Annotated in this window: 52 protein-coding genes and 2 pseudogenes (2 of these 54 running past the window's edge); 14 read left to right on the top strand and 40 right to left on the bottom strand. The window is 50.1% G+C overall.

The genetic code is table 11. From position 1 onward, the window contains the following. The 16 genes from WN56_RS16190 to folM all read right to left on the bottom strand — a co-directional run. Positions 1 to 487: the 5' portion of a hypothetical protein gene (locus WN56_RS16190; RefSeq protein WP_046075941.1), read on the bottom strand. The gene continues 80 nt to the left of window position 1, outside the view; 487 of the gene's 567 nt are visible here — the first part of the coding sequence; the start codon lies at positions 485 to 487; its stop codon lies off the left edge, out of view. Positions 488 to 523: 36 nt separating this feature from the next. Further along, entirely contained in the window at positions 524 to 691 is a 168-nt protein-coding gene (locus tag WN56_RS16930; protein WP_156146703.1) for a hypothetical protein, read from the bottom strand. Between the two features lie 98 nt (positions 692 to 789). Continuing rightward, a complete protein-coding gene (locus WN56_RS16185) occupies positions 790 to 1,620 on the bottom strand; it encodes an HNH endonuclease (RefSeq protein WP_046075940.1) in 831 nt (276 codons plus the stop codon). Positions 1,621 to 1,754: 134 nt separating this feature from the next. Further along, positions 1,755 to 2,231, bottom strand: coding sequence for a hypothetical protein (locus WN56_RS16180; protein WP_046075939.1), 477 nt, complete (start codon positions 2,229 to 2,231; stop codon positions 1,755 to 1,757). A 595-nt stretch (positions 2,232 to 2,826) separates the two neighbouring features. Continuing rightward, positions 2,827 to 3,126 (bottom strand): type II toxin-antitoxin system RelE/ParE family toxin, encoded by a 300-nt coding sequence (locus WN56_RS16175; RefSeq protein ID WP_046075938.1) that lies wholly within the window; start codon positions 3,124 to 3,126, stop codon positions 2,827 to 2,829. Continuing rightward, positions 3,123 to 3,365: a type II toxin-antitoxin system ParD family antitoxin gene (locus tag WN56_RS16170; RefSeq protein WP_046075937.1), complete on the bottom strand. Its 243-nt coding sequence runs from the start codon at positions 3,363 to 3,365 to the stop codon at positions 3,123 to 3,125. Before WN56_RS16170 ends, WN56_RS16175 begins: the two co-directional genes overlap by 4 nt. 163 nt (positions 3,366 to 3,528) lie before the next feature. Next, entirely contained in the window at positions 3,529 to 4,410 is an 882-nt protein-coding gene (locus WN56_RS16165; RefSeq protein ID WP_046075936.1) for a metal ABC transporter permease, read from the bottom strand. After that, complete coding sequence (locus WN56_RS16160; protein ID WP_046075935.1) at positions 4,407 to 5,252, bottom strand: metal ABC transporter permease; 846 nt, start codon at positions 5,250 to 5,252, stop codon at positions 4,407 to 4,409. The genes WN56_RS16165 and WN56_RS16160 overlap by 4 nt, the downstream gene beginning before the upstream one ends. Then, positions 5,249 to 6,130 (bottom strand): ATP-binding cassette domain-containing protein, encoded by an 882-nt coding sequence (locus tag WN56_RS16155; protein ID WP_046075934.1) that lies wholly within the window; start codon positions 6,128 to 6,130, stop codon positions 5,249 to 5,251. Before WN56_RS16155 ends, WN56_RS16160 begins: the two co-directional genes overlap by 4 nt. Then, a complete protein-coding gene (locus tag WN56_RS16150) occupies positions 6,117 to 7,019 on the bottom strand; it encodes a metal ABC transporter substrate-binding protein (protein WP_046075933.1) in 903 nt (300 codons plus the stop codon). Before WN56_RS16150 ends, WN56_RS16155 begins: the two co-directional genes overlap by 14 nt. Positions 7,020 to 7,191: 172 nt before the next feature. Then, on the bottom strand, positions 7,192 to 7,899 hold the full coding sequence (locus WN56_RS16145) for an HAD family phosphatase (RefSeq protein ID WP_052708150.1): 708 nt from the start codon (positions 7,897 to 7,899) through the stop codon (positions 7,192 to 7,194). A 37-nt stretch (positions 7,900 to 7,936) separates the two neighbouring features. Further along, entirely contained in the window at positions 7,937 to 8,710 is a 774-nt protein-coding gene (locus WN56_RS16140; protein WP_052708149.1) for an ABC transporter substrate-binding protein, read from the bottom strand. A gap of 145 nt (positions 8,711 to 8,855) precedes the next feature. After that, on the bottom strand, positions 8,856 to 9,425 hold the full coding sequence (locus WN56_RS16135; RefSeq protein ID WP_046075932.1) for a YceI family protein: 570 nt from the start codon (positions 9,423 to 9,425) through the stop codon (positions 8,856 to 8,858). Beyond that, positions 9,422 to 9,961, bottom strand: a complete 540-nt coding sequence (locus tag WN56_RS16130) for a cytochrome b (RefSeq protein ID WP_046075931.1) — start codon at positions 9,959 to 9,961, stop codon at positions 9,422 to 9,424. Before WN56_RS16130 ends, WN56_RS16135 begins: the two co-directional genes overlap by 4 nt. Positions 9,962 to 10,072: 111 nt before the next feature. Then, positions 10,073 to 10,438: a dihydroneopterin triphosphate 2'-epimerase gene (gene folX / locus WN56_RS16125; RefSeq protein ID WP_046075930.1), complete on the bottom strand. Its 366-nt coding sequence runs from the start codon at positions 10,436 to 10,438 to the stop codon at positions 10,073 to 10,075. Positions 10,439 to 10,459: 21 nt separating this feature from the next. Further along, positions 10,460 to 11,158, bottom strand: coding sequence for a dihydromonapterin reductase (gene folM / locus WN56_RS16120; RefSeq protein ID WP_046075929.1), 699 nt, complete (start codon positions 11,156 to 11,158; stop codon positions 10,460 to 10,462). A 194-nt stretch (positions 11,159 to 11,352) separates the two neighbouring features. On the opposite strand from folM, the gene WN56_RS16115 reads away from it, so the two are divergent. After that, complete coding sequence (locus WN56_RS16115; RefSeq protein WP_046075928.1) at positions 11,353 to 11,949, top strand: DNA-3-methyladenine glycosylase I; 597 nt, start codon at positions 11,353 to 11,355, stop codon at positions 11,947 to 11,949. Here the strand turns inward: WN56_RS16115 and WN56_RS16110 are convergent. The 3 genes from WN56_RS16110 to WN56_RS16100 form a co-directional block, all read right to left on the bottom strand. Next, positions 11,940 to 12,422 carry a C40 family peptidase gene (locus WN56_RS16110; protein ID WP_046075927.1) on the bottom strand — a complete coding sequence of 161 codons (483 nt, stop codon included), beginning with the start codon at positions 12,420 to 12,422 and terminating at the stop codon, positions 11,940 to 11,942. The two genes, WN56_RS16115 and WN56_RS16110, sit on opposite strands and share 10 nt — an antisense overlap. Then, on the bottom strand, positions 12,419 to 13,648 hold the full coding sequence (locus WN56_RS16105) for a diguanylate cyclase (protein WP_046075926.1): 1,230 nt from the start codon (positions 13,646 to 13,648) through the stop codon (positions 12,419 to 12,421). The genes WN56_RS16110 and WN56_RS16105 overlap by 4 nt, the downstream gene beginning before the upstream one ends. A gap of 216 nt (positions 13,649 to 13,864) precedes the next feature. Further along, positions 13,865 to 15,847, bottom strand: coding sequence for an exoribonuclease II (locus WN56_RS16100; protein WP_046075925.1), 1,983 nt, complete (start codon positions 15,845 to 15,847; stop codon positions 13,865 to 13,867). A gap of 351 nt (positions 15,848 to 16,198) precedes the next feature. Between WN56_RS16100 and WN56_RS16095 the strand changes: the two genes are divergently transcribed. Together WN56_RS16095 and WN56_RS16090 are read left to right on the top strand one after the other, a co-directional pair. Then, positions 16,199 to 18,001: a DEAD/DEAH box helicase gene (locus WN56_RS16095; RefSeq protein WP_046075924.1), complete on the top strand. Its 1,803-nt coding sequence runs from the start codon at positions 16,199 to 16,201 to the stop codon at positions 17,999 to 18,001. Positions 18,002 to 18,236: 235 nt separating this feature from the next. After that, the gene (locus WN56_RS16090) at positions 18,237 to 19,697 is read left to right on the top strand and encodes a TrkH family potassium uptake protein (protein ID WP_046075923.1); all 1,461 of its coding nucleotides are present in this window, start codon (positions 18,237 to 18,239) and stop codon (positions 19,695 to 19,697) included. Here the strand turns inward: WN56_RS16090 and WN56_RS16085 are convergent, their stop codons facing one another. From WN56_RS16085 to WN56_RS16075, 3 genes are all read right to left on the bottom strand, one after another. Further along, positions 19,698 to 21,365 (bottom strand): pyridoxal-dependent decarboxylase, encoded by a 1,668-nt coding sequence (locus WN56_RS16085; RefSeq protein WP_046075922.1) that lies wholly within the window; start codon positions 21,363 to 21,365, stop codon positions 19,698 to 19,700. 98 nt (positions 21,366 to 21,463) lie between these two features. Next, positions 21,464 to 23,374: a methyl-accepting chemotaxis protein gene (locus WN56_RS16080; protein ID WP_046075921.1), complete on the bottom strand. Its 1,911-nt coding sequence runs from the start codon at positions 23,372 to 23,374 to the stop codon at positions 21,464 to 21,466. Positions 23,375 to 23,878: 504 nt separating this feature from the next. Further along, entirely contained in the window at positions 23,879 to 24,112 is a 234-nt protein-coding gene (locus tag WN56_RS16075; RefSeq protein WP_046075920.1) for a DUF3283 family protein, read from the bottom strand. A 194-nt stretch (positions 24,113 to 24,306) separates the two neighbouring features. Between WN56_RS16075 and WN56_RS16070 the strand changes: the two genes are divergently transcribed. Continuing rightward, positions 24,307 to 24,639 (top strand): XRE family transcriptional regulator, encoded by a 333-nt coding sequence (locus WN56_RS16070; RefSeq protein WP_227986256.1) that lies wholly within the window; start codon positions 24,307 to 24,309, stop codon positions 24,637 to 24,639. On the opposite strand, the gene WN56_RS16815 is transcribed toward WN56_RS16070, so the two are convergent. From WN56_RS16815 to pdsR, 4 genes are all read right to left on the bottom strand, one after another. Next, positions 24,607 to 24,813, bottom strand: coding sequence for a DUF1289 domain-containing protein (locus WN56_RS16815; protein ID WP_046075919.1), 207 nt, complete (start codon positions 24,811 to 24,813; stop codon positions 24,607 to 24,609). The two genes, WN56_RS16070 and WN56_RS16815, sit on opposite strands and share 33 nt — an antisense overlap. Positions 24,814 to 24,904: 91 nt before the next feature. Next, positions 24,905 to 25,573 (bottom strand): glutathione S-transferase family protein, encoded by a 669-nt coding sequence (locus WN56_RS16060; protein ID WP_046075918.1) that lies wholly within the window; start codon positions 25,571 to 25,573, stop codon positions 24,905 to 24,907. Between the two features lie 111 nt (positions 25,574 to 25,684). Continuing rightward, positions 25,685 to 27,910 (bottom strand): proteobacterial dedicated sortase system histidine kinase, encoded by a 2,226-nt coding sequence (pdsS, locus tag WN56_RS16055; protein ID WP_046075917.1) that lies wholly within the window; start codon positions 27,908 to 27,910, stop codon positions 25,685 to 25,687. Further along, positions 27,907 to 28,605 (bottom strand): proteobacterial dedicated sortase system response regulator, encoded by a 699-nt coding sequence (gene pdsR / locus WN56_RS16050; protein WP_046075916.1) that lies wholly within the window; start codon positions 28,603 to 28,605, stop codon positions 27,907 to 27,909. The genes pdsS and pdsR overlap by 4 nt, the downstream gene beginning before the upstream one ends. 201 nt (positions 28,606 to 28,806) lie before the next feature. Between pdsR and pdsO the strand changes: the two genes are divergently transcribed. Both pdsO and WN56_RS16040 read left to right on the top strand, forming a co-directional pair. Beyond that, positions 28,807 to 29,523, top strand: a complete 717-nt coding sequence (pdsO, locus tag WN56_RS16045; protein WP_052708148.1) for a sortase-associated OmpA-like protein PdsO — start codon at positions 28,807 to 28,809, stop codon at positions 29,521 to 29,523. 102 nt (positions 29,524 to 29,625) lie between these two features. Further along, positions 29,626 to 30,054 carry a GNAT family N-acetyltransferase gene (locus WN56_RS16040; protein ID WP_052708147.1) on the top strand — a complete coding sequence of 143 codons (429 nt, stop codon included), beginning with the start codon at positions 29,626 to 29,628 and terminating at the stop codon, positions 30,052 to 30,054. Between the two features lie 7 nt (positions 30,055 to 30,061). Here WN56_RS16040 and WN56_RS16035 read toward each other — a convergent pair whose 3' ends face one another. From WN56_RS16035 to WN56_RS16025, 3 genes are all read right to left on the bottom strand, one after another. Continuing rightward, positions 30,062 to 30,586, bottom strand: coding sequence for a methylated-DNA--[protein]-cysteine S-methyltransferase (locus WN56_RS16035; protein WP_046075915.1), 525 nt, complete (start codon positions 30,584 to 30,586; stop codon positions 30,062 to 30,064). A gap of 41 nt (positions 30,587 to 30,627) precedes the next feature. After that, complete coding sequence (locus tag WN56_RS16030) at positions 30,628 to 31,059, bottom strand: DUF3010 family protein (RefSeq protein WP_046075914.1); 432 nt, start codon at positions 31,057 to 31,059, stop codon at positions 30,628 to 30,630. Between the two features lie 75 nt (positions 31,060 to 31,134). Continuing rightward, entirely contained in the window at positions 31,135 to 32,286 is a 1,152-nt protein-coding gene (locus WN56_RS16025) for an HD-GYP domain-containing protein (protein WP_046075913.1), read from the bottom strand. 172 nt (positions 32,287 to 32,458) lie between these two features. Between WN56_RS16025 and WN56_RS16020 the strand changes: the two genes are divergently transcribed. Further along, positions 32,459 to 32,998, top strand: a complete 540-nt coding sequence (locus WN56_RS16020; protein ID WP_046075912.1) for an NUDIX hydrolase — start codon at positions 32,459 to 32,461, stop codon at positions 32,996 to 32,998. 14 nt (positions 32,999 to 33,012) lie between these two features. Then, positions 33,013 to 33,240 carry a DUF3820 family protein gene (locus WN56_RS16015; RefSeq protein WP_046075911.1) on the top strand — a complete coding sequence of 76 codons (228 nt, stop codon included), beginning with the start codon at positions 33,013 to 33,015 and terminating at the stop codon, positions 33,238 to 33,240. On the opposite strand, the gene WN56_RS16680 is transcribed toward WN56_RS16015, so the two are convergent. After that, positions 33,237 to 33,755 carry a hypothetical protein gene (locus tag WN56_RS16680; protein WP_052708146.1) on the bottom strand — a complete coding sequence of 173 codons (519 nt, stop codon included), beginning with the start codon at positions 33,753 to 33,755 and terminating at the stop codon, positions 33,237 to 33,239. The genes WN56_RS16015 and WN56_RS16680 overlap by 4 nt on opposite strands. A gap of 208 nt (positions 33,756 to 33,963) precedes the next feature. On the opposite strand from WN56_RS16680, the gene WN56_RS16005 reads away from it, so the two are divergent. Further along, on the top strand, positions 33,964 to 35,661 hold the full coding sequence (locus WN56_RS16005; RefSeq protein WP_046075910.1) for an SgrR family transcriptional regulator: 1,698 nt from the start codon (positions 33,964 to 33,966) through the stop codon (positions 35,659 to 35,661). Here WN56_RS16005 and WN56_RS16000 read toward each other — a convergent pair. Further along, positions 35,658 to 36,311: a hypothetical protein gene (locus tag WN56_RS16000; RefSeq protein ID WP_046075909.1), complete on the bottom strand. Its 654-nt coding sequence runs from the start codon at positions 36,309 to 36,311 to the stop codon at positions 35,658 to 35,660. The two genes, WN56_RS16005 and WN56_RS16000, sit on opposite strands and share 4 nt — an antisense overlap. Positions 36,312 to 36,728: 417 nt before the next feature. Here WN56_RS16000 and WN56_RS15995 point away from each other — a divergent pair, with 417 nt between their 5' ends. Both WN56_RS15995 and WN56_RS15990 read left to right on the top strand, forming a co-directional pair. Beyond that, positions 36,729 to 37,157, top strand: coding sequence for a hypothetical protein (locus tag WN56_RS15995; RefSeq protein WP_046075908.1), 429 nt, complete (start codon positions 36,729 to 36,731; stop codon positions 37,155 to 37,157). 13 nt (positions 37,158 to 37,170) lie between these two features. Beyond that, positions 37,171 to 38,211, top strand: coding sequence for a L,D-transpeptidase family protein (locus WN56_RS15990; RefSeq protein ID WP_082084494.1), 1,041 nt, complete (start codon positions 37,171 to 37,173; stop codon positions 38,209 to 38,211). A gap of 102 nt (positions 38,212 to 38,313) precedes the next feature. Here WN56_RS15990 and WN56_RS15985 read toward each other — a convergent pair whose 3' ends face one another. The 8 genes and pseudogenes from WN56_RS15985 to malT all read right to left on the bottom strand — a co-directional run bounded on the left by WN56_RS15985 (position 38,314) and on the right by malT (position 49,164). Then, the gene (locus tag WN56_RS15985) at positions 38,314 to 38,559 is read right to left on the bottom strand and encodes an Lpp/OprI family alanine-zipper lipoprotein (protein ID WP_046075907.1); all 246 of its coding nucleotides are present in this window, start codon (positions 38,557 to 38,559) and stop codon (positions 38,314 to 38,316) included. A gap of 175 nt (positions 38,560 to 38,734) precedes the next feature. Continuing rightward, positions 38,735 to 39,211 (bottom strand): copper chaperone PCu(A)C, encoded by a 477-nt coding sequence (locus WN56_RS15980; protein ID WP_052708145.1) that lies wholly within the window; start codon positions 39,209 to 39,211, stop codon positions 38,735 to 38,737. Positions 39,212 to 39,213: 2 nt separating this feature from the next. Further along, a complete protein-coding gene (locus tag WN56_RS15975) occupies positions 39,214 to 39,801 on the bottom strand; it encodes an SCO family protein (protein WP_046075906.1) in 588 nt (195 codons plus the stop codon). Then, entirely contained in the window at positions 39,798 to 40,280 is a 483-nt protein-coding gene (locus tag WN56_RS15970) for a hypothetical protein (protein ID WP_156146702.1), read from the bottom strand. Before WN56_RS15970 ends, WN56_RS15975 begins: the two co-directional genes overlap by 4 nt. Beyond that, positions 40,281 to 41,210 carry a DUF368 domain-containing protein gene (locus WN56_RS15965; protein ID WP_046076088.1) on the bottom strand — a complete coding sequence of 310 codons (930 nt, stop codon included), beginning with the start codon at positions 41,208 to 41,210 and terminating at the stop codon, positions 40,281 to 40,283. It abuts the gene before it with no gap. Positions 41,211 to 41,371: 161 nt separating this feature from the next. Then, positions 41,372 to 43,058, bottom strand: a pseudogene (locus tag WN56_RS17180) (PAS domain S-box protein); the annotation flags it as partial. Positions 43,059 to 43,388: 330 nt separating this feature from the next. Next, positions 43,389 to 46,265, bottom strand: coding sequence for a pullulanase-type alpha-1,6-glucosidase (gene pulA / locus WN56_RS15955; RefSeq protein ID WP_231637472.1), 2,877 nt, complete (start codon positions 46,263 to 46,265; stop codon positions 43,389 to 43,391). A gap of 190 nt (positions 46,266 to 46,455) precedes the next feature. Next, entirely contained in the window at positions 46,456 to 49,164 is a 2,709-nt protein-coding gene (gene malT / locus WN56_RS15950) for an HTH-type transcriptional regulator MalT (protein WP_046075904.1), read from the bottom strand. A 505-nt stretch (positions 49,165 to 49,669) separates the two neighbouring features. Here malT and WN56_RS15945 point away from each other — a divergent pair. The 3 genes and pseudogenes from WN56_RS15945 to glgB all read left to right on the top strand — a co-directional run. Next, entirely contained in the window at positions 49,670 to 52,120 is a 2,451-nt protein-coding gene (locus tag WN56_RS15945; protein WP_046075903.1) for a glycogen/starch/alpha-glucan phosphorylase, read from the top strand. A 115-nt stretch (positions 52,121 to 52,235) separates the two neighbouring features. Then, positions 52,236 to 54,422, top strand: coding sequence for a 4-alpha-glucanotransferase (gene malQ, locus WN56_RS15940; RefSeq protein ID WP_046075902.1), 2,187 nt, complete (start codon positions 52,236 to 52,238; stop codon positions 54,420 to 54,422). Between the two features lie 156 nt (positions 54,423 to 54,578). Beyond that, positions 54,579 to 56,432: pseudogene (gene glgB, locus WN56_RS15935) on the top strand (1,4-alpha-glucan branching protein GlgB); the annotation flags it as partial. 129 nt (positions 56,433 to 56,561) lie between these two features. On the opposite strand, the gene malK reads toward glgB, so the two are convergent. Beyond that, positions 56,562 to 57,671 carry the 3' portion of a maltose/maltodextrin ABC transporter ATP-binding protein MalK gene (malK, locus tag WN56_RS15930; RefSeq protein WP_046075901.1) on the bottom strand. 30 nt of this gene lie beyond the right edge of the window, so only the last 1,110 of its 1,140 coding nucleotides appear in the window; the start codon falls outside the window, past its right edge — the gene reads right to left on this strand; its stop codon occupies positions 56,562 to 56,564.

The following is a 57,671-nucleotide window of genomic DNA, read 5'->3' as shown; positions in this document are numbered from 1 at the left end:
GTAACAGCAAAAATTTATAAGCAAGGATGCTTTCTTCGTCACAACGTGTTGTTAGAGCATTACTATCTAGGCTATTCTCCGCAAGTAAGTCATTATATGATTTATCCTGATTGGATATACCTAGATATTTAGCACTCATAGAATAAAAGCAATTAATCAGATCTTCATATAAATCTACAGCTTTGGGCGGCACTCTTGTCCCTGCACCAAAGTTTCTCAGTACTCTTGAGGTGATCTCTGGTTCTTTAATAGAACAACTAACCACTTTCCTTAATCGATCAATAACTTTTCGAAACTCATCGGGCAAATAGATAGTTAAGGATGAATTTGCCTTGATTATTCTTTCATCACATTTTAACCGTTCTTTCTCTAATTTATCAGCACTTCCACATTTATTAACGACATAATGTATATATGTGTTAAAGACCATTTTATGCTCAGAGACGGCTGCATTAATTTCTTCAAAAAGAGGCAATGCACGTTCCATTTTTATCTTTTCAAACTCAGCTTGTTTTAATACAAGTTATTTCTGAATTTGCAATGCATTACCGACTTCTTGTTTTTGAAGATCTAATCGATTTTTAAACCAGCCATCAACTAAAGACTTAACAATAAGTTTCCACAAAATAAAGACAATAACGACAAATGTCGTCCATTCACCTAAATTTAATTTTTGTATAATTTCTAACATTTACTTGATGACTCTTATTAGTAGCTTAACGCTTTGCTCACCGGTAAATTAGGAGCGCAGCAAGTAATTTATCCGCGTGCAGCAAATTGTTATACAGATCAATCGACATGCATCGCATTGCTTGCATACTCCTCTAGAACGGGCATCAGCTCCTCCAGCCTCTTCTTGGCTTTAAGGTCATCGCTATTGGTGATCAAGTACTCCTCTAGGTACTTCACTTCGAGATGCACTAGATCAATGCTTATGCGCTGCAGCCAATTTGCCGATCCTAGGTTGTGATATTCCCAATTTCGATTGAAAAAAGGATTTTCGTAGTAGGGAATCGCGTCAATTGCAGTGGCATCCAAACCGCACTTTTCGAGTATAGCCCGCAAATCCTCAAGCAAACTTTCGTCGCTTTTATGGAATGACTCAAGCAAATGCTCGATGCCCGCAATCGCATCATGCGCGCTTTGCATTACTTCAAAAAAGCTAGCCTTGCCGTTGACCTCCATCGCCAAACCAGAATCCTGGAAAACATGTTCCAGCTTGTTGGCGCGCTCGATTTTTTCCCAATACTCATCCATTTGATCTTTGAGCTTATAAAGGACAGCTTCATCGATTTTAAAGCTGGACTTCTCAAATAGTTGCTCATGATTCAGCTTCATTTCTTTGAGTTTTTCCACCGGATATAGGTCAACATCATCTGTTTCGATATGATGGGGGTAACACAGCAGAATCAGGTTCTCATAGCTTCGACGGTACTCATCGTCGCTGTCAGGATTGAATCGCTCTCCGCCGCTGCTAGCCGCTTCGATATGACAAACCTGTGCGATAAAAAGGTTGTCACCATTTACCAGAGCGTGAGTACAGCCTGGAAACGCGCACTGGTTGCCTGAGCGGGCAAAAAGCGCTCTTAAAGTTTCCAATTTGGGTGATAATCGAGGCATTACTCCCCTCTTGTATAACGCCTTGCTAACAAGCGACAACGCGATGCCACTTAACTTAAATATTGTGCCATAAACACAGAGTTGAAATTGGGACTTAAGTCGCCAAGCGTTAGGAGTCTTTGTTAAGCAATTTGTTATATTTTTTCACGCACTAAGTTAGCTACATCAACTACAGCGCCACCTGATTTGAAACTGCGACCTAGATCGTATGCCATGTTCTCTAATGGCGCATTGTCATAGCCGTGTTCATTGATTTCTTGAACGTACCGCTTCAAAAAGCCTTCTCCACCTAGCTGCTCCCATTGAATTGTGTGCATGAGTTCGTGAATATGAATTTCTAAGTTTTCTTGATGCTGGGGTTTCATAAAGTACATGTGTTTGTAGGTGATTGCCCCACAATCCATATCAAGAAAGTCACCTAAACCAATATGGCGTAGTTCGGGAATGTCAGGCTTCGGGATTACGTCCGTTACAACAAACTTGCATTTAGCTAAGTATTCTGGAGAGTAGTAGCCTGAGAAAACACCTGAAAACTTACTGCAGCATTGAGCTTCAATTTCGTATTTAGAAACGATGCTATCAATCCACTTATCAAACTGCTTGATTGGCATATTACCCCCGTAAAATATAACATTGTATTAGTGCGCATGCACGATTTCCCAAAACCGTTATCCGCACTCTTTTCTACCTAACTGGCTGTTACCAATAGAATTTCTCACCTCTAATGGATATTGCTCTTCCGCGAAAGTGTGCATGCCGCCTATCTCTACTCAGGAATTCACACTATCCCCAAGCGTGAATCTGTAAACACATGACTAATAAACTCTTTTTTTCATCCATTCAGAGATAGTGTGCATCTGTCATGGATAAACGCGCACGCTTTTGCGTTTATCTGGCCGATAAACAGGTTAACCACCCTGTATTTTGCCACGCTACCGCCAGTTAGTTGTCGGCATCTAACACGCCATAGAGTGGGCAGATTTGGGATTAGTCTATCAAGCGCTGTTTTGGTTTTCGTGCGCTATTGTCCAAAGTGTTAGATAAACCATGTTTTGTGAGGTGAGTACAATAAGTTGGCTAGAACACAAGGGGCGAGTCGGGTTGGTGGGGCGGTGCGCGATTAGAACGAGGCTCTGTCTCGCGCACTGCTGAGGATGGGGTGTTGCTGTGTCCGTCGACAGAGACCGTATAAGTGACTACGGTGGACTAAACACCCAGTGCTGGATTCACATCCATGCTTTTATGCAAGATTCGAACGACTTTAATGTGATGATTACCCTTGGGTTGGTAAAAAACAATATGGCTGCCAAGAGGAAATTTACGATATCCTGATCGGATGTCATCACATGGTTTCCCCATGTCTGGGTTTTCAGCCAATAACCAAAAGGTGTCATCGAACTGTTTTACATATAGATTGCGCTGTCCCTTTCCCCAACGACGCTGGGTAAACAACGCGATATTCCTTAAGTCCGTTTTGGCGGCGATAGTCAGCGTAAATGGCTTCATTGTGTGTCTTCGGCATCGATTTCGTGGATAAAGCTATCGATGTCATACTCCGCATCGCCACTCTGTTCGCCCTCTACGAGAAGTTGACGTAGTGTATGCAGTTTAGTCTCTTGGTTTTCGAGTAAACGCAGTGCGGCGCGAACGACTTCACTTGTCGAGCTGTAACGCCCTGTTTCGATTTGGCTAGCGATAAAGCCATCGAAGTGTTCACCTAGGGTAATACTTGTATTCTTTGCCATGGTTAGAACTCGTTGATACCAATATATACCTAATTATGGTATTTGGCGTGCGTGAAGGCAAGGTGACGGCCATGGGCGATAAAACCTATGCGACGAGCAATGTGCGCGAGCTCTATCTCGCGCACTGCTGAGGTTGGGATGCGGTTGTGTCCGTCGGTGCCGATCAGTGTGATTGCGCCGAATGGGTGGTGGATGGGCGTGTTGCTTTTGTTGCTTGCTGCGTCGGCTGTGGGTGCTGTTGGTTGCGGTGGATTTGATATTGCTGCCATGCGAAGGTCACCACAAAGCAGCCGGTGAGGAGCAATACAATGGTCGGGCCTGGCGCGCTGTCGAGGTAAAACGACAGAGTGACGCCGCCCACGGCGGTGACTAAAGCAATTGCACAGGCAATCCATAACATGCGGCTAAATTGTTTGCTGAGCATAAAGGCGGTGACGCCCGGTGCAATCAACATCGCCACCACTAAGATGATCCCTACTGCATGTAACCCCGCAACAATGGTGGCAATCATCACCGAGAGTAAGAGCCAGTGAAGCTTTTGTACTGGGAGCCCGAGCACGCTGGCTTGCGCGGGGTCGAACGATAGCAGCATTAAATCTCGCCCTTTAAGCAGCACCAGCGCAAGCACGACCAAGCCGGTGATGGCGGCGGTGAGCAGCTGTTGGTGGTTAATTCCCAACAGGTTACCAAACAGAATATGGTCAAGGTGCAAATCAGACGGGAACTGGCCTTGCAAAATCAGCCCCAGCGCGAAAAAGCCAGAAAACACAATCCCCAGCAAGGTGTCTTCTTTCACACGGCTATTTTGTTTGAGCCAATGCACACTGGTGGCGCATGCGGAGCCGGCGGCAAAGGCGCCAACGATCAGCGGCAGGCCAAATAAATTTGCCAACACCAACCCTGGCAGCACCGCGTGAGCTACCGCATCGCCAATTAACGACCAGCCTTTTAATACTAAATAGCAAGAAAGCAGCGCGCAGGGCAGAGCCACTAAGACAGCCATCAGCAGTGCATCTTGCATAAAAGTCAGTTGATACGGATTCATTGCAGTGCCTCCTGACGTTTGGCGCGCCGCGCGAGTAAACCGTGTTTAGGGCCAAACACAAAGGCGGCTAAGAAGAGTCCCACTTGGGCCAGCACAATCAGTGCGCCGGCGTTAAGGTTGGCGAAATAGCTGATATACACCCCAAATAGTGAGGTGAGTGTGCCGATGACACCGCTTAGCACCAACACGGGCCCGAAGCGATCACTCAATAGATAGGCGGTGGCGCCGGGGGCGATCACCAAGCAAATCACCAAAAAGGCACCGACACTTTTAAGTGCCGCCATGGTGCAAGCGCTGAGCAGCGCAAAAAACAGCACTTTAAGCCCCACCACGGGTAAGCCAATGCAGCGGGCGTGGCTTTCATCGAAAAAGGTCAGCATAAAGTCGTGCCATTTCATTGCCAGTACGGTGAGGCTCACCAAGGCAATGATCAGCATTTGCACCGCATCGAGTGGGGCAATGGCGAGCAAGTTGCCCAGCATAATTTGTTGAATATCGACCGCGACGGGCGAAATGGAGACTAAAAAGAGGCCGAAGGCGAAAAAGCTCGAAAAAATCAAACCGATGATCGCATCTTGTTTGATGTGACTGCGTTGATGCAAAAACAGCATCACGCTCGCGGCCATGCCGCCGGCAACAAAGGCACCGAGCGAAAAGGGCAGGCCTAGCATATAAGCGCCGGCAACGCCCGGTACAATCGCATGGGAAAGGGCATCGCCCATCAGCGACCAGCCTTTAAGCATCAAAAAGGCGGAGAGTAAGCCGCACACGCCGCCAATCAAGGTGGTGACCAGCAATGCTTTTTGCATGTATTGATAGGCGAGGGGATCAAGTAAGCTCATTCGCGCCGCTCCTGCGCGCTTTGTTCGCGCTTGCCATACACCACCAAGGGCCGCTCGTCGTCGGAAATCACCGATAGCTCGCGCGGATCGGCGTCTTGGTGGAGCTGATCGCTGGGCATCACATACTGGCGCAGTTTGCCGCCAAAAATGGCACTGAGGTTCTCGGTAGTAAACACATGTTCGGTGCGTCCGCCTGCCACCACCGCGCGATTGACCAACACGGTGCGATCGCAGAAGTCGGGTACGGTACCGAGGTTATGGGTGGCAATCAAAATGGTTTTGCCTTCGTCTTTGAGCTCGAGCAGCAAACGCATAATTGACTCTTCACTGGTAACATCTACGCCAGTAAAGGGCTCATCCAGTAAAATCAGCGGGCTGTGCTGAGCCAGAGCGCGGGCAAGAAAAACACGCTTTTTCTGTCCGCCGGACAGTTCGCCAATTTGGCGCTGGCGAAATGCACTCATATCTACCCGGGATAAGGCCTCATCCACCGCTTGATGATCCGCCGCTTTGGGGCGACGCATGAATGACATCTTGCCGTAGCGACCCATCATCACTACATCTTCCACTAACACCGGGAACGACCAGTCGATCTCTTCGGATTGAGGGACATAAGCGACCAAGCCTGCTTTTTGCGCTTGCTTAATGGGGGTGCCGTTGACCGCAATGCTGCCACTGCCGGGATTCACAAACCCCATGATCGCTTTAAATAAGGTGGATTTGCCGCTGCCATTAGCACCCACCAAGGCGGTAATGGTTTGCGCTGGCAGCGAGAAGCTGGCGTGCTCAAGGGCACACAAGCCGTTTCGATAGACAACACGTACCTCGTTGACATCTAACACACTGGGCGTGCCGTCGGTTAAATCATAGTGCGTCATGGCGCAACCCCGCTAAAACGGTTTCTGTGGTCACTGTCAGTAAGGATAGATAGTCAGGCACGAGTCCGTCAGCTTGACTGAGCGAATCGACATATAAAATGCCGCCATAGTGCGCGTCGGTTTCCGCGGCGACTTGTTTAGCGGGCGCATCGGACACAGTACTTTCGGAGAAAACAGCACGCACTTGGTGTTCTCGCACGGTATCAATCAGTGCGCGCACTTGTTGCGGTGTGCCCTGACGCTCGGCGTTAATCGGCCATAAATAGGCTTCGTTGAGGTTTAAATCACGCGCCAGATAAGAGAAAGCGCCTTCGCTACTTACTAGCCAACGCTGTGCTTCAGGGACGGCGGATAAGGCATCTTGCGCACGCGCGAACACGGCTTGAATTTGTGCCTTGTAGGCTTTGGCATTGGTTTGGTAGTGCGTTTGATTGGCGGGATCGTACTTAATCAGGGCTTGCTCGATATTATCAACGTATCGCATTGCATCTGAGGGCGACATCCACGCGTGTGGGTTGGGCTTGCCACGATACGGGCCCGAGGCAATCACAATCGGCTCCACTCCGTCCGATAAGATCACATTCGGCACTTTATCAATGTGCTGGAAAAAACGTTCGAACCAGCGCTCTAAGCCTAATCCGTTCCACATCACCACATCCGCACCTTGCGCACGCAGAATATCCCCCGGGGTGGGCTGGTAGTTGTGGATCTCAGCACCGGGTTTAGTAAGGGACACCACCTCGGCATGCTCACCCGCTACGTTAGCGGCCATATCAGCGAGGATGGTAAAGCTGGTCACCACTTTTAACTTGTCCGCGTGTTTTAATTGGTCGGCGTGCGCCAGTGGAGAGAGCAAGAGCGCGACGATAATGATGATGTTCTTCTTCATAAGCCTTTATCTCTTTAACGATGCGTGTGACTACGGCGCGGTGCCGCCAGCCGATCATAAGTTAAAGATAACGGTTATGATAATCATTCTCAAGTAAGTATTATTAAAAAGGACGCCGATAGCGCCCGTGAGAGATTGCATCTGTGTATTTGCACTTAAGGTGCATGACAGATTAATCGCGAATGGTATCGTGTCTCGCCCACTCCATGATGGTCCAATCTTTCTTTTGTGCGTGCAGACTTAGGTGTGGATCGGGGTTCACTGCAAACGCATTATCAACTTGCTCGAGAAGCGGCACATCCCAGTGCGAATCACTGTAGCCGTAGGTGTGACCTACGGTGTCGTGGCGGTCAGAGAGCCATGCCTGCATATAGTCATGCTTACCACGAAAATCACGCACACAATGAGAAATACTGCCCGTATAAACACCGTTAATGGTTTCGAGCTCAATTGCGATCACAGTATCGAGTTTGAGTAATGCGCCAATCGGTCTTGCTAAGTGTGCGGCGGTATTAGAAACCAGCACGCAGTGGTCGCCACGGTTGCGATGCCATTCAATGCGTTCTAACGCTTGCGGTACCACCACTGGGGCGACGAGCCTATCGATAAAGTCCGTGGCCCAATCATCGACCGTTTGGGTTGAGCGGCCTTTGAGTGGGGTAAGCTGAACGTGCATATATTGTTCAAGGTTAATTCGACCCTTTTTAAAGTCGATATAGGCTTGCTGCTCTTGAGCGACTCGATCACTCGACGCGTGCCCTTGTTGGTATAAATAATCCAGCCACGCTTGTTTGGTATCGGTGGCGATCAGGGTTTCGTCGAGATCAAAAAATGCGATGTTGATAGGTGCCGTCATAGCTACTTGCTGATTGTTTTTCATGCCGTCCATCCTAGACAACAACTATGACGATTGGGTTTCAGTTTGCAGTGGTATCGTCTGGTAAGATCAGCCCGTATTTCTTTTTCAAATCGTCAAATGTGCCATTTTGTTTGATTATTTCTAATCCGCGATTAAAGGCTTGGATGTATTTGCTGGCGTTGGGGTTGGCTTTGGCAGCAGTGACATGGATGTGCTGTTTGATCATCGGGGTGGGAGAAAAGTGAAAATCATCAGCGTCGAGGTTTAAAGGTTCGAGCTCTTGTTGCATGACAAAGCGATTGCCCACCGCCATATCAACGCGACCGGCGGCGAGCATTTGTAAGCTAGACATCAGTGAGGTGGTTTCCACTCGCTGAAAATATTCTGCGTCTAAAAACCATTGATCATAGCCGTAGTCACGTACACTGGCGATCCGTTTTCCCTTGAGGCTTTTAGGGCCGTTATAATCAAAAATTGTATCTTTTCGCATCATAATATCGATATTGGTTGCGAAATAGGGATCACTGTAAACGAGATATTCACTGCGTGCGTCGGTGTACCAGGTGGTGGTAATTAAGTCGATGCGTGCGTTTCTGACTTCGTGTAAGCCGCGCGCCCAAGGGAAGAGTAGAAATTCGATATCGTAGCCTTGCGTATGGAGTGCCGCGGTGACAACTTCAACAGAAAACCCGGGTCTTGCATTATTGCGGGTGACGTAAGGTGGCCAGGCGTCGTTCACTGCGGTAATGATTTTCATCTTGCCATACGCAGAGAGAGTGAAGATACAGAGAGCAAAAACGAGGAAAAAACGCTTAAAAGAGGTGGGCCTCATAGATAGGTATCCTTATCGAACAATGGATATCATCGCCAGACCAAGGCGTCGCTTTTCATGAGTATAGTGAATGTTTTAGTGGTCGATAAAAAACACCCCAGCAGATGCCGGGGCGTTTGGATTCGGATGGTGAGAGACTCGTCGCTTATTGACGGATACCTTCTACGTGAAGCTCCATATCAACGTAGGTGGCAGGGCCCATGGTAGGAATACCGAAATCTTCGAGCTCAAGACGGGTGTTACCCATAAAGCCTGCGCGGTAGTTGCCCCATGGATCTTCACCGTGGCCAACCAGTTCTGCGTCGATTTCAATCGGCTTAGTTTGGCCATGCAAGGTGAGATCGCCTGCGATGGTCATCGAGCCGTCACCGTTGTCGGTTACCTTGGTGCTTTCAAAGGATGCTTGGCCATATTCGCCCACATCCAGGAAATCACCGCTACGAATGTGCTTATCACGCTCGGCGTGGTTAGAATCGACACTGGTGGTATCAATAGTCACAGAGACACTGGATGCGCCAATGTTGTCTGGGTCGAATTCAAACTGGCCGTCAAACTGATTAAAGCGACCTTTGATAAAGCTGTAACCCAGGTGTGGCACTTTGAAGTTGACCGAGGCGTGTGCGCCCTTGGTGTCAATCATATAAGTGTCTGCGAGTGCAGGCCCAGATAAGAGTGTCGCGGCGCTCATTCCCATGGCTAACATGAGTTTTTTCATTTCGAGTTTCCTCCGATCATCTTCCGTAACGTATTGTCTTTATCAATAAAGTGGTGTTTAAGTGCCATGACTGCATGGCCAGCGGCCAATACAATCAAGGTAATGGCAACGTAGTAGTGTACATCCCCAGCAATATCTGACTGGTTGGGAAAAAGCTCACCGGCGCTTGGCACGGTAAACCAAGTGAAGACATCTATCCCTCGCCCATCTGATGTTGAGATCAGATAACCGGAGACAAACAAAGTGATAAGCAACAGATAGATTGTATGATGCCCAGCCGTTGCCGCTTTACGCTCCCACGCTTTGCCTTCGACAGCAGGCATGGTGTGTGTCGCTTTCCACACGAGCCTAAACAAGGTGGCAAGGGCGAGCAATAACCCAATAGATTTGTGCCAATGCGGCGCCGTCTGATACCAGCTGCTGTAATAACTGAGATCGACCATCCAAAGCCCAACAGCGAAAAGACCAATGATCACAATGGTTGATAGCCAGTGTAGCGTACGCATTATCAGATCGTAGCCCGTTTTCGTTGTCATCGTTGCTGCTCCTATTCACTATGCCAACACAGTATATAGGGTGAATGGTAATTCAGAACCGTTTCCCCTTGAACAAGATGTTCGAATAATTCTAACGAACTCTTGACTGGGTTAGGACTCGTCGGCGGTCCAGCTCAAGCTCAGAGAGACGGAATCAGCGAAGCGAAGTGCGTGAGGCTTGTCAATGGTGACTTGCGCATAGCGCACCCAGTGATGGTCACGTGCAATGTCTAGCACGCCTGCCACAAGCTTCTCCAGCAATAAAAAACGGCCATTTTCGACGTAATCGATAATCGCTTTCGTGATCACTTTATAGTTGAGTGCATCATCTACGTTGTCTTCTTCACAGGCTTTGTGGCCGGGATAGTGGATCTCAACATTGATCACTACATCTTGTTTTTTCTCTTGCTCGTCGGGATTAAAACCAATGTAAGTACGCAGGCGCAGGTTGGTTACTTTAATGACAGCGTCGTTCATAATCTTTCCCTGGTCACGAAATTAAATGAGATGGCGTCCGCCATCCAGCTTGATAGATTGGCCGGTCATATGTTGACTGGCGAGAATAAATTCGCAGGCATTCACTACCTCTTGTTCACCCGGTACAGTGCCTAAAATCGATTTACGGCGAGCTTTATCACGATAGGCGTCATCATCGCCTTCGTTGAACATGATTAGCGCAGGTGAAATGCTGTTCACCTTAATATGCGGCGCAAGCTTTTGCGCGAAGGAGAGCGTCAGGTTTTCTAGCGCCGCTTTGCTGGTTGCGTAGGCGGTATGCTTAGCGCTGCCCTTTTGCGCGACATAGTCGGTAAGGTGAATAATATCGCCCTGCTGCATCCAGCGTGACGCGGCCATGTTAATGAGGTAAGGCGTTTTGGCGTGAATTTGCATCATATTATCGAATAACGTGGCAATATCTTGGCTTTGCGTTTCACTGTCCCACGACGATGCGTTGTGTATTACGGTATCGAAGGTCGGATGCATCGCATCGAGCGACTCGATAAATGCGTACACGCCCTCATCAGAGGAAAAGTCGGCTTGGAGACAGTGTGCGCCGCGTGCACGTAAGTCAGCCACTTGAGGCCGTTCGGTGCGATAAGATAGGGTCACCTGATGACCTTGGTGAAGAAAGTGACAGGCAAGTGCGTAGCCGATACGCTGCCCGGCGCCAGTGATCAAGAGATGCTTTTTTGTCACGCGTTTTCCTTTCTGTTTATGGATGTCATCAACAACAGGGAGTAACGGTTTTATTACGTATCATGAACTTATCGCGATCAAAGATAGCGTGATATTCAGCGAAACGATAGCTTTTGCAAGGTTAAGCCGCTGATTTCGTGCCACAAGCAACAAAACGGCTGCGCAACGATTGTATGACAAGGGTGAGGGAAAAGATGGACATTTGCCAATGGGCACAACACAGTGAAGCTGAGCGGGCATACCACGATAGCGAGTGGGGTGTGCCGACATTTGATGATCAGCGGATTTTTGAATTCATTTGTTTAGAGGGCGCTCAAGCTGGGTTGAGTTGGCGCCTCATCTTACAAAAGCGTGCGGCTTATCGCGCGGCTTTCTTCGATTTCGACTTTTACCAACTCGCGAACGTGGCCGAACCGAATATCGCTGAGATCATGGCCAACCATGAAATTGTCCGTAATCGTTTGAAGGTGGCCTCTGTATTTACCAATGCCAAGGCGGCGGTGACGCTGGTGGAGGAGTACGGTTCATTGGCTAAAGCCCTTTGGCAGTTTACCGGCGGCGTGCCCATTGTAAACCATCACCAATCGGATGCCGATGTCGCTACCGCGACGGACGAGTCCCGCGCCATGAGCCGTTTTTTGAAAAAGCGCGGCTTTAAATTTGTGGGTGAGACGATTTGTTATTCTCTGATGCAAGCGCTCGGCATGGTCAATGATCATGTCGTCACGTGTCCGCGGTATCAACCCTGTTGCGAACTGGCTGACTCGGTAAAAGCCTCGCCTCAGAAATAACGACGGAATTGCCAGAAGCGCGCTTGCCAGTAAGGGTTATCTAATCGTGACACTGTCACGCCCTTTGAGGCGGAAGCATGCATAAAACGCTGTCCACCCAGAAAGATGCCCACATGGCGAAGGCCGGGGCGAATATGAAAAAACACCAGATCGCCTTGGCGTGCGGATTGATAGTCAATGGCATAGCCGGCTTTTGCCTGGCCGTGGGTGGTGCGCGGGAGTGGGGTAGCGAGCGCCGATTGATACACGTGTTGGGTGTAAGCTGAACAATCAATACCTTGCCGTGTGGTGCCTCCCCACCGATAGGGGGTGCCTTGCCACTGACGATAAAGTTGGGTAAGTGCTTGGTCTAGCGCTTGATCGCTAATCGTCCTGTCTGAACTGGGCATGTCAGATGTTGTTGCCGCGTCACGCTGCGTGACACAGCCTGCTAACATCAAGGCTAAAAAAGGTATCACTAAAACATGTTTCATACGCTGCCCTTAATGCAGTTGCGCCCTGCTTCTTTGGCTTTGTACAAGGCTTTATCCGCTAACTGCAATACCTCATCGGGCGTGTCGGCTTGTGAGGCATCGGCAAAGCCAATACTGACAGTAATATTAACGGGCTTTTGTTCGCTTGCGCGTCCACGCTTTTGTCGGCCTTGCTTGTCATCATGAGGACGAGATTCATCACGCAGTATCAAAGGGTAGTTGGCGATGTCCTCACGTAGGGCGTCGAGAAACGGCAAGCAGTGCTCGGTGGTTTTTCCTTTGAATAGCAGGGTAAATTCTTCACCGCCGTAGCGAAAGGCACTGGCGCCTCCTTCACAATGTGCCATATGTTTGGCAACGAGCTTAAGAACATCATCGCCGGTTTCGTGACCGTATTTATCATTGAATTGCTTAAAGTGATCCACATCCAGCATGGCGAGCGTGTATTGTCTGCCTAGGTGTTTGAGCTCGTCTTCAAGTGCGCGACGCCCCGCAATTTCGGTAAGCCCATCAATGAATGCCAGTTGGTGGCTTAGCGAGACTTGGTTGGCAATCAATAACACGCCGGCCAATGAAAATATCAGCGAAGAAATGAAAGGCACATTAAAAAACACCAAGGTCGTGACACCGCATAATACACTGACGAAAGCGGCATGATCTTCAATGCTATTTTTGCGCAACAGTCGAATGGTGCTGACACAGACCAAAATCGAGAGCAACACGATCAGCAGCAGCGGCATGGGGCTAACGGCGGTCACTCTGACTAATACCGGATGCTGATGGAGGTAGGTGGAGAGTTCACCGAATTGCTGCACCAAAAGGCCGCACCAACCAATTTCCATACCAATCGCGAGGAAAAAGAACAGACCAAACCGAGAGGTGAGTTTTTGGTCGCGCACGATGATCATATACAGCAAGTTAATCGGAAGGGCGACGGTGAGCAGCAAGTACTCCATGTAGGTTGTGCCGTGATTGAGTGGCGATTGCAGCCGCGTGAGGATCACTGTGTATCCCACCAATAAGATCACGACCATCATACCGACGCGGGCGCTTTTGAATAAGTGGCTTAAAAGTAGTGCGGTGAATAACAGAAAATACGGCGCTGCGTAAATCAAGTTGTAATAGGGGGCTAGCGCAGCAATCAAAGGTTGATAGCTCACGGCAAGCAGCAGTAGTAAAACAATGGGCGTCCCCATACGGACCACGGATGAACGCAAAAATCCCATGAAACCTCTTATTGGGTTGAGGTAACACCATTAACTTACCACGGATCGCTTGTTAGGGGATGGCCTGACGCTCAGAATGTGATAACAGCAATGGTCTAGCGAGTCTCTTTAATTTAATGATTAGATTATCATTCTGGGGGCAAAAAGAAAGCCAAGCGATGGCTTGGCTTTCTGCTGACGTTTCGCATGATGTGCGTGGTTAGAGCGAGAACACGTTTATTCGCTCTGTGACGCCTCAGGCAGGGTAAATACCTGGGTCGGCTTTGCCACAATCGAGCGCGTTGTCTCTTTAATATCGGCAATCACCACTTCTAGGCTATCACCGAGCTTGAACTCAACGTTACCGTCGATAGTGACTGTGCCTGTTTCTTTATCGCAGGCAATCCGGCTTTTGTTATCGATGATCAGCGATGATGGAATAAAGGCAGGCGCGCCGTTTTCCAGCAAGCGTACACGCATTCCGGCCCGGTTGATGTCAAAAATCTCAGCGGTATAGCGGGTTTGCGCTTCAACTTCTGGCTTGAGCAAGCGGGTGTATAGCCAGTCAGCGACATCACGCTCAGCCATACGGTGATGTTTACGGTGGCCGGCAAGCTCTTCACCCACGGTATCGGCAGGGGCATTGGCCTCTGTTTCGCCGCGAATAATCGCTTTGAGCAAACGGTGGTTAATCATATCGCCGTATTTACGGATAGGTGATGTCCACGTGGCGTAGACATCTAGGCCCATCGCGTAGTGTGGCGCTGGCTCATGGCCAATCTCGCTGTATGCTTGGAAACGGCGTAAGCGATTATCGAGATAGGTGGTATCTAGGCTGTTTAGCCAGCGACGGAGCGCACTGAAGCCTTCGACGGTGGCTAGGCTTTCGCTGTCCGCCTCGCCGTCATGCGCTTTTACTAGCTCGACCACGTCGTCGAGTTTTTCACTGTTAAAGCCGGCGTGTGTGTTAAAGATACCAAACCCGAATGCGTCACGAAGCTTTCGACCCGCGCAGATGTTGGCGCTGATCATTGACTCTTCCACGATACGGTTAGCGATACGACGCTGATCGGTGTGGATAGCAATCACATCGTTATCTTCGCTGAGTTCAAAGCGGTAGTCAGGACGGTCGGGGAAGGTGACGGCATGCGTCTCACGCCACTGAATACGGGCTAGCGCAAATTGATGTAATTGATGGATTTGATCCGCAATGTCGCTGCTCTCTGGCTGCCACTGCGCTTGTTCACCGAGTTCGATGTAATCAGAGACTTTATCGTAAGCAAGCTGACCGTGTGATTGGATCCAAGCGGAGAAGAATTCAGCATCGTCGGCAATGGTGCCATCAGCATCGATATTAAACGTGCAGCATAGTGCTGGGCGCTTTTCGTTTGCACGCAGTGAACATAAGTCATCACTGAGATCACGAGGCAGCATTGGGATGTTGCGCCCAGGCAAGTAAATAGTGAACCCACGGTCACGAGCGACTTGATCAAGCGCGTCATCGGCATCGATGTATGCTGTTGGATCGGCGATAGCCACTGTCATGGTGAAGCCACCTTGCGGGTTAGCTTTTACATACAGAGCATCATCCATGTCTTTGGTGGATTCGCTGTCGATGGTCACAAACGGCAAATCAGTCAGGTCGCGACGCTCTAGCCCTTGCTCCAACAATGGCCACGCATCTTTTGGCGCTGGCTCTTGGTTGGGCAAGTTGTGTTTGGCCAGCGTGACCCACCAAGGGGCAATTTTATCGTCCGCATCGGTGATTTTTTCACTGACCTGGCACATAAAGTTGTCATCGCCTTTCAGTGGGTGGCGGATGAGGGACGCCACGACCCAGTCACCTTCTTTCAAGTTGTCTTGCGACAAGCCACGCTGCGTTTTAGCGCGCAGAGCGTCTTTCATTTGCGGGTGATCGGGGACGACGTTTAAGCGGTTACGGATCCACTGCACACGGCCAATAAAGCGATCTAAGCTGGCTTCTACCAGCGTATCCGGCTCAGCCACTTCGCGGTCTTTCTCGGTGCGAACAAAGGCTTCTACTCGATCACCGTGAAGCACTTTCTTCATATAAGGAGGCGGAATGAAAAGGCTGGTTTTGTCATCAACTTCGAGGAAGCCGAAGCCTTTTTCGGTGGCTTTTACCTGGCCTTCTTTTTTGGGCAAGGTTTCTTGGATCTGTTGCTTTAGCTGTGCTAGCAGGGGATTGTCTTGAAACATAACTCGGGTCTCGATAAACGGATCGCCACACTATACGGATTCACTGTTTCAAAACCAACCCGTGGCACTAAAATCCTGTGACCTGACTTAAATGCATGGAAAGTGCGGGGAATACCTGCGGATTTCGATGCCTCTGTGAACAAATTGCTATAAACCTGCCCACACGCCGCAAATTTTGTGAACTTGTTCAACTTTTTCTGGCTTTTTTGGTGTAAATAGCGCAGAATGCACATCCTTAATGACCGAGGCCCATGGCGCTGGTGACTGTCACTGCATGAAAGACAGTGTTGCATGGTTGAGCAGAACGCTTGAGGGGCCCCGTTTCGCTACACTCTATAGATTGGGATCCCAATGCAAGAATCTGTAACCAAATTTCGCCAGTTAGATCTGGCCGACACCCTTTTGTCTGCGCTTGACTCAATGGGCTTTGAAACACCGACACCAATTCAAGCCGCTTCCATCCCTGTCCTTCTTGAAGGTCGTGACGCACTTGGTAAAGCACAAACCGGTACAGGTAAAACCGCTGCGTTTTCGCTGCCACTACTGAACAAAGTCGATCTAAGCCAGCGTAAACCACAAGCTATTATTATGGCTCCGACGCGTGAGCTTGCTATCCAAGTCGCGGCGGAAATGAAGACGCTGGCACAGAACATCAAAGGCCTCAAAGTGCTTGAGATCTATGGTGGCGCGTCGATTGTTGACCAAATGAAAGCGCTAAAAAGCGGCGCGCACATCGTGGTGGGCACACCAGGGCGTGTGAAAGATTTGATCAACCGCGATCGCTTGAAGCTTGACGAAGTGCATACCTTTATCCTCGACGAAGCGGATGAAATGCTCAAAATGGGCTTTGTGGACGATGTTACCTGGATCATGGAGCAAGCGCCTGAGAGTGCACAGCGTATCTTGTTCTCGGCAACCATGCCTCCTATCGTTAAACAAATTGTTGACCGCTTCTTGCGTGAACCGGCTCGCGTTGATGTGGCGGGAAGTAATCGCACCGTTGAAAAAGTTGAGCAGCAGTTCTGGGTGGTTAAAGGCGTTGAAAAAGACGAAGCCATGAGCCGTCTGCTAGAAACGCAAGATACCGACGCTTCAATCGTGTTTGTGCGTACCCGTCAAGATACTGAGCGCCTTGCCGACTGGTTATCAGCGCGTGGTTTTAAAGCCGCGGCATTGCATGGGGACATCCCACAGTCACTGCGTGAGCGCACGGTTGATCACTTAAAGCGTGGTGTGATTGATATTTTGGTCGCGACCGACGTCGTGGCACGTGGCCTTGATGTGCCGCGTATCACTCACGTGTTTAACTATGACATTCCGTTTGATGCCGAATCGTATATTCACCGTATTGGTCGTACGGGGCGTGCAGGCCGTGCCGGTAAAGCGATTCTGTTGGTGCGTCCTAACCAAATGCGCATGCTACGCACGGTTGAGCGTGTCACGCAGACTAAAATGGAAGAAATTCAGCTTCCAAACCGCGATAAAGTGGCGGAAGCGCGTGTCGCTCAGCTAGCGGGCGAGTTGGCTGAGAAGAAAGATGGCGATGCCATGGCACCTTTCGTTGAGCTGATTGAGCAACTGCAAAACGATATTGACGTGGATGCAACCACTTTGGCGGCGATGTTGCTGCAACGCCAGCAAGGCAAGCGTCCATTGTTCTACAAAGGTCCAGACCCGATGATTGCAGCGATGGAGCGTGAGAAGCAACGCCGTGAACGTCGTCGTGACGATCGTCAAAATGGTACTGACCGTCGTGATACTAACCCGGCTGATTGGGATACGTATCAGTTGGACGTGGGTCGTGAGCAAGGTGTACAAGTTAAAGATATCGTCGGCGCAATTGCCAATGAGCTTGGCTTAAACAAGCAAAACATTGGCGCGATTAAACTGGCACCGGCACACACGTTTGTACAGCTGCCTAAAACCATGCCGAAAGACGTGTTTGCACAATTGCAAAAACTGCGTATTCGTCAAAAAGAGACCAATGCACAGCGTGTTGAAGGTCAAATCATGCGCGAGCGTCGCGGTGGTGACCGCAATGGCGGTGGTCGTGGCCGCAATGAACGTGGCCGTGGCGAACGTCGTTTCAACCGTGACCGCGGCAACGAGCGTCGTGGTGGCCCTGCGCGCGGCGAACGTCGTCAAGCACAGTAAAAGTAGGAAGCCGGGCAGTGATGCCCGGCTTTTTTATAACGTGTCTGCGATGTAATGCCTTGTATGCAGGGTATTAACGACGTAGATATGAGGTCTTTAATCCACCATGACATTCTGGAACAAGACCGATATAGTTAAGCGGTGAGGTGATAAGCGTCACGCCACTGTTTGTCGCTACGCGTGGTGGCGATGGATCGATAAACCACGAGCGTGTTAATGATGAGTTGCCTCTGTCATGATTAACTTTAAAAATACCCTGCGTCTTCTGGGCATGCCTATTTTATGGATGGGTGTTGTCCAATTTGTTTTTGGACTCTTATCGCTTTTTATTTTCCGCGATGGTGTCTCAACCGATTTCTTTTACCCTTCCTTGCTAATGATGATTTCATCATTGGTCATCTCGTGGCTTTTTCGGCAAAGCAAACTCAATCAGGTCACTTTTCGCGATGCTCTACTATTTTCGACGCTGACCTGGATACTGGTGGGGTTGCTTGGCGGTATTCCGATCGAGTTGGTCACTGGGGTCAATTTTACCGATGCTACCTTTGAGTCGATCAGTGCCTTGAGTACGGCGGGTGCCACCATTTTAAGTGGCCTGGACAATATGCCTGCTTCGTTCTTGCTCTACCGCCAGTTTTTACAATGGATGGGGGGCCTTGGCGTGGTGATCTTCGTGGTTGCGGTACTGCCGATGCTCAACGTGGGTGGTATGCGACTATTAAAAGCGGAAACGCCCGGACCAATCAAAGACGAAAAACTCTCCCCCCGCATTTCAAAAACAGCCCACTATTTGTGGGGGGTATATGTGGTGATCACCATCGCATGTGCGCTGGCCTATTATGTGGCCGGGATGAGCGCGTACGATGCGATTGCACATAGCTTTTCTACCGTCTCAACGGGGGGATTCTCCACCCACGATGCCAGCATGTGGCACTTTCAAAGCCATCTTATCTTAATGATTTCTAATGTCTTTATGCTGTTGGGGGCGATCAACTTTGGTTTGCATTTTCGGATTTTTCGTATCGGTTGGCGCGGTTTAAAACTTTATATCGATGATGAAGAGTCACGCGTGTTTTTGATTGTGGTGGCCTGCTTATCTCTGATACTGGGCTTTTACCTTTATGGTGAAGCCCGTTATGAATCGCTCTGGATGTCACTCAGCTTTGCAGCGTTCCATGTGGTTTCATTCATTACCAGTACAGGGTTTGGGGCAGCGGACCTAAGCTCGTGGCCAGCGGCAACCGCCTTATTCCTGGTGTTCTGTGCCTATCTTGGCGGGTGCTCAGGCTCAACCGCGGGCGGCAATAAAATTATTCGCGATATTGTTACCTTTAAAATCATTCGTCGCCAATTACATCAATTGGTGCACCCCTCCGCGATCATCCCCATCCGTTATCAAGATAAGGTGGTCTCGAACGATGTGACCCAAGCGGTAATGGCGTTTATGTCGCTAGCAGCGCTGACCACAGGTGTGTTTACCCTATTGATGATGATGACAGGGCTTGATTTCTGGTCCGCATTTACCGCCGTAGTCGCTTGTATCAATGTGCTTGGGCCAGGGTTTGGTGAAGTCGGGAGTAACTTCCAGCCTGTGACAGACACAGGGATCTGGATCCTAAACATTGCCATGATCCTCGGTCGTTTGGAGTACTTCACCGTGCTGGCATTGTTTATGCCGCACTTTTGGCGTTGGTAACTAAACCAATTGCTCTGCGTGCTCGGGGCATAGTGAAGCCACAAACTCATCAATGTGTGTGTAGCGCGTGTAAGGGTTTAAAAATACCGCTTTTTCACCAGGAATAAATAGGCATTGGCCATTGGGGTCAAACTCCGTGTGTGCAATGGACTCGACCCAGTTAGTTTGCAGCGTTTTACCTTGCCGGGCAAGAAAGTGCTGACGGTGAAACAGGCTATGTTGGGTAATGCTGTCAATGCGCGCCCCGACTTGATGCAAGGTTTGTTCTTGCTGGAACATGACATTTACATCCAGTGTAGGGGAAGGTTGATAGAGGCGAAACGCCACCGTAGGGCCTAGGTTATCACCAGCGACGATCTTGCAATGGGGGAGGGCGTCTAGGTGGGCTTTTAAATACTCGGCATTTTGCAGGCTGTGCGCAATCATGGTCTGATAACCACGTTTTCCCAACATATTGAGGGCGCAATAACTGCCATAGGCGCCTGCTGCACCACGCGAGCACTCTATTGTTGACTGCAAATGCGTTTGCTGTGTTTTGCTGGTTTCAAAATAAGAAAAGTAATGCGGATCTTGCTTAAGATGTTCCATGTCCGTTTTCTGTTTGAACATCACCAAGCTGGCGGTATAGGGTACAAACCCCCACTTTTGAAAATCGATAGTGATGGAGTCGGCAAAGCGTAGCCCGCGAATACGGGGTATTAATGCTTGCAGTTTATTCCGTGTCGCCGCGTTGATCCCTATCGGGTTGGCGGCAAAATCATAGTCGTTGAACATCACTAATGGCCAGCCCACGGCCGCATCGACGTGAATGTGTGGCCTAACCGACGTGTTGAAACGCTCACAGGCGCGTGTTGTGATTTGATAGATGCGTTCAATGTCGTCAATGGCGAACGTGTCTGTGGTACCAAAGGTCAGCAAGATGGTGGGCACCGGCATCTTTTCTGCTAAACAATGATTGAGCGAATAGGCAAAGTCATCCAAGTCAAGCCGGTTGTTGGCATCCACTTTAATACGCAGGACTTGGTTGGGGATATCTGTGCCCAGTAAGCCGAGGTTGGTCATATTGGAATAATGGCCAGCCAGTGAGTTAATCATGCGGAAGTCTTGTCCTTGGAACCCCCGCTGGCCTGATAGCGGGAACTGCTTTCTTAGCCCCATTAAATAGCCGTATAAGTTGCCGAACGTCCCGCCTTGGGTAAAGATCCCGGTTGCCTGGTCAGGATCATAGCCAATCAAGTTTGCGACTTGACGTACGAGTGTTTTTTCTAGTTCAACTGACATCCCCGCGTATTCGCTATACACCAAGTTGGGATTAGCCATCGTCGCCAGTAATGCCCCATGTATCGCGGGGTCACACGGCGCCGTGATCACGTTTTCCACGGCACGGGGCGATGTCCAATCTTTGGAGTAGGTGGCGGCTTGCAGTGCTAGGTTAGGCAGTGTCTTGGCGCTAATATCACTTTGTTCGGGAATATGCGTTTGTTGACTAAATGGATGCGCAGCGTCGGCCACCGCAGGATGCATGCCGTTCTCCAACCAATGAGCCAGTTCTGGCGTCCGATAGACGGGCCAACGATCAGGGTCTCGATTGAAAAAGTGCTGACGAATGGTTTGGTATTGTTGTGTAAACGTCGCGGTTAAGGCGTGTGTTGGTAAGGAACAAGACATAAAAACAATCCTCCCCAATGGGGATCAGGCAGCGTCTCGCTGCCTGATTCAGTGAACGTCAGCCATACTCACTCGCGTCGCGGTCTGGCCTTGGCGATTTACTGCAATTTAAAGTTATGCACCATGCGATCCAGCTCCTCATTTGAATGGGTGAGGGATTGAGTGGCCGCCGTGGTTTGATTGCCACTGTCTACCAGCTTATTCACCATATCGCGAATCGACAGCATGTTTTTACTGAGCTCTTCAGCGACAGAGCTTTGCTGTTCAGTCGCTGTCGCAATTTGGGTGCTCACATCGTCGATTTCGGTAACAGACGAACTCATGATGGTCAAGCTGTTGGACACTTCCGAGGTTTTGTCTGCGGTGGTCTGACACTGTTCTTTGGTTTTCTCCATGGCCTCGACCACACTCGAAGTGCCATCGAGTAACGCGGTAAGCATTTCGGAAATTTCCGTGGTGCTGCTTTGTGTGCGAGCGGCTAAAGCACGCACTTCATCGGCGACGACCGCAAAGCCTCGTCCTTGTTCGCCAGCGCGCGCTGCTTCAATGGCGGCATTCAATGCCAGCAAATTAGTTTGTTCAGAAATTTCGCCAATCACTGTCAGCACGTCACTAATTCGATTCGCATCTTTGTTCATGCTAGTGATCCGTCCCGACATTTCTTCCACCTCATCCACTAAGGCACTGACCGTGATCACCGCATTGTCGACCACTTTAAGTGATTGACTTGCCTCCTTACTTGCCGAGGCAGTGATACTGTTCGATTGGGAAACATTTTCTGCAATGTTTCTCGCGCTTTCGCTCATTTGAGTGATGGCAGTAACCACTTGCTCGGTTTCAGCTGAGTGAGCATCCAATACGGACTCATTTTCGCTGGTGGTTTGCGAAAGCTGGCTAATATTGGCTGATATGGCTTGGCTGGACTCGGCGACGCTCAACATCATGCCTTGTAGATTTTCGACAAAGCGGTTGAAGCCGTCACTGATTTGCGCCAAATCATCATTGCCGTTCACATCGAGACGAGCGGTAAGATCCCCTTCGCCACGTGACAGATCCAGCACCGCTTCTTTGAGTTTGAGTAAGGGGCGATATGAAAATTGAATAATCGCATAAATCGCGCCAAGACTGACGATGAGCAGTATCACGCCTGTTCCGACAGAATCGATTTGTGCATCGCGAACCCCGGCCAGGGCGGTTTTTTGGTCAACAAAGACCATCAGGGTCCAATACCTGTCTTCGGTTAAGTTGACCCGTTGGAAATAGCCATCAAATTGAATGCCTAAATAGGGGAAAGTAAGATGACCCTGCTCGCTACTGCGGAACATGCTTTCCATCTGTGCAAAGTTCGCGCTTACCTGCGAGGGGGTCTTGCCGATATCATTAGGATCATCACTCGCGAAAAACACTGCGTTTTGATCCGCCAGTGTAGCCGCGCCCCCTGCAAAGCGCATGTCACTGACTTGAGTGATGACATCTTCTAACGGAATATCACCGAGGAGTGCCCCGATAAACTGGCCGTTTTCAAACACAGGCGCAACGGCACTGATCACTTTTCCACCGGTGACCTTGTCCGTGTAAATGTTTGTCAAGTGAATGGCCTGGTCGGATTTAACCGTGCGATACCAATCTCGATTGCGGAAGTTATATTCGCTGGTGGTCACGCCATTGCCATTGTGATTAGACATGTACGAATCGCCGCTTTCATAGGTCATGATGACATTAGCAATACCGGCGGTATCTGCCAGCATTCGCACTTGCGCCACATTCTCCTGACCGGTGAGATCGGTTGAGAAGTGGCCGGCACCTTGCTCTACCGCAGTGAGCTGAGACTGCACCAGCTGCTCTAACTCGATGACATGATGATCGAGTTTATTTTGAGTTTGGGTGACCAAGGCTTCAACCATTCTGTCACGCAGCGACAGTGCGTTAATTGAGCCGAGGATCACGAGTGAGAGTGTGACGAGCAGTCCTACCCCCCAAATAATGCGAGACTTAAACCCTAAGGTCATAGCGATTACCCCTTACTGAGCGCGAGTTTGCCTGTCTAAAAAGTAAGGGTGCTTCCTGTGCTTGATGAGCGTGTTCTGTCCGCTTTTTTGTGCGGATTTTTGTGTTGCCCACCAAGGAGTCACCCAGCCAACGTTTATTAGAAATTAGTTTATATGGCGTCTATCTGCCAAATAAGAAAGAATTCTTGATAAGAATAACAATAGGGCGAGTGTTCATTTTTTGCTAGGTGAGGGGGTGAAAAATGTATGACATTTTAGCGCGCTTTTAATGAAGGTATTGTTAGAAAAAAAAGACAGGCGTTCGGATTTTAAACGCGCGTGTAAGATGCTTACTGACCTAAGCGCCTTATTTTAAGCATTTATCCGCAGCAAGTGAGATAAAACCAAACAGTGGCAAGGCGTTGAGACGCCTGAAGGGATGGCGCGATGTGCTCGGCGATAAAAACCGTGTGGCGTACGCTGACTGACAGGTTCCAGCACCAGTGTGAGGGTGCTGGTGAAACCTTATTCGGAGGGAGGGGCCTCAGGGATGATAAAAGCGTCAGGTTGCGCACGGTATTTTTCTACACTGGCGAGATACACCTCGCGTTGCCAGTCGACTAAGGCGCTGGCTTCTTGCTGGTAAAGGCTTTGTGGGGCTTGGTTATTGACTACCTTCCATACGGCGTAGGCAGCTTGTTTATCGAGTTCAATTTTTTGTTTCTCGTCGGCAGGTAGATTCGCCAAGTTGACGTCCATAGCACATCTCTTATCTGATCAGGGCACTCGGATCCTAACCGAGCCGCACGATTCCAGCAAGATTTACTCGCCGTTTACCCCGTGCTGACATTATAGGTAACAGGATTGCTAGGCTGGATGCTTTTAAATGATAGCCAGTGGAAACCGTGATGACCTTTAATGACCAAGACAGACAGGCTTTGTACGAAACATGGATGTCTTATAAAGCTAAAGCTCGGATTACCCAGATAGAAATGGCAAAAAAGCTTGAGATCAGTCACCTTAGCTTCTCTCGGTGCATTCATGGTGACGCCGTGCTCGATAGTCGGTTTGTGTTTGCGTTTTGCCAAGCTATGGGGGTGGAGCCGAACAAGGTCATACCGAGCTTGCGCGATCGTGAACAGGTTGATCAAGACGTGCTCGTCACCAGTAAAGTGATTGTCGATGGGGCGATTGAAGCCGTGCATTATGAAGGAAGCACGGTGATCATTGAGTATCGTAAGCCGCTTGCGCCTTCAGCCAGTGCGGCGCTTGAACGGGTTTCGTGACCGATAAGAGGGAACGGCAGAGGTAGGATCGGGCCGTTTGGGGAGTTGCGCCATAATGGATTCGCGCTCATCGTCGGTCATTTTTCCCCAGCGGACAATTTCATCAAGTGTACGTTTGCAGCCGACGCAAATATCGTCTTCACGTCGACAATGACCAATGCAAGGTGTTAACACGCGAGCTCCTCAACACAAATAAATGACAGACAGGCCGCGGGATACGCTGCCTGTCTGGTACCTAAGATCACGATCTAGTATAGCGATTTTGCTATCGCGTCACCATGCCACGTACTTGTTCGGCACGTTCGTCGTCCGTTGCCTCGTTGGGCGCGGGGGTGAGTAAGGCTTTTTGACAAGCAGGGCGCGCGGCAAGTTTATCGAGCCACGCGCTGAGTGCGTCTAATCCGCTGACATCAACGCCACTCCATTCGTGAATCCTTGCCCATGGCCAGGTCGCCATATCGGCAATGGTATAGCTATCCCCTGCCAAGTAAGGATGCTGTTGCAGTTGCTTATCCACCACTTCAAGCAGGCGGCGGCCTTCTTTTTGATAGCGCTCAATGGCGGCGGGGATTTTTTCAGGAAAATAACGATAGAAGACATTGGCTTGCCCCATCATTGGCCCTACGCCCCCCATTTGAAACATCAGCCACTGAATGGCTTGTGAGCGTGCCTTGGGCTCGCTGGGTAAGAATTGCCCCGTTTTTTCTGCGAGATAGAGTAAAATCGCCCCGGACTCAAACACCGGAAAGTCGCCATTGGCTTTATCGACAATCGCGGGAATGCGACCGTTGGGGTTGATGGCTAAGAAGTCAGGCTGTTTTTGCTCATTTGCCATCAAATCAACGCTGTGTAGTTGATAATCCAGCCCCATCTCTTCTAGTGCAATCGCAACTTTTTGGCCGTTGGGTGTCGCGGCAGAATAAAATTCAATCATATTGGCTCCTTGCTCGGGGCGTCACGCTATGTGTGACCCCATGAAAAGTGCGGGCCCTTATCAGTGTCGGGCACTATTAGTCAGTATTGGGGCCAATAGGGTTGAGATCAATCAGTGTGTCATTAACTGTGTATTGGGCCAAATAAGTGACAGTGTCACTCCATCTTGTTGTGGCCGGTTGTCAGCGACAAGATCGGCTTGATGAAAGTCAGCGATCAACCGTGCAATATACAGTCCTAAGCCAAGGTGCGGTTTATCCGCGCCGTGACCTTCAGGGCGGACACTGACCATAGAGTTAAACAATTGCTCGCGCATATGCTCGGGAAGCAATGGGCCGCTATTGCTGACGGTCATCGCGACCTGATGCGCATTTTGTGACAGCGATAAGGAGATGGGGGCGGCGCCGTTGTCAAACTCCACCGCATTGGCGATAAGCTTGTCGAGTAATTGTGCCAGATAATCAGGGACACCTAACACGTTTACCGTGTGGTGGGGAAGGCTTAAGGTAAAGGCCTTATCTGGATAAGCGAATTGGTAGCCTTGGGTACAGCCTTCAAGTAGGGCATTGAGATCCACCATCTCTTTATCGGCGTTATCAAAGCTCTGTTCTAGGCGTGTGGCCTCGGTTAACGTTGATAAAATGCCCGCTAAGCGGTGAACACCGTCCTGCGCTCGGTTAATATAGGTCAGTTGCTCGGGGTTTTCCTGGGTGTAGGCCATGTTCTCGAGCGAGGAGCGCACCACGGCAATCGGTGTGCGTAGCTCGTGGGATAACCGTGAGCTCATGGCCTCCAAGTAGTGATTATACCCGGCAATTCGGCTGACCATATCGGCCATGGTGCGTGATAGTCGACCAATTTCATCATGGCTATGTGTCGTGGTGATATGTCCGGTAACCCGGCCTTGGCTATCGATTGCATGATCGGCCTCGTGCTGGAGGCGACGTAAACGCTTAGCGATATGCGATCCAAACAAGAGCAGTAAAAGCACGCCGGTACATATAACCGCCAGCATGACTGAAAACAGGGTTTCTAACGCTTCATTACGTAAGCTGCGAATGCCATTGGTCGTCTCTTCGACGATCACGGCACCGGCGACACGGTCGTCAAGCCAGATGGGATAAGCGGCCGATAAAATCATTGCTTGATTGTCGTCTGAGCTGCGCCAGCCTGCGTAAGGCCGCCCCTGTAATGCTTGCTGTGCTTGCACCCCTTGGTAGATGGATGCTTGTTGCATAGCGTCGACAAAGTGATCGGGTGGCGTCACGAGCAAGCGGTCATACCAGGGGCGCAGTAGTGTGTTGGTTATCCAGGGGATCAACCCCTCTGTTTGGTCTGAGGGCGACTGAGGCTGCCAAACGCCATTGGAGGTTTGAATATCGCCGTCTTTGGCGAGCACGCGACTGTGCTTATCGACTACCCAAACCCGCGAGGCGTCGTTATTCATTCGCTCAATCAAAGATTGGATAGCCGCAGAGGGCATCATAAAGCTGCCTAATGAGGTGGGAGCGCGCGTTGAAGCACTGCCAATAATGGCGTTGAGTGGCCGCTCGAAACCATTGCCGCGATCATAGTAGGCGAGAGCCAGCTGCTGGCCGACCCAATTTGCCGGGAGTTTCACCTCAATGCTGTAACCCTTGTCTGTCGGTTGCCATTTTGCAGCAATAGGTAGGGGCTGAGCCGGGCCTTCTGTCGAGGTCTTGTCAGCTAACGTGGGTAGTCCACTGGTCAGGTGACGGATGTGAGCATTATTGCTGTTACTGTCTTGGCTGAGCGCAACACGATAAAAGGCACCTTGGGGGGAAGTGAGCGCCAAGATCATGTGATCTTGGCTGGTGATATCGCCGGTACGCTGTGCTGGGGTAGGACTGGCATCGGTCACTGTGATGCCAAAGTATACGGCATCTCCATTACTTCCAGTGAGCACAGATAATGCCAATTGATCGCTGTGGTAGGGACCTTGGTTAAAAATAAGCCCATCACGCTGATAGTGGCGTTGATGGTGGCGATCGCGCTGCCAGTCGCCTAAGTCACCGTCCAAGGTGATTGGATGATTGAGGCGAAACGCGTGCAGATCTTTTCCTGGGTCGAGTTGAGAGGGGATGTCTCGATAGGAAAACAAGCTGGGCCTGTCGTTCATCCCCATGGCGAAAGCGCGCGCGGTACCCATCAAAGTCTGCTCTTGTCCCTGTCGTAAAACATTTTCCATCTCCCACACATATTGATAACCCAAGTAGGGCAATAGGAGCAAAAAGCTGGAAAGTACCACAATCTTGGTACGGATACCCGCGATGTGTTGCCATAAATGCCGGGCAAGCAAGTGTAACTTCGCGATCATTCGGGTACCTCATCCCAACGGTAGCCCATGCCATAAACGGTACTGATGCAATCAAACTGTTCATCAACGACCATGAATTTCTTACGAATTCGTTTAATGTGTGAGGTAATGGTGCTGTCATCCACCACAGCATGTGCTTCATCCATGAGTGCCTGCCGACTTTTTACGTGGCCCGGGCGTTTGACGAGGGCGTGCACCATCCAAAATTCGGTCACGGTGAGATCAATCAGTTGGTCATGCCAATAGACCTGCATACGATCAAGATCGAGGTAAAGAGGACCACATTGGAGACGCTTATCTTCTTTTGAGGGGGTTTGTGCCAAAAGATCAGAGCGCCGGAATAATGCGGCGATACGTGCCATGAGGTGTGGGAGGGAAACATCTTTAGTGAGATAGTCATCCGCGCCCATCCGCAAACCAACCACGGTATCAATATCACTGTCGCGGGCGGTGAGGAATATAATTGGCACCGTCGCCGACACGGCGCGGAGGGATTGGCAAAGAGCAAAACCACCATCGATTTCACTGCCTAAGCCAATATCAATGATTGCTAGATCGGGCAATTGCCGCTCAAAGGCCGCTTGCGCGCTGGGCCGGTCTTGGTAGGTATGGACTTGGTAACCCTGGCGGCGGATAACATCGGCGTAGTTTTCTCGGATCGCCGCTTCATCTTCCACTATCGCGATGTGTTTCATAACTCTGTCTTCTTACTTGCGTTGTGATGACTATACCCAAACTGTGTGCAGAGAAAACCCTCTTCGTGTATGAAACGTAAATTGCCATTTTTTTGCCACTATTGATCGCCAGATTGCCATTTTTACTCCCGCAAAATGCCTTAAGTGCTTGCTGTAATAACGCCATATCAAACAGCACGATTCATCGTAAGCGAGGATAAGATGGATATTAAAAAACAACTGATTCACTCTGTATTTGCCGTTTCAATGTTCGCCGTTGCCACGCCACAAGGGATGGCCGCCAGTGAGGTTGAACGTAATAAACAACCCGAGTTGATCGGGATGGGAAGCGGCGCTATCGCGGGAGCGGTGGTGGCGGGCCCTGTCGGCGCGGTGGCAGGGGCCATTATTGGTACCGTGATGGGGCAAAATGCCAGCTATGAAAATTTGGCCACCGAGCAGGATGAAACGATTCAAACTATCCGGGATGAGAATCAATCATTGAGCCGCATCAGCCAAAAATATAATGAAGCGCAGCTTGAACTCGCGCGGTTACGCAGTGCGCAGAATCAGGTGGAAGACCTTACGCTGGCGATGAATATTCAATTTCGCACGAGCTCGGCTGATATTGAGCCGCACTTTATGATCCAGCTTGATGAGCTCGCAGGATTTATTCAACAAATGCCAAACGCTCAATGGCAACTCGCAGGCTATGCCGATCCAAGAGGACGTCAAGGCTATAACCAAGCGCTATCGGAACGTCGTGTGCAGGCCGTAAAAGATTATCTTGTGTCCGTGGGCGTCGATCCGCGTCAGCTCAACACGGTGGCGTATGGAGACAGTCAGCCACTGGATAGCCAAGCGGGGAATGAGGGCTTTTTCTTTGACCGCCGCGTGACAGTAAGCCGTATGTCGGGGACGCAAACCGCCCAGCGTTAGTCACTAATACGTGCGAGTTTTGCGACGTAATAACTCATAAAACCTCACCGGCAGATTGAACGGCGGTCTGTGGGTGGGGAAACCCAAACAAGGAAGGCGACAATGATAAGACAAGCCACTAATAAAGATATAGAAACCATTAGCCAACTCTGCGCCCATTGCCAGTCAGATGAGATAGACAAACGTCAGATGCACCGGCATATCAAGCATCTACTTAATCAGGACTTGGTGTCAGTGAGCGTGGCCGAGCTTTGCGGTTTGGTGGCGGGTGTGGTGGTCTGTCAAGTGATCCCACAATTAGGTTTGTCAGGCCACGTGGGTCGTATTAGTACCATTATTGTTGACGAGCCATTCCGCGATATGACGTTGGGACGTCAACTGCTTAATGCTGCCGAGCAGGCGCTGATAGCAAAAGGATGTGATCACATTGAAGTGGTCCCAAGCTACCAAAAAGATGACGCACAAAGCTTTTATATCCATTGTGGTTTTCATCTGACCCCGGAACGGCTGACCAAACCGCTTGCCGCCTGAGCGGAGACTAAGGCAGCGCCGGGTCTGTGCTGGTCAGCTCATTGGAGACGTAATCGGGCCACTTGCCTGTGGCCTCCCAAATCAACAAGGTGCGTTTGGCGATTAAACCACCCCCATAGCCGACCAACTGACCTTGACGGCCAATAATCCGGTGACAGGGGACAATAATCGAAATCGGATTCTTGCCATTCGCACTGCCCACGGCTTGGTTGGCTTTTGGGTTACCGATAAGATGAGAGATGGCTTGGTAACTGGCCGTTTCACCAAAGGGAATGGATTGAAGCGCCTGCCATACGCGCTGTTGAAAGGCCGTTCCCTGCGGTGCAAGTGGCACCGAGAATGTCTGTCGCGTACCTGCAAAGTACTCATCCAGTTGATGGCAGGCAAGATCGAGAATGGCGACGCTGTCTTGCGAACTGTCTTGAACAAGGTGATTAGGTGCGCGGTTAGGGAGATACAGAGCCGTTAATCCCTGGCTATTGGCCTGCAGTGTTAATGGCCCTAGCGGGGAAGAGTAGATTTTCTTGCTCATGGTACCTCCGTGTTCGACGTGTTTTTTTGTCTTTATTACTGTTATTTTTTGTCTTTATTACAATAGGCGCACGCGGTTAGAAAGGCATTTTCCTGAAATTGCTTCAAGCCTAGCTCTTTTAAGTTTACATCGATGGGATGACGTTTTAGCGTTTGTTTCATCACGCTGGAGGAGAAGACTTCGGCGTCAACGCCTTCGATCAGTTGTAGGGCGGCCTCCATTTTAAAGCCGGCACTACTACCCGCGAACTTCCCTTTGGTTTGGCGCTCGCGAATAATGATTTTATCCACCTGATAGTCTTCGATGAGCTTGCTCATGGTACGATGGAAATGTTGAATGCTCTCTTGCGCTTCTGGCGAGGGCAGCGTGATTTTCTTGGCTCGACACTCAGGTACCGAAAACAGATCGTTGTCACTGTCGAGTAACACAACATTCGCTTCGTTAGCTTTTAAATCAACCGCGCAAACTCTCATTTTTTTCTCTCTTTCTTAAAGGCATTGTCACTGAGGGAGGGCAGTATACGCAAAAGCCCTCGCCTCGTCACAGGATTAACGAAATGCATCGACATTGATATCAAGGGCTGTCTCGCTGGTGGCGCGGGCGATACGCAAATCATGGCGCTTAGCGAGATCAATATACTCCACTTCACGAAACCGGTGACTGCGGACTGAATAAAACAACTTGACCACAGGGCGAGTCAAGTCGTCGAGGTTTTCTTGCCATACCAAACCAACGCGCCCATCCGCTAACTCAACGAGGGAGCCAACGGGGTAAAAGCCAATACACTGAATAAAGGCGCGCAATAAATTGGGATCCAAATGAAACGGCGTGAGTCCCATCATGATCTTAAAGGCTTCAGACGGTGACATCGCTCGTTTGTAACAACGATCCGCGGTCAGTGCATCGTAAATATCGACAATGCCACTCATGCGGCCAATGGTATGTAACGCTTCGCCTTTTAGCCCGTTTGGGTAACCAGTGCCATCCAGTTTTTCGTGATGCATTAAACTCACATCGCGAGCAATTTGTGATAAGTCAGGGATACTATCCAGTACCGGCTGAGAAAATACTTGGTGGAGTTTCATGTGGTCGAACTCTTCAGCGGTCAGTTTTCCCGGTTTATTGAGCACTTCGTCGGCAACTAGCACTTTACCAATATCATGCACCAGCCCACCGACGGCGAGCTCTTGCAAGGTCGCGTGATCAAACCCTAGATGCCTGCCAAAACTCACCAACAAAAAGGCCACGTTGAGCGAATGCTCCATCAGGTAAGCACTTTTATCACGAATGCCACTGATCCAAGCAATGGCGTGCTGACGTTCAAAAATGTTGTCGACAATGTCACTGCCCAATGCCTCAAGGGGCGCGACATCAATGGCTTTATTGGCATAAATGTCATTTAACAAGCGACTCAGTTGTTGCTTCGACGAATCGATGAGCGCGCGTGCTTTGTCGATATCCGCGCCGGTTGACGCATACTTACCTTGATAGAGTGCGCCTTTGTACTGGATTTCATTGATATCTAGGATCTGATCAGCATCTACCCAAACATAGTTAACACCACATTGTTTTAGTTTTTGGATTGTCTCGGGACGGCGAACATAGCCAGGTTTGGTCATCCGGGTGGGTGACTGGGCAGTTTCTATTTGTTCCACGTACATCCCGAGTGTCAGCTTGTGGATACTAATTTTCTGCAGCATCGTACCCAGTCCTACCTTGTGTGTTTATCACCAATAATACTAATGATTTTTGGGCGGCTTAAGGTATCGGGTGCGAGACATATTTCATTTTTGTGCACCTGTTAGCGCCTTTCTGCTCTCTTGTTTGGTTGTGCTATACTCCCGCGCTTGTTTTTTGACTATCTGAGTAGTAATGGAAATCATAGCCAAATATACGGATGAGCGGGTGCTGCCGCTGCAAAATAAATCCGTCATTAAGCGCGACGCAGCACGCGCGATTGCCTTAGATGGCGATGAGATTTTGCTGATGTATACCGCACGTTATGATGATTATTCGCTCCCCGGTGGCGGTATGGATGCGGGCGAAACCCCAGAGCAAGCCATGATCCGTGAGCTGCGAGAAGAGACGGGCGCACGACAGATCCGTGATATCACCCCATTTGGCTGTTTTGAAGAGTACCGCCCTTGGTACCGAGATGGTGCGGATGTGATGCATATGTTGTCATACTGCTTCTACTGCCGCGTTGATCGAGATCTCGGTACACCGACCTTTGAGCATTATGAATTCAATAATGGTATGCGACCCGTGTGGGTGAGCCTTAATCATGCGATTGCGCATAACAAAGCAGTGATGGCGAACAGTGCCAAAGCCGGGCAATCGTTGATACGTGAAACCATGTTGCTTGAAATGATTGCAAGTCAACGTCTTGAACAGCGACATGCGACAGCCTAAAACGGGATGCATTGATGGATAAACAACAGCTTATGAAATTAGCCACAATGCCTATGCCATTCGGCAAATACGCTGGGCGCGTGTTGATTGATCTGCCAGAGGAATATCTGTTGTGGTTCCAAAACAAAGCCGAGTTTCCGAAAGGCGAATTAGGGGAGTTGATGAAGCTGTGCCTGGCACTGAAAGTGGAAGGGCTTGAGGAAGTGGTTCGCCCTCTCAAGAACCAGCGCCTCTCCCGCTAGCGGGCGATGACCCACAGCCTGTCATCGCCGTTCTCCTCCTGAGTGAGCGCATAGAGAAGTTGTGCTTGTGCGTTCTCATCAGGGGTGACGACATCATAAATACCACTGACTGCTTGACCGTCTAACACCGTATCGACCCGCATGGCGGCGGCGCAGGTTTCCCCGTTTTGGGTGCCGATACAGAGCGACACCGTGGCGTCAGCGATTTCAACACCATCTTCAAGCGCAAGCTGGGCAAAGTAAGCGAGCATATTGGCGCGATCAGACTCTGGCCACTGTTGCGCCTGAAGCTTGGCATACTGAATCATCAGTGGGTGATTGTCGATCCAATAGAGAGTGAGTGGCTGATGAGTTGGTGCGTCAGGTTTGTCAAAAGGGTGTGGGGGATGAGCAGCGGCATGATAGATATCAAAACCCGCAAGGCTTTCCTTGGTTGGGAATTGCGCTTTTTTTACGTGGCAAGCCATCCAGCGTTGTTTGATATCAAAATGGGAAATAATAGCCGACGCGATCATAAACACCCTACTCATTATCGACAAAGAGAGGCATCATAACTGAGTCAGACGGAATAACAAACGTCTGCTCGTGAAAGCCGGTGATTATTGCCTGCCAGAGATCACAGCTTGAGTGCGTGTGATCAAGATATGAGCAGACGCTATGCCTTGTTCTGCGTAAAATAGGAAATACTTCCACTGGTTTTTGTGATTGTTGGGTTCCTCTTTTATGTCAGGTCAGCGACTTCGTGCTCAGTTCTCCCGCCTTTATCATCATTTCAATGGCGAAAACACCGATACAACGCTACAAGCTGTGGCGGATATTTTGGTCTGTACGCGGCGTAATGCGCGAATGGTGCTCAGTAAGTTAGAAGAGCAAGGATGGTTAACGTGGCAGCCTTCCGTGGGGCGGGGCAAGCTCTCTCGTTTGGCATTTTTGCGTAGTGAAATGGCACTGCGAGAAGAGCAAGCTGCATCTTGGCTGGTGCAAGGGAAAATGGATCACGCGTTGGCGTGCCTTGATCATGACTCGACCAAACTCGCTGCCTTAATCCAAAAACAAATGGGGCCGAGTACGCAAAACGGGCGGCAAATTGTTCGCCTGCCCTATTACCGTCAGCTTGAGACGCTGGATCCGCGCGAACCTTTGCGTCGCTCAGAGCAGCACTTGGTCGGTCAAATTTTTAATGGTTTGGTGCGTTATCGTGGTAGTGAACGTATTGTGACACCGGATTTAGCCCATCATTGGGAAGCGTTGTCGCCGACACATTGGCGATTTTACCTTCGTCCTGGTGTCCGCTTCCATGATGGTCAGCCAATGCGCGAGCAGGATGTGATAGCGAGCCTATCGGCGCTTTCTACGCGGCGTTTTTTTGCTCATCTTTCGCGTGTTGACTCGCCGGGCCCGCGAATGATTGATGTACATCTTTCGTCTCCCGACTCAAGGTTTGATCATGCGCTTACCTTGCCAGAAGCGGTCATTCGTCCTGCTGAGCGCCATCCAAGTCAATCCCTTGGTTATCAACCGATTGGGACAGGTCCTTATCGCGTGGCAGAGAAACAGCCACACCGCTTAGTGCTCGAGGCATTTGATGATTATTTTGGTTATCGTGCCCTGACCGATGAAATCCAGATTATGGTGTTTGATGAGGCCGCAATGTGCTATCTCACTCCCAGCACCTCACTGACGCCGGAGAGATTAGCAAGCCATCAAACCACGCTGAGTCAAAAGTTAGAAATGGATCAGGGGGCTGGTTACCTGTTGTTGAATTGTCGCGATGGATTAGCGAAGCAACCCGCATGGCGTGAATACCTGCATGCAAAGCTGTCATCGCTGCAATTACTGCCACGCTTGGCGCATTGTGGAATGGGTGAGTACCGATTGTTCAATGCGTATGGACTGATGCCAGGTTGGATGCATCATGGTCTTTCGTCCATGTCGCCAGTTGCTCCGTCACCAACGTCACTGACCGTGGCGTATTTATCCGATCATCCTTTATACCCGCTTATCGCCAAGGCAATACACGCGCACTTACTTGAGGATGGTATTCAAGTGAAAACCTTGGCATTGTCATCCGCCGACTACTTTAGTGGTCAATATGGCCGCAAAATCGACATCTGGTTAGGGGCGATGAGCTTTGGTGAACGCGGGCAGGCGGGGTTATTTAACTGGCTAGGGACGCATGATCTGGTATTGAGTGCCTGCACAGATACCATGCTCGAGTCCATTGAGCGTCATACTCAGCGCTGGCGAGAGACGCAAGACGATAGCTGTGCTGAGCACTTAGCCCGTCGCCTGGTTGAGCATCAAATGGTGCCCTTGTTTCATATCTGGATGGGCGTCATGGCGACGCCAGATCTCCAAGATGTGGCATCGAATGCGGTGGGTTGGTTTGATTTCAAAGCCGTGTGGCACAAACCACATTAAAGACTGCTATTATCCTCTTCAACACCGAGCGGAAAGGTGGCGGTGAGCAAAAGGTATTTGTGCAGGGGTAAGCCATCTTTTTTGCGAAACAAAGGGTGAAAGATACGATATCGCCCCTCGGTTAAACCCAAGGGCGCGATGGTCTCAGCCAGGCTCGACGTTGCGCTGGTCAAGCGTATTCCTTGCGCGCGATAGGCGTCTGCGTGGATAGGTTGGTGTCCCAACCACCAAGAAGGAACAGCCTTACTGGCGTTGGTGCGATCAATCCAGTGGTCACTGACCACAATGACACGCCCAGGCTCGGCAGGGTTTGTGATGCCATGATTCAGTAGCCAAGCAACGTCACGCACCAAGGCATCACGACAGGCGTTATTACCACTGAGTAGGCGATGGGCTAGTATGTATATCGCGCTGCCGTCAAGTTGTAGCTGATAGACGGTTTGGCTATGTGGTCGGGTATCGTCGAGCAAATTAAACGTTGCGGGTTTATCATGCGCCTCGAGAACCCGCATGAGTCGACGTGCGAGTGCTTTGCCCATGTGGGGATCACGCATTCCCCGATTGTGGACTGTGGGATAGTGATGCTCGCACAATTTGACACAATCTTGCTGAAACTGGCGCAGTGCCAGTGAGACCAGATCATCTAACAAAAACCCGTTACTCCTACCAAAAACGTCTTGAAAGCGGATGCTGCCTTGTCACGCATACTCATAAAGGCGCACAGACTAAAGTATGCAGTATATCACTTAAATCGCCCAATAAATCAGGGAGAAACGCTACTTTGTGCGCACTTTCTCATCGATGGGCGGGCGAGCGGCGATCGTTGTCATGTTGTGACCGATTAAAGCGGCATGGTTTGTACGCTTTGTACCTTTCCGTATTGGCAGATTATTGCCTCTTTCTGTGGGTGCTTGGTGATGCGTTCACCTCGTAACGCGAGTGATCACCGTATTCTTGCCTTGCCTGCCTAGCTCAGAGGGAAACCTAGCCCTGTTTTATGGCTTTATAACCTTGGCACTAAAATTGCTTTAATCCATGTGCTTATCACAGTAATACAACGGAATACCATGAATTTTAACCTTTGGCTTCGTGCGGCAGTCTGTTTGGCTGTTGCCTCATTTCCCGTTTCTTCTTACGCGGCTGATGGCCTTGCTGCGGGGGTTTTCCTTGGTTCGCCAATGTCTGGTGTGACCTTGAAGCAAAACCAATTTAAAATTCAAGCTGGCATCGATAAGGTGGGAGTGGCCGTCGATGGAACTTGGAATTTGGGTGAATGGCTCGGGCGGATGGAATATGCGCCTATGTATGTCTATGCCGGAGGTCAGTGGGTAGATGATTCAACGCATCAGTGGGGACCACGTGCCGGGCTCGGTGTGACTCTTCCGGTGGGTACGGGTGATGTGGAACTATTTGCAGAAGCGGGCACCACTTGGTATTGGGAGGAGAAAGGCGATATTGAGTTTGAAGGCGCTGCTGGAGCACGAGTTTATTTCTAACCTCTCTTGGCCGATGGTAGGCAAAGATGCCATACAGAGATTATTAGCCTGTGTGGTACTTTGGGTGTTAGCTGTGCCGACAGCATTTGCCACCCCGTATCCGTTACCCACCGACGGCAGTCGACTTGTTGGCTATCCAGAGGCGCACATCGTCAAAGAGGGCGAGCACTTAGAAGCCATTGCTAAACACTATGATATGGGGTTTCTAGCGCTTTTAGCGCTCAACCCAGGGATTGATCCCTACTTGCCTGAGCCTGGCTCTCTGGTGCGCTTACCCAACCAGCTCTTGTTGCCCTCACCACCTCACTCGGGGATAGTGATTAACCTTGCTGAACTACGCCTGTATTATTTTCCTGAACCAGACGCTAAGGTAACGGGAGAAAAGGCGGACGCGCAACGTGATGTTCATGTGTTTCCCATCGGGATCGGTAGAGTGGGTCGCGAAACCCCCACAATGAACACCTATATTAGCCAAAAGCGCGAACATCCGACTTGGACGCCACCGCAGAGCATTCGTGAGGAATATAAAAAACAGCGCGGCATCATTTTGCCTGATGTGGTGCCAGCAGGGCCAAACAATCCTTTAGGTGAGCATGCGCTAAGGTTGGGCTTCGGTAACGGTGAGTATTTGATTCATGGCACTAACAAGTCGTTTGGTATTGGGCTGCGAGTCAGTGCTGGCTGTATCCGGCTTCGACCTGACGATGTAGCATGGCTGTTTGAGCAAGTGGATGTCCACACCCCGGTTAGAATTATCAATCAACCCGCGAAGCTAAGCGTTGAGCCTGATGGGCGAGTGATGGTAGAGGCGCATCGTCCTTTGTCAAAAAATGAAAAAGAGACCAAAGCGCGTTTATCGGTTGAGCCTGATCCTCAGGTGTTAGCGATTTTAGCGCGGCTGGAACTGTCACCTCGGCGCTACCGAGCGGCGTTATCTGTCCAAGAAGGCGTGCCGACAGAGATCGCTACACTGACCCCAGCACAGTTGAAAGCCTGGCAGCGTCTAGAGCGTGTGGACGTAGATGCTAAGCAAATGACGCGATCTGAGCAGTAAAAGTCCGGATAAGGCGGATAAGATCACAGCATAAAAAAACGGCGCATCGCGCGCCGTTATTCATTGTTTGTTCAGCGAGTAATCGGTGCTTTAATCGATACGCTATTTCGTGTAAGACTGCGCCATATTATCAATGCGCTTATTGGCACGTTTTGCTTCGTCATATGCCATTTGAGAGGTATCTTTGGTATCGCTCACGTCGCTTTTCATCATAGATACATCATTCGATAATGCATCGACTTTCGCTGATAAATCATCAACGCTTTGCTGTAACGCTGTGTTGCTGGTACAACCGACGAGCAACATGCTCGATGCGACGGCAGCTAGCGCCATTGGACGGATTTTCATAAATAACCTCGCTATTGTTGTTTGTCATAGCAATCGTGTCATTAGGGTCACGCATCCACGCGACTATTGTCAACCTTAGACGCTTAAACGCATTTTTGCTGGATAATCCTTTACTTAAATAGCAGAGCTTGACCGAGTTAACACTTAGCGAGGTAAGAGGTATCCGATATTGTGCTTATTCGTGGTTTGCGTGCATCTCTTTGTTGTGATGTTTCATGCCCGCCATGACCGATTTCACTGGGATCTGCTTGGTGAGTGAATGACCGTCCGCGGTGTTTAATGTCAATGAAATGTGCTCGCCTACTTTGAGTGGCTGAGTCAGATCAAACAACATTACATGTAGGCCACCTGGCTTTAGGGTCACTTGCTCGCCTTCAGGCACCAGGATTTGCGCAATTTGTCGCATTTCCATCATGCCATCCACCATAGCATGCTCATGCAACTCTACCCGTTTCGCTGCCGGCGTGCTCGCACTCACTACCCGTTTTAGCACCTTGCTTTGATTATCGAGAACCATGAAAGCGGCGCTATTTGGTGCGCCTGGTGCAGTGGCCCGCGCATAGGCATCATGAATAAAAAACTCACCATGGGCATGCACGAATGGTGCAACCATAAAGGCGATAGCGGCAACAAAAGATTTGAATGATGTCATTGTTATTCCTTATTTTGATCAGTCACCCGTTCAATCGCTGCGATCAGCATTTCAGGGTTTAAGGTGTGAGGGACTTTCTCTACGAGTTCACCGTTCGGTGAAAGAAAATAAAAAAAGGAGCTATGGTCAACGGCATAGTCCATGGCGGAGTCTTCCAGCTCGGTGATGCGATACAACACACCGTAGCGTTTTGCCAGCTGCGCAATTTGCGCCTCAGAACCACTGACACCGGTGATGGCCGGATGGAAAAAATGCGCGTACTCCGCCGCTTTTTCGCTTGTATCACGCTTTGGGTCGAGGGTGATAAAGATTGGCGCCACCGCGTTTCGTGTCGACTCAGGGAGCGATTTTAACGCGGCAGATAACACGGCGAGCGAAGTGGGACAAACATCAGGACAATGGGTATAGCCGAAATACACAATACGTGGACGTGGGTCATCGGTATTGTAAAGATTGAACGGTTGCCCTTGTGATTGTAATGCCCCTGCTTGAGCCTGTTTTTGTGACGTTTGATAGTTATCAAATAGCGCGCGACCACCTAAGCCAAAACAAACGGCAATAATGGCGACAAGCCAAGCTTTCTTACTCATAGTCGCTCCATGCGTACTTTAATGGGGAACAGTGTGTTTGCGTCAGCATTTAGGGTAATGTTTCCCGCCCAGGTCATGCTGTCTTCGGTGCAAACGGGCAGCATCAGTTGCCCTTGATAAGTCAGTTTATCGGTTTGTTTAAGCACCAGCCGATATTCACCCATGTTCATTTCGACACCTTTGAGCTTAACGAGCAATGTATCCGTGTTAAGCGCTTGGGGGGCGGTGACAGTGAGGGTATTGGCGTGTAGTGGATGAACATCCGGATTGCCCAAGCGAGCTTGATAGCCCTCGTATTGGCACGTTTGCTGATTGAGCGAGCAGTAGGCGGCTGGCGCGATAGTTGTACTCGAGGCGGTCGAGAAAAAGCCAGACAGCCACGAGGGGAGAAAAAAAGCTATCACTGCCAGCATCGCAATACTGGCGGTGATTATTAAGGGGTGACTCACGGCGAGCCGTGAGGAGGGTTCATTCATCATCTATTCCTGCTCAGGCGAGAAACGCTCCAGCAATAATACCAGCACAAAGCCACCTATCATGGCAACGATAGCCAAGCCAACTTGTGCCGAGTGTCCCACGATTGCCTCGTAGGCGCCGGGTAAAAGGTTATCTTGCACGAGGGGGACTTGTTCACCGGATGAATTTGTACGCCATGTGAGTGTGTGTTTCCAAGGCCAAATTTTGCCCAATGTGCCCAACATCAGACCGGTGAGAAACGCGAGCGTCAGTGCATAATAGCGGCGCAGCAGCCAGGACAATAGGTGCGAAAACGTCAGTAAGCCAGTTACTGCGCCGACAGCGAACAATCCTAATAAGCCGAATTGCGCTTGGTGAACCGCATCCAGAATGGGGCTGTACATTCCCAGCAATAGTAGGATAAAACTGCCAGAGATCCCCGGCAAAATCATGGCGCAAATCGCGATGGCACCGGCGAGAAAGACGGTGAGCGGACCCGCGGTGAGCTGCAGCGGGTTAGCAATGGTAATCCAGTAGGCAAACCCAATCCCTAACAGTACGGCGAGAACCGTTTTAGGCCGAACCTTGGGGGCGGGCAACTGTTTGGCAATATGCAACGCTGAGGCGATGATCAAGCCGAAGAAAAACGACCACAGAGGGATTGGATGATGGGTGAGGGTCCAACTGATCCCTTTTGCCAAACTGGCAATGCTGGTCAGAATGCCGGCCAAGAGTACACAAAGAAAGGTACCGTTAACATGTTGCCAGACCGCCTTGAAACCTTCCTTGCGCCACAGTGCAAAAAGGCGCGGCGTGATACGCCGAATACTCTCCAATAGCTGCGTGTAAATGCCAGTAATAAATGCGATGGTGCCGCCAGAGACACCAGGAACCACATCCGCAGCGCCCATCGCCATGCCTTTGAGGTAAGTTGAGACCAGGTTCTTGATCATAATGCCATTCATCGATAAAAGCTGAGACGCGCATTATACCGATATGAATGGTGAGTGATAGGCCTCCTTATGCTAGGACGACTAGTCGTCTTCGCCATTTAAATTTTGAAGTGCATCGGCTAATGCGCGAACGCGCTCGTTGGTTTGGTCGACTAGCCGGCGGATCTCTGCTGCAGACTCTCCCGAGCGTTGTGCCAATTGTCGTACCTCATCGGCGACCACGGCAAAACCTCGGCCCGACTCACCGGCACGAGCTGCTTCAATCGCCGCGTTGAGCGCGAGTAAGTTTGTTTGTTCGGCGATGCCGTTTATTACACCAATAATTTGTTGTATCTCGCTGCTAGATGCTTCGACTTTTGTCATCTCCTTCTCGGTGACATCAACCGCTTGAGCTCTATTGGTCACATCAATGCCGTAGGATACGAGGTAAACGGGGTTTCCTTCGGAGTCAAAAATGGGGGCGACGACAGTATCGAAACGGCGTTCGCTTCCGTCTGCAGCGGTAAACGGCAGTACTTCTTTTATTTGTTGACCCGATAGCACATCACTAAATGCCGACTCTCCGAGCTTATTCTTAAGGTTGTTGCTTAGAATTTCTGAGTTTGATGCTGTTTCTGCGCGCAAGTGGTCGAGCATATACGAGTTAAATGAATCAGGTTTACCATCAAGCCGCCATTGCATAATCCCGTTGCTAACACTGATGGCTTCGAAGCGTCTTTCTGCTTCCAATGAGCGTTGCTTGGCTTCGGTGATATCAGCTTGAATGGAAATAAAGCTAGATAAGTGCCCGTTGTCATCAAAAATTGGATTGATAGAAACAGAAATCCAATAGGCATCACCCTGCTTGTTATAATTAAGGAGCTCGTCGTAAAAGGGTTCGCGGTTTTTTAGTTTCTGTGAAATTTTCGAGACTGTTTCGGTGTTAGTCCCTGGCCCTTGAAGCATGGTACCTGGTTTTTTGCCGCGCATTTCCGACATGGTATACCCGGTGAGTTTTTCAAACCCTTGGTTAACATAACGAGTATAGCCATCGGCATCGGTAATGATGACTGAATTATCTGTCTCATCCGCCACCATCGATAGCATTTTGAACTCTTCCCGACGCTCAACTTCTTCTGTGACGTCTTTGACAAACGCGGTGTATTGGATTTCGTTGTCGAGTTCAATTTTCGAGATCGAAAAGCTGCCCCAACGGTGCTCACCATCTTTGCGCACAACGGGCACTTCCCGCGTTGAACCCACAATTTTATTGATGCCAGTCCGGCGGTTTTTGTTGACCAATTCATCGTGCTCATGGCGGTGTTGCTCTGGCACCAGCATTTTGACATTGTTCCCTAACATCTCTTCACGTGTGTATCCCCACAAGCGCTCCGCAGAGCGGTTGGCGAAGGTGATAATGTTATTACCGTCAATGGTCACCACGGCATCCAATGCTTGTTCGAGCGTTTGGTTGACTATTTCTTGAGCTTGTTTTTGTGCAGAAATATCGTGAACAAACGCGGTGTAAGTAGATTTGCCAGCATGTTTAATGTGGTTCAACGAGATATTGACCCATACATGAGAGCCATCTTTTCGCTCTAATTGCACATCGCGAGAGGTTCCGACGATGCGATTTTCTTGGGTCATCCGGTGATGATTAATGAACCCGTCATGACTGCCCCGAATTTCTTCTGGAACCAGCATTTTGACGTTGTTACCCAATACTTCATTGCGCTGATAGCCCCACAGTGATTCCGCAGCATCGTTGAAATAGATGACGTCATTTTTTTCGTCGATGGTCACGATAGCGTGTATCGACTGATCCAGTGTTTTTTTATAACGCCCATCAACGACCAAATCTTTTAACATTAACTTATTCCTTGTTGACCGCTCACACTCATCAATGGCTATTGATTAGTGTGATATCAGTTCCAATTAGAGAGAAATACCGTACCACATCCTGTACTCGGGTGTTGAGTGAACCGATCAGCGTTTATGCCAATAGCAACACAAAAAACGAGGAAATACTGTCAAAGCGTATTCAAGCGTTGATATCACTATAAATAACGCGAGCGCGGGCCATAAAACTAGTGTAATTAACGGCCTTTTAATGGGGGGACGCGGTCGATGAGGATTGTGCTACGGGTAGATGTCCGGGCGGCAAGTGAAACGGGGAAGCAGCACTCCCCCAAATGATGGTTAAGGTTGATGAGGTTTCTCGAATACGGCGACGGACCACGCGGGGATGGTGAGTTTACCGTTGGTTACGTGAGCGGCCTGTTGGTTATAAGCGATCGAGCCGTTGCCCGCATTGGCTTGCAAGCTGTGAAGCTGATAGCCGGTGGCGTCGATGTTGGCAAAGTCATTGACGGCCGTGCCTGAGGCATTGATCGCGACGATAATTCCATCACGCGTCGCATCAATATTGCTGTCGTGCAGACTGCCACTGTTATCAAGCAGCATCACAATCAGCCCGGGGATTTGTGAGGCGCCCGTGTTGTGAAAGCTGACACGTTGGTTGATCACGCTGCCTTGGCCTAAGTGGAACAGCCCAGATGAAGTGCGCAGCGCCACCAGCTCATTAAAGTAACTGTCCATGTTGCTGATTGCCTGCGGTGTTGGTTTGGCCTCGCTGTTGTGGTTGGCAATCACGGTTTCAATCATTGGCCAGTTGTCGCCGTCTTTATCTTCACGTGGCAGCCCTTTATCCCACTGCGTGGTTTGTTGAGTAAAGTCGACGCGGTTATACCAATCGCCTGAGTCGTAGGAGTCACGCTGCATGGATTTTGAACGAAGCAGTTCGCTGCCCATGTGAATAAAAGGCACCCCTTGTCCCAGCAGTGCCGTTGAGAGTGACACGGCTTGGGCACGAACGCGTGTCTCGAGCGGCATGGCGTAAGGGAATTTGTATTGATTGTTATCCCACAAGGTTTGGTTGTCATGCTTGGAGACATAGTTTTGAACCTCCCAAGCATCTTTTGCGTAGCCAGCCGGTTGACCGTTGTAATCGACCTCGTCACCGCGCACGACATCACCATTGGCAATCTGTAACTGAAAATCTTTTAAGTTACCCGCCATACCCAAACGAACGAGATCGGCATTATGCAGGGCACCGGCTCTTTCCCCGCTGTTTTGCTGTTGTAAATCATTGGGGGCGACCCATTGACCATTACCAAAGCCTTGGTTTTTGCGTAGGTACTCGCCACCATCGAATGGACCGCCGCCGCGAACCGCATCCCGAAGTCGGTCAGAAAACGAGCCAATGCCTGTGCCTGCAAGGTTTGTTTGGGTAGCTTGGACAAACTGGCGATCGTTGGCGACTTCACCGAAGTTCCAACCTTCACCATAGAAATACACATCTGGGTTGATGGCGCGGGCAACGGCAAGTGTGTGCTCGATCTGGGCCAGCGGATGATGACCCATCAAATCCCAACGGAAGGCATCGATTTTGTAGTCTTTCACCCAGGTGGCAATCGAGTCATCGATCAGCTTGGCAAACATGCGATGCTCAGGCGCGGTGTTTGAGCAGCAAGTGGATTGCTCAACGTCCCCAGTGACGGGGTTAAGGCGCTGATAATACCAAGGCACGACTTTATCCAGCACAGAATAGGTCCCTAAGCCTGCTTGGTGGGTGTGGTTGTAGACCACGTCCATTACCACATTCATGCCGATATTCTGTTTAATTGCCATGACCATTTTACGAAACTCGAGGATACGCGCGGTGCCTTCAGGCTCGGTCGCATAACTGCCTTCGGGCACGGTGTAATGGAAAGGATCGTAACCCCAGTTAAAGCTGTCGTGTTGACGCATCGCTGCTATCACCGTTTGCACATAGGGAGTGTCAGCGCTGTCTTGGGTGGCTAAATCCATTAATACCGCTTGGATGGTTTGATTGTTGTCGCACTCACTCGCCAGCCTTGGCGTCTCTTTCAGCGAAGGTGCTTTGTCACATAGCGTGGAGAAACGATCGGTTAAATCGATACGCTGCGCCGTGTCTTCGTTGATGGAGGCAATATCAAACACGGGGAGCAGGTGTAAGTGGGTAACGCCGGATTGAGAAAGCGCTTTTAAGTGATTGACCGGGGCGGTGCTATTTTGGGTAAAAGCCAGATACTTACCGCGCAGATTGTCTGGTGTGGATTGATCGAGCGCGGAAAAATCACGCACGTGCGCCTCATAAATCACGCTGTTGGCAGGGTTTTGCTGCGAGTAAGGTGCACTCAGCGTATCCCAGCCACTGGGTTTAAGCGCGGGCGCATTTAGATCCACCACCTGTGAATAGCTAGAGTTGGTCGATAAGCTATGTGAGTAAGGGTCAGTGACTTCGAGACGCTCGATACGATGTGTGGTTGGGTGATAGACCGATAGTTGATAGCGGTAATAGTCGCCATGATTCAGCGCGGTGGTGGCAACATGCCAGCTTCCTGAGTTGGCGTCGAAGTCCATTTTAATGGGTGTTTGGCGCTGCTTTGGCGCGTTTTGTTCGCTCCCCGATTGATAGAGCACTAGCGAGACTTGCTGTGCGGTGGGAGCCCAAAGACGAAATTCAGTGTGTCCCGCGTCAGGGATGGCACCATAGGTAAGTTTTTCGGCGTGTTCGGCATACAAGGCATCAAGCGCCCGCGCCGGTTGCACATCGGTTGCGGTTAGTACGGTGTCGCCGTCTTTGGCGATGGCGAGAATTTGTCCTTTGAGCCACTGCTTCAGGGCAATATTGGCGCTAACAAAGTCAAAGTCGAACCCTTTAACGTCGCCTTGCAAATGGGGAAACGATGTCTGCCAATTATCGCGGGTGGCAAGGGTGGATTCGACACTCGCAGTGGCGTTTTCCACTTGCTGCGTGTCCGGGTTATAGCGCATCGTGCCATCAGCGGAGTAATACAAGGTGAGCGAGGTGGCGTTGGTTTGATGAGTGAGCAGGGTATCGGCGTCAGCAAATAGCACACTGGCATCGCTAGTGCCCGCATCTCTAGGGGGCAAATTGGGGTCGTTTTCGATATTGCAACCCGCTAACGCTATGGTAGCTGCAACGGCGACCGGTGTGCCGAGTGGTTGCAAAAGGTGAGTGCGCTTCATTGATCTTTCCTCATTTATCAATACTGAGCGCAGCTTACTCAAGGAGGGCATCTACCATGCGTGATCGGGTTAAAATTCAGCGTGTCATTACAAAAAAGATGATGAAATTCAGCAAAGTATCACGAAAGGTAGGGGGAGAGCGCGAGGCCTCTACGCCCCCAGAAAAGCCTGAGGGCGTAGACAGGGTTGACTAATTCCCCATAAGTTGTAAAAGGTTTTCGGCGGTGACGACCGCTTCTTTGCGGTTAGCGATATTGAGCTTTTGATATAAATTACGAATATGGGTTTTGATCGTTGTTCCCGCGACATCCAACTCATGGGCGATTTGCTCGTTACTGAAGCCTGAATAAATTAAGCCGAGCACTTGCCACTCGCGTTGTGTCAATGAGCTGGTTCGCACGAGCTCTGGCACGTTAGGGTGGTTGACCAGCTTTTCGACAAAGGCTTCATCAAAGTGCGTTGAACGAGAGCGTTGATGGCTCGCAATTTCCTTGAGGAGTTGCTGCGCACGGTGGCGTTCGAGGGCGCCGAGTGCGTGTTGTTCAATTAACGCATGCAGGAGCGGGGAGAGCGCCTCGCCCTCAATCAAAAAGTTACCCATCATGCCGGTTTGATTGGTGAGGATCAGCGCATCTTGCAAGAGGCTTTTGGCATATTCTGTCTCTTGCTCTTTGCTGGCAAGGACGGCTTCAACAATCAAATTGCGGTTTTTATCGGTCACCAAGTTGGCTTTGTTTGCTTCGCGGCGCAGAAAATCAACCGCTTGACGTGCTTGGTCATACTGACCCAAATGCAGATGCGCACGGGCAATGTTTCTCCACTGAAGCTGACTAAAGTGGTTGCAGGCGGTAGCGGGGCGAGTGGCTTGGTGTAACCACTCGTCCATGTTGGTGAGTTCATTTTTGGCTTGCCAATAGAGTAACAGCGACAATGATGCATTGGCGGTCCAATCAACGTGATAAACAGACTCGCGCAAAAGGTGTTCAATATGCTCAATGCTTTTTGCCGCTTTGTCTAACTCGCCGCGGCTAACGGCTACGCGTGCGAGCATGGAGTAACTATGCAAATGCTTGCTCGGTGGCTGATTTTCTAAAACCTGCAGTCCTTTGTAGGCGCAAGCTTCGGCTTCATCAAGCCGGTTCCAACACCATAAGATTTGGGCACGGAGACGTAAGGCAAACTCGTGGAGAGGAACTTGATGCAGTTGTTGATCCTCAATGAGCTGATCGGCGCTGTCGAGCAACTCAAACGCGGCTTGCACATAGCCTTGCGCAAGTAAGATCTCACTTTGTTGTAAAATCGCCCAAAGTGCTTGATGGTAAACTTGATGTTGCCGCGCTAATTTCTCGGTTTGTTGCATCATGGATAAGGCGCGATCCAGCTCACCGAGCACATGATTCACTTCTCCCACAACCGAGGTAGCGACAATGCGACCGCGGTAATTGGCGCTATCGAGTTGCTCGAGCGCTTTTTCTGCCAGCTGCATCGCCTGCTCAGGATTATTCGCGTTAATGGCCACTTGGGCGAGCAACGCATTGGCATTGCCTTGGTAATCGATATCAAGTGGGATTTGTCGGGTTTGATAGGCTTTTTCTGCACTGGATAAAAGTTCGCCAACTTCATGATACCTGTGCTGACTTTGGGCTAACCAAGCACGTAGCAGGCTTAAATTTGGGTATTGGTATAAAAGCTCGTCACTGAGTTTGATAATCGCGGCTTCTAGTGTCGACAATTCACCACGATTAAACATACGCCAGCCGTGCTGATTGAGTATATCGGCCAACAATGCATCGTCTTTGGCGTAGCGTGCATGACGCAACGCTTGATGGGGAGATTGTAACTTCAACCATGCCAGTGCGGCTTGTCTATGCAAGGGTTGTTGTTGGTGAGGGATCCGTGCTTGGCGCTCATGAGCCAAAAACTCCGCGAATAGATGGTGGAATCGGAACCAGTTGTTATCTCCCTCAAGTGGATAAATAAACAAGCCATAACGATTCAGTGACTCGAGCATATTCAATGCATCTTCGCGTTCAGTGAGTGCGAAAACCAACTCGTCATTAAACATCTCTAATACGGAGACTTTCATGAGAAATTGTCGTGTCTCAGCATCAAGCAAATCAAACACTTCTTCGGCCAAATAGTCCCAAAGGTGGGCATGGTTAAAACCAGCGTAAGACGCGGCGCTTTGCATCAGGGTACGCTTTTGGTGCTGCGCTTGAATCGCAATGAGCTGCAAGGCTGACGGCCAACCTTCAACGTAGTTGCATAATGCGTTCGCCGTGGATTCATCCACGCCATCGTCGACACGTTGATTAAAAAAGCGCGTCGTTTCTTCGTTATCGAACGCGAGAAGCTCGTTGCCGATCTCAATCATCAAGTCGCGTACGCGTAAATTCGCGGTGCCCAGTGGAGGGTTGGCGCGTGAGGTGACCACCAAAGTGAGATTATCTGGCATGTGCTTAATGAAAAAGCGCATCGCCTCATGAATCTCCTCATTATCAATGAGCTGATAGTCATCCAACACCAAATAGCTAGTGGCATGAAACCCTGCCAGTTCAGCAAAGACATCAGACAAGAGCGCACGAAGTGATGAGAATTGGCGTTTTTCCGCCAGCTTTATCGTGTTGGCGCAGCCCTCTTGGGTAGCGTGGTGCAGCGCTTGCAGTAAGTAGTTAATGAAGCGAAAGCTGTCGTTGTCACTATCATCAATGCTAAACCAGCCGACATTGGATTGATCCGCGAGCCATTGTGCAGCCATGGTGGTTTTGCCATATCCGGCCGGAGAGCGAAACAGCACCAGCTTATAGTGAGGGGCTTGTTGTAAAATATCGAGCACACGCGGGCGTAATATCGCGTTATAAAGCCGTCCAGGCCGAGTCAGCTTTGATGGGATCCACATAAGACACTGTCCTTCACTGCAAATGCGGTGCGACCTTTTTGGTGCGCACCTCTGTCCTGATTGCAGTGTATGTAACTTCAAACGCACAAACTATGATCTATCCCTGATCTCTTAACGGATGCCCCAATTTAGTGCAGCTACGCCTTTTAATTGTGATTTATATCACTTAAACGTCATATTGGTGGCCTTTTTAATGATTGAGATACACATCCATCTCGGTTTATTAGGGCTTAATTTGCGTTAGCGCACAAAAATCACAAAAGGAAAGCGATGTTTTTCACCGTGGACGTAGCCCCTTTTTTGTTTCATAGCGTGACTTAGGTCACTCGATAAAGGGCTGCTCATGGATTTGATGAGAGGCGGCTCACTATTGCTATGTGACCTGGCTCTCTACGCCCTGTGGTCTCCTCCTTTGATGAGAATGACGTGGGAGGATGTTTGCCGTGCTCGGGTTGGGCAGGATGAATAACCATCAAGGTTTCATTCCATTATCGAGAGCGACGACATGACACCAAAACAGCAACATGCGTTTGATAAAAGTGCGTTTAAAATCAGTATGGTTCAACACCTAACCCAGTTAGGTCACGCACCAGACACCGCTCAGCTGCGCGACTGGTACCTCGCACTGGGCCGTGCATTAGCCGAACATACCACGAGTGATCTGGTAGCCACTGAACACGATCAAGCCATTAAACAAGCTAAAAGTGTTAACTATTTATCCCTCGAGTTTTTGATTGGTCGGTTAACCGGCAACAATTTAATTAGCATGGGCTTGTACGATGCGATTGCCGATGCCGTGAGTGAGCTTGGCCTCGGGTTAACGGATTTACTTGAACAAGAGCGTGATCCGTCTTTGGGCAATGGCGGCTTGGGGCGTCTCGCCGCTTGCTTTATGGATTCATTGGCGGCCCAACAGTATCCTGCGGTCGGCTATGGCTTGCACTATGAATATGGTTTGTTCCGCCAGTCATTCAAAGAGGGCGCACAACAAGAAGCACCGGATGCGTGGCGTGAGCCTGAAGGTTACCCGTGGGAAGTGGTACGTCCTGACTTAGCGCAAACCATTGGTTTTTATGGCCATGTAGAGGTGATTGAGGACTCAGGGCACACGTACCGTCAGTGGGTGCCGGGCATGAAAATCCAGGCCATGCCCTGGGATCTGCCGATTGTGGGTTATCAAAGCAATACTGTGTACCCATTGCGCCTGTGGGAAGGACGGGCGTTAACGCCGTTTGCCCTTGATGCCTTTAATGACGGTGACTATACCCAGGCTCAGCAATCCGCCATCGCTGCAGGGAATTTGACCAAAGTCTTGTACCCCAACGATAACCACGATGCGGGTAAAACATTGCGCTTAATGCAGCAGTATTTCCACAGTGCAGCTTCTGTAGCAGACATTCTCCGTCGTCATCTAGAGGCAGGGCATGCATTGGCCGCATTGCCAGACTACGAAACCATTCAGTTGAACGATACTCACCCCACCATCGCTATTCCTGAGCTGATGCGCGTATTGCTGGATGATTATCGTCTGGGCTGGGATGAGGCTTGGTCCATCGCCAGTCGTACCTTTGCTTACACCAACCACACCTTACTGCCCGAAGCGCTGGAAACCTGGAGTGAGGCGCTGATTGCCAGTTTGCTGCCGCGTCATATGGAGATCATTTTTGAGATCAACCATCGCTTCATGCAAGAGGTAGAAGCGAAGTGGCCCGGCGATGTGGCCAAAAAGCAGGTGTTGTCTGTGATTGACGACAAAGGTGAGCGCATGGTGCGCATGGCTAATTTATGTGTGGTTGGCTCTTATGCGGTGAATGGCGTTGCCGCCTTGCATTCTCAGTTGGTTAAGCGTGATTTATTCCCAGAATTTGACGCGCTATACCCAGGGCGCATTCAAAATGTGACCAATGGCATCACACCGCGTCGTTGGTTGAAGTTCTGTAATCCTGATTTGTCCAACTTGATCAGTGAGAAAATCGGTGAGCAGTGGCCAGCGCAATTGGAGCAACTCGAGCAGATTGCACAATACGCGGACGACACTGCTTTTCAAAAGACGTTTATGGATGTCAAAAAGCGCAACAAGCAGCGTTTGGCGGGATGGGTCAAAGAGCACCTCGATATCACCCTAAATACCGATGCGATTTTTGATGTACAAATTAAGCGCCTGCATGAATATAAGCGCCAGCACCTTAATCTATTACACGTCATTTCACTGTACCAGCGCCTCATCAATGAGCCGAATTTCGATATGGCGCCGCGTGTGGTCTTTTTTGCTGCGAAAGCGGCACCTGGCTATGAATTAGCAAAATCGATCATCTATGCGATTAATAAGGTGGCTGAAACCATTAATAATGATCCACGAGTCGGTGACAAGCTCAAAGTGGTATTTATTCCTGATTATCGTGTCAGTATGGCGGAAATCATTATTCCTGCTGCCGATGTGTCTGAGCAGATTTCTATGGCCGGTAAAGAAGCGTCTGGCACGGGGAACATGAAAATGGCACTCAACGGCGCGCTCACCATTGGCACCATGGATGGCGCGAACGTGGAAATCCGTGAAGAAGTGGGTGACGACAACATCTATATCTTTGGTCTTGATGTCGATGGCGTCACGGCGTTGCGCAAAAAAGGCTATCAGCCTGAAGCGGTCTATCATAGCCAGCCTCTATTGAAGGCCGCCTTGGACAGTCTGTTGGATGAGACGTTTACGCCAGGTCAGCCTGGGGCGTTGCGTCCTGTCTTTGACAGTGTCATGGGTAGCGGCGACCCGTACCTGTGTTTGGCTGACTTTGCCGATTACGTGCGCGCACACAATGACATTGACCGTGATTACCGTGACGCGTCGCAATGGGCACGTAAAGCGATTTTGAATACCGCGTTGGTCGGTAAGTTTAGCTCAGACCGCTCAATTCGCGATTACGTTACTAACATTTGGCAGTTAGAAGCGATTAAGCGCTAATTGCAAATAATGGGTTAACAACCTTATCGGTGGCAAGGAATGAGCCTTGCCACCTAACAATAATGACAACAATATTGCCCAATAAAAGAAGGGGGCAGACCCCTCGGAGAAAGCGATGAAAGAATCTGCATTGAAGACAGTCGCACAAATGGCCAACCTCGCTGATCGCTATATCAGTGCATGGGGCTCAGAAGCGGCCGTGCCGGACAGTACCTTACATGACTTACTAACGTCACTTGGCTATGACACACGAAATGACGAGGCGTTATTGGCATCGGCGGCGAAGAAACATAAAGCGGATGTGCTCGCGCCCGTGCAAGTGGTACAGGAGAATGAGCCAGTCGAAATTGCGCTTCATTTAGGGACCAGTGCGCGAGAAAGTGACTTTAGTTGGCGGTTGGAAACCGAACAGGGCGAGTGCTTCGAGGGTTACTTACAGTCACAAATCGTTCGCGATGAGCGCAGTAATGGCGGCCCATTAGTGTTTAGCCTGCCTTGCTCCCTACCGTGGGGCTATCATCGCCTTTCTGTGATACGTAAACGGCGTCAATCACCGTACCAAATGACGCTCATCATGGCGCCTACTCAATGCTATAAACAACCTGAACTGGATCAACACAAAAAAATGTGGGGCCCGAGTATTCAGCTCTACACACTGCGTACCCCTCACAACTGGGGGATTGGTGATTTTGGTGACTTGAAACAATTGGTCAGTGAGCTCGCCTCGCGTGGCGCGGACTTTGTTGGCCTTAACCCCATTCATGCGTTGTTCCCTGCTAATCCAGAAGCCGCGAGCCCTTATAGTCCCTCATCACGCCGCTGGCTTAATCTTTTGTACATTGATGTGAGCAACGTTCGTGAGTTTTGTTTGAGCGCCCGTGCGCAGCAACTCGTGGGCAGTGCCGAGTTCCAGCGTCGCCTGCAAGCAGTGCGCGATACTCACTGGGTCGATTATAGCGAAGTCGCCGCGCTAAAAATGGCCGTATTGCCTTTGTTGTTTCAAGAGTTTAAGCAACGCGAACTGCTGCAACAGACTCGACGTGGCCGTGCGTTTTTAGACTTTATTGAAAAAGGCGGAGAGAGCTTAAAACAGCAAGCCACCTTTGATGCCTTGCATCAACATTTACGCGCGGAAGACCCTCATGCGTGGGGCTGGCCCGTATTCCCTGAAAAATATCGTCGCTATGAAAATGCAGCGACGCAAGCATTTATCGAGCAGCACAGTGACGACATCCAACTGTACATGTATTTACAGTGGATTGCCGAAGGTCAAATGGAAGAGGTACAAGCCATTGCTGAAGAGCAGGGGATGTCGCTAGGCTTGTACCGTGATCTCGCTGTTGGGGTGTCAGATGCGGGTAGCGAAACCTGGTCGGACAACTCGCCCTTAGTACTGGATGCCAGTATCGGTGCGCCGCCGGATGTGTTGGGACCTCGGGGGCAAAATTGGGGCTTACCGCCATTTGATCCGCAAGCACTGAAACACACTGGCTATCATGCCTACATCGAGTTGTTGCGGGCCAACATGCGTCATTGTGGGGCGTTGCGTATCGATCATGTACTGGGCTTGCTGCGCTTGTGGTGGATCCCTAAGGGAAAAAATGCCACCGAGGGCGCTTACCTGTACTATCCCGTTAAAGATATGCTCGCGATTTTAGCGCTTGAGTCGCACCGTCATCAATGCAGTGTGATTGGCGAGGACTTGGGGACGGTCCCAGATGAAATTGGTGCGTTACTTGCGGATGCGGGCGTGCATTCCTACAAGGTATTCTTCTTTGAAACCTCAGAAGAGGACGGGGGCTTTATTTCTCCGGCGCACTATACCGAGCAGGCGATGGCGACGCTTTCCACCCATGATATGCCAACCATTCGTGGCTTTTGGCATTGCGACGATTTAAAACTGGGTCAAGAGCTCGGCCTATACCCAGATGAAGCGCAACTTCAACAATTGTTTGATGATCGTTTGAAAGCCAAGCAGGGCATTTTAGACAGTGTGCGCTGGCATGGCATGCTACCAGATGGGGTTGGTGGTGATGCGCGTTATGTGCCGATGGATGGCCACTTGTGCCGCGCGTTGCAATTGCATGTTGCCGCTGGCAAGTCAGCACTATTAAGCGTCCAGTTGGAAGACTGGTTGGAGATGGACAAACCCGTCAATATCCCTGGTACGGTAGACGAATATCCCAACTGGCGGCGTAAGCTTTCGGCCAGTTTGGAAACGCTCTTTAGCCGTGAAGAGTTGAATCAACTTGCCAGAGACTTATCTCGGGTGCGCATGCAAGCGAGTCGCCAAACGGCGTAACCACCATACCATGCTCTAACGCTCTATCCTCAGTGCCAGCCAACACGCATAGGATGGAGCGTTTTTTTATATAAGGAGTCGCTGATGCCAGATTCTTCCATTTCAATACTGCCCCAGTCTATTCAGCCTGATCATTTTGCAATTGATATGGCTGCTTTATATAACCCGAGAGTTGCACATCAGCAAATGGGCGCGCATCCGGTGACGTTACCCGTCGCGGGCAAACCGGTCGAGGGTGTACGGTTTGTGCTCTTTGCGCCTCATGCACAATCAGTGAGTGTGATCGGTGATTGGAACCAATGGCAGGCAGAGGCTGGAAGCCTTATTGCCATCGAAGATGGATTTTGGGTGGGGTTTGTCGCTCATCTTGGCCTTAATCAACGCTACAAATATGCGTTAACGGGTCCCGATGGACAATGTTTACCGCACAAAGCCGATCCTTATAGTGCATATGCTGAACAATACCCGTCATTTGCTTCTCTGACCTATGATCAACATGCTTATCAATGGCACGATCAGCAGTGGCAAGACCGCCCCGTGACTGAAAAACATACGCAAGCGCTCTCTTTTTATGAGCTTCACCTTGGTTCGTGGCAGCGAGATGCATCGGGTCAGTGTCTGGGCTATCGTGAGCTTGCTCACCGTTTAGTCCCTTACTTGGTGGAAATGGGTTATACCCATGTAGAGCTGATGCCAGTCAGTGAGCATCCTTTTTATGGTTCTTGGGGCTATCAGCCAGTAGGGCTTTTCGCGCCGACTAGCCGCTATGGTTCGCCGGATGATTTTAAGTACTTGGTGGATTGTTGCCACCAAGCGGGCATTGGCGTCATTCTCGACTGGGTGCCGGGACATTTCCCTACCGATGATCATGGTTTGGCCTATTTCGATGGTACGCCCTTATATCATGACCCCGACCCACGACGTGGCTGGCACAACGACTGGCATTGTCATCTCTACGATATGAGTAAAGAGCATGTGCGCCGCTTTTTGGTGAATAACGCCTTGTATTGGCTTGACCAGTTTCACATTGATGGTTTGCGTGTCGATGCCGTCGCGTCGATGCTTTATCTCGATTACTCGCGTGAGCAGGATCAATGGATCCCGAACCTAGATGGCGGCAATGAGAACTACGACGCCATTGCCACGTTAAAATGGATGAACGAGTCGGTTTATCACTATTTTCCCAATGCGATGACGATTGCCGAAGAATCGACCACGTTTCCCGAGGTCTCCTCGCCAATTTATGCGGGTGGCCTGGGTTTCGGGTTTAAATGGAACATGGGTTGGATGAATGACAGTTTACGTTATATCCGTGAAGAGTCGGTGTATCGACGCTATCACCACGACACGCTAACATTTCCATTGGTTTACGCGTTTGGCGAGAACTATGTACTGCCTCTGTCTCATGATGAAGTGGTGTATGGAAAAGGTTCGTTGATCGGTAAAATGCCTGGTGACGAGTGGCAGCAAACGGCGAACTTACGTGCCTATTTGGGCTACATGTATGGCCAGCCGGGGAAAAAACTCAATTTTATGGGTACGGAGATGGGTCAGACTGCAGAGTGGAACCATGACAGCCAGCTTGAATGGCATTGGCTGCAATACGGTCGCCATCAAGGTATCCAAGCATGGGTGAAAGCGCTGAACCACCTGTATGTCTCAACGCCGGCGCTGCATCGCCTCGACTGCGATCCGGCAGGATTTGAGTGGCGGTTAAAAGACGCTGCAGATATTAGCGTGATAGCCCATGAGCGGCTTGGCGATGACGGCTCGCGGATGCTGGTGGTGAGTAACTTCACCCCTGTCCCCCGGGATGGTTTTCAGCTGGGTGTGCCGAAGAGTGGCGACTACCAATTGGTATTAAACTCGGATGATGAGGCGTTTTGGGGCAGTGGGTATCCCGTTTACGCAGCGCTTAGCACCGATAAAAGCGCGGCGCACGACCAGCCTCAATCGCTAACATTAAATCTCCCCCCATTAGCCACTGTGTTTTATTGCTGGCAAGGGTGAAGGTACGGAGCCCTTTGGGCGACAAAATGAAGATTGCGCCAAGTTAATCCTTGGCGTTTTTTCTGTCTGAATCGGTACCATAAAAAAGGCCGCGAATGCGGCCTAGTCGTAGTCTCTTACAAGGTGATATTAGGCTGCGTCTTCTTCATCAACGAAGGTGACGCCATTTTCGCGATGCAGGCGTTTACACGCTCGACCGTCACTGTGGAACAAATGGCAGCGATGGGCTGGAATACCAATGGCGTACTTCTCGCCGGGTTCAATCTCAACGGTATCGAGTTGGCGATAGATCACGTCTGCGTCTGCACTTTCAAGGTTGAGATAAATTTGCGTCTCGTTGCCTAGCTTCTCGACAATGGTCGCTTCCCCTTCAATTTGCGCATCGCCGTCTTTGGCGGCCACCAAATGCTCAGGACGAATGCCGAGAGACATGCGATCGCCGCGCGTGACGGTTTTGCCATCGACAGGTACCCAGAAACTGGCACCTTCACTGAGCTGCACTTTGACACGGTTTGGCTCAACATCCTCAATAAAGACACTCATAAAGTTCATTTTGGGTGAGCCGATAAACGACGCGACAAAGCGGTTTTGAGGGTAATGATAAAGCTCTAGCGGTTTGCCAACCTGCGCCACACGGCCTTCATCTAGTACCACGATTTTATCTGCCATGGTCATGGCTTCGATCTGATCGTGGGTCACATAAATCATGGTACAGCCAAGCTGACGTTGTAATTTGGTAATTTGTGCGCGCATCTGCACGCGTAACCCTGCATCGAGGTTGGAAAGTGGCTCATCGAGGAGGAAGACACGAGGTTGAGACACCAAGGTGCGGCCAATCGCGACACGCTGACGTTGTCCCCCGGACAAAGACTTGGGTTGTCTGTCGAGTAAGTGGCCGAGTTGTAAGATCTCCGCCGCTTGATGGACGCGCTTATCGACTTCCGCTTTGTTCGTTTTGGCCAGTTTTAGCCCAAAAGACATGTTGTCATAAAGATTTAGGTGGGGATACAACGCGTAAGATTGAAACACCATTCCCACGCCGCGTTTAGAAGGCTCTATTTCATTGACGCGTTGCTCATCAATATAAAGATCGCCCGATGTAATATCTTCTAATCCGGCAACGCAGCGTAATAAAGTGGATTTACCGCAACCAGATGGACCGACAAAAACAACAAATTCGCCGTCTTTAATCTCTAGGTCAACGTTTTTTGAAATCATTACATCGTTGTCATACGCTTT

It is taken from the genome of Salinivibrio sp. KP-1 (assembly GCF_000968645.1).
Classification (GTDB): Bacteria; Pseudomonadota; Gammaproteobacteria; order Enterobacterales; family Vibrionaceae; genus Salinivibrio; species Salinivibrio siamensis.
The sequence above is the reverse complement of the archived record's forward strand: the minus strand, read 5'-3'. Positions and strand labels throughout refer to the sequence as shown.

Bases quoted from the DNA above. Each gene is read 5' to 3' on its own strand.
- WN56_RS16110 (WP_046075927.1), bottom strand. From the start codon at position 12,422: ATGAAACATGTTTTAGTGATACCTTTTTTAGCCTTGATGTTAGCAGGC.
- malT (WP_046075904.1), bottom strand. From the start codon at position 49,164: ATGTGGATCCCATCAAAGCTGACTCGGCCTGGACGGCTTTATAACGCG.
- WN56_RS16150 (WP_046075933.1), bottom strand. From the start codon at position 7,019: ATGAAGAAGAACATCATCATTATCGTCGCGCTCTTGCTCTCTCCACTG.
- WN56_RS16155 (WP_046075934.1), bottom strand. From the start codon at position 6,130: ATGACGCACTATGATTTAACCGACGGCACGCCCAGTGTGTTAGATGTC.
- WN56_RS15980 (WP_052708145.1), bottom strand. From the start codon at position 39,211: ATGACATCATTCAAATCTTTTGTTGCCGCTATCGCCTTTATGGTTGCA.
- pdsS (WP_046075917.1), bottom strand. From the start codon at position 27,910: ATGATCGCGAAGTTACACTTGCTTGCCCGGCATTTATGGCAACACATC.
- WN56_RS16185 (WP_046075940.1), bottom strand. From the start codon at position 1,620: ATGCCTCGATTATCACCCAAATTGGAAACTTTAAGAGCGCTTTTTGCC.
- WN56_RS16095 (WP_046075924.1), top strand. From the start codon at position 16,199: ATGCAAGAATCTGTAACCAAATTTCGCCAGTTAGATCTGGCCGACACC.
- WN56_RS16100 (WP_046075925.1), bottom strand. From the start codon at position 15,847: ATGTTTCAAGACAATCCCCTGCTAGCACAGCTAAAGCAACAGATCCAA.
- WN56_RS16140 (WP_052708149.1), bottom strand. From the start codon at position 8,710: ATGAGGCCCACCTCTTTTAAGCGTTTTTTCCTCGTTTTTGCTCTCTGT.
- WN56_RS16105 (WP_046075926.1), bottom strand. From the start codon at position 13,648: ATGGGATTTTTGCGTTCATCCGTGGTCCGTATGGGGACGCCCATTGTT.
- folX (WP_046075930.1), bottom strand. From the start codon at position 10,438: ATGAACGACGCTGTCATTAAAGTAACCAACCTGCGCCTGCGTACTTAC.
- WN56_RS16135 (WP_046075932.1), bottom strand. From the start codon at position 9,425: ATGAAAAAACTCATGTTAGCCATGGGAATGAGCGCCGCGACACTCTTA.
- WN56_RS16115 (WP_046075928.1), top strand. From the start codon at position 11,353: ATGGACATTTGCCAATGGGCACAACACAGTGAAGCTGAGCGGGCATAC.
- WN56_RS16040 (WP_052708147.1), top strand. From the start codon at position 29,626: ATGATAAGACAAGCCACTAATAAAGATATAGAAACCATTAGCCAACTC.
- WN56_RS16930 (WP_156146703.1), bottom strand. From the start codon at position 691: ATGTTAGAAATTATACAAAAATTAAATTTAGGTGAATGGACGACATTT.
- WN56_RS15945 (WP_046075903.1), top strand. From the start codon at position 49,670: ATGACACCAAAACAGCAACATGCGTTTGATAAAAGTGCGTTTAAAATC.
- WN56_RS16070 (WP_227986256.1), top strand. From the start codon at position 24,307: ATGTCTTATAAAGCTAAAGCTCGGATTACCCAGATAGAAATGGCAAAA.
- WN56_RS16145 (WP_052708150.1), bottom strand. From the start codon at position 7,899: ATGAAAAACAATCAGCAAGTAGCTATGACGGCACCTATCAACATCGCA.
- WN56_RS15990 (WP_082084494.1), top strand. From the start codon at position 37,171: ATGGTAGGCAAAGATGCCATACAGAGATTATTAGCCTGTGTGGTACTT.
- WN56_RS16165 (WP_046075936.1), bottom strand. From the start codon at position 4,410: ATGAATCCGTATCAACTGACTTTTATGCAAGATGCACTGCTGATGGCT.
- WN56_RS15975 (WP_046075906.1), bottom strand. From the start codon at position 39,801: ATGAGTAAGAAAGCTTGGCTTGTCGCCATTATTGCCGTTTGTTTTGGC.
- WN56_RS15995 (WP_046075908.1), top strand. From the start codon at position 36,729: ATGAATTTTAACCTTTGGCTTCGTGCGGCAGTCTGTTTGGCTGTTGCC.
- pulA (WP_231637472.1), bottom strand. From the start codon at position 46,265: ATGAAGCGCACTCACCTTTTGCAACCACTCGGCACACCGGTCGCCGTT.
- WN56_RS16015 (WP_046075911.1), top strand. From the start codon at position 33,013: ATGGATAAACAACAGCTTATGAAATTAGCCACAATGCCTATGCCATTC.
- WN56_RS16075 (WP_046075920.1), bottom strand. From the start codon at position 24,112: ATGGACGTCAACTTGGCGAATCTACCTGCCGACGAGAAACAAAAAATT.
- WN56_RS16090 (WP_046075923.1), top strand. From the start codon at position 18,237: ATGATTAACTTTAAAAATACCCTGCGTCTTCTGGGCATGCCTATTTTA.
- WN56_RS16030 (WP_046075914.1), bottom strand. From the start codon at position 31,059: ATGAGAGTTTGCGCGGTTGATTTAAAAGCTAACGAAGCGAATGTTGTG.
- WN56_RS16020 (WP_046075912.1), top strand. From the start codon at position 32,459: ATGGAAATCATAGCCAAATATACGGATGAGCGGGTGCTGCCGCTGCAA.
- WN56_RS15970 (WP_156146702.1), bottom strand. From the start codon at position 40,280: ATGATGAATGAACCCTCCTCACGGCTCGCCGTGAGTCACCCCTTAATA.
- WN56_RS15965 (WP_046076088.1), bottom strand. From the start codon at position 41,210: ATGATCAAGAACCTGGTCTCAACTTACCTCAAAGGCATGGCGATGGGC.
- WN56_RS16160 (WP_046075935.1), bottom strand. From the start codon at position 5,252: ATGAGCTTACTTGATCCCCTCGCCTATCAATACATGCAAAAAGCATTG.
- WN56_RS16080 (WP_046075921.1), bottom strand. From the start codon at position 23,374: ATGACCTTAGGGTTTAAGTCTCGCATTATTTGGGGGGTAGGACTGCTC.
- WN56_RS16175 (WP_046075938.1), bottom strand. From the start codon at position 3,126: ATGAAGCCATTTACGCTGACTATCGCCGCCAAAACGGACTTAAGGAAT.
- WN56_RS16085 (WP_046075922.1), bottom strand. From the start codon at position 21,365: ATGTCTTGTTCCTTACCAACACACGCCTTAACCGCGACGTTTACACAA.
- pdsO (WP_052708148.1), top strand. From the start codon at position 28,807: ATGGATATTAAAAAACAACTGATTCACTCTGTATTTGCCGTTTCAATG.
- WN56_RS15985 (WP_046075907.1), bottom strand. From the start codon at position 38,559: ATGAAAATCCGTCCAATGGCGCTAGCTGCCGTCGCATCGAGCATGTTG.
- WN56_RS16680 (WP_052708146.1), bottom strand. From the start codon at position 33,755: ATGATCGCGTCGGCTATTATTTCCCATTTTGATATCAAACAACGCTGG.
- WN56_RS16170 (WP_046075937.1), bottom strand. From the start codon at position 3,365: ATGGCAAAGAATACAAGTATTACCCTAGGTGAACACTTCGATGGCTTT.
- WN56_RS16060 (WP_046075918.1), bottom strand. From the start codon at position 25,573: ATGATTGAATTTTATTCTGCCGCGACACCCAACGGCCAAAAAGTTGCG.
- WN56_RS16130 (WP_046075931.1), bottom strand. From the start codon at position 9,961: ATGACAACGAAAACGGGCTACGATCTGATAATGCGTACGCTACACTGG.
- WN56_RS16005 (WP_046075910.1), top strand. From the start codon at position 33,964: ATGTCAGGTCAGCGACTTCGTGCTCAGTTCTCCCGCCTTTATCATCAT.
- WN56_RS16025 (WP_046075913.1), bottom strand. From the start codon at position 32,286: ATGCTGCAGAAAATTAGTATCCACAAGCTGACACTCGGGATGTACGTG.
- pdsR (WP_046075916.1), bottom strand. From the start codon at position 28,605: ATGAAACACATCGCGATAGTGGAAGATGAAGCGGCGATCCGAGAAAAC.
- WN56_RS16180 (WP_046075939.1), bottom strand. From the start codon at position 2,231: ATGCCAATCAAGCAGTTTGATAAGTGGATTGATAGCATCGTTTCTAAA.
- WN56_RS16035 (WP_046075915.1), bottom strand. From the start codon at position 30,586: ATGAGCAAGAAAATCTACTCTTCCCCGCTAGGGCCATTAACACTGCAG.
- malQ (WP_046075902.1), top strand. From the start codon at position 52,236: ATGAAAGAATCTGCATTGAAGACAGTCGCACAAATGGCCAACCTCGCT.